Source organism: Paenibacillus terrae, from assembly GCF_000943545.1.
GTDB classification, from domain to species: Bacteria; Bacillota; Bacilli; order Paenibacillales; family Paenibacillaceae; genus Paenibacillus; species Paenibacillus terrae_A.
Map to the genome: position 1 here is coordinate 1 of NZ_JTHP01000038.1, position 57,671 is coordinate 57,671.

Genomic DNA, 57,671 nt, shown 5'->3' on the forward strand with positions numbered 1-57,671 from the left:
GATTTTATATAGCTTGGGCTGCAAAAGCTCCGCGCTTTATGCTTTGGGCTGAATCATATTCGCTGGTACGACATATTGGTCGAACTGCTCTTCAGTCAGCAGTCCACTACGGAGAGCCGCTTCTTTAAGAGACAGCCCTTCCGCATGCGCAAGTTTAGCGATTTTAGCCGCATTTTCATATCCGATATACGGATTTAATGCTGTCACCAGCATCAGCGAATTGTTCAAATTGTGCTCAATTTTAGTGAGATCCGGCTCAATACCGACCGCACAGTTGTCATTAAAGGCTACAATTGAATCCGCTAGCAGATTCACAGATTGCAGGAAATTATAAATAATGACTGGCTTAAACACGTTCAGTTCAAAATTGCCCTGACTCGCAGCAAAGCCGATAGCTGCATCATTACCCATGACCTGCGTTACGACCATCGTAAGTGCCTCGCTCTGGGTCGGATTGACCTTACCCGGCATAATCGAGCTTCCCGGCTCGTTAGCAGGAATCGTGATTTCACCCAAGCCGCTACGCGGACCACTTGCCAGCCAGCGAACATCATTGGCGATTTTCATCAAATCAGCAGCAAGCGCTTTAACGGCTCCGTGTACGGCAACCACTTCATCATGGCTGGTCAGCGCATGGAATTTGTTTGGTGCGGACGTAAACGTTTTGCCAGTGAAGCTGGAAATTTCCGCAGAGGTTCGGTCACCGAACTCCGGATGAGCGTTAATACCCGTGCCCACGGCTGTACCGCCTATCGCCAGCTCCTTCATATATTGCACCGTGTCGATGATAATTCGCTTGCTTTTGTCCAGCATGGCATACCAGCCGCTGATTTCCTGACCCAGAGTAAGCGGCGTGGCATCCTGCAAATGAGTACGTCCGATTTTAATAATATCCTTAAATTGCTCTGACTTCTGCTGGAAGGTTTCTTTCAGCTTATCTATAGCAGGCAGCAAGTGATCCTCCACTGCAATGACACCCGCTACATGAAGCGCCGTCGGAAATGTATCATTCGAGCTTTGCGACATGTTCACATCGTCATTAGGATGCAGTTTCATATCCTGTCCCTGCTCTTGCAGCCACTGGCTTCCGAGATGAGCAATCACTTCGTTCACATTCATATTGGATTGCGTACCGCTTCCTGTCTGCCATACGACCAATGGGAAATGGTCATCGACCCGTCCAGCAAGAATCTCGTCCGCCGCATAAATAATGGCGTCCTGCTTCTCCTGTGACAGCTTGCCCAACTTATAATTGCTGATCGCTGCACTCTTCTTGAGCACTGCGAAAGCCTGAATAACCTCTAATGGCATTTTCTCCGAGCCAATAGGGAAATTTTCCTTGCTGCGCTGTGTTTGCGCTCCCCACAGACGATCTGCCGGTACTTTGATTTCACCCAATGTATCTTTTTCGATGCGGTAGTTCAACTCATTTCCTCCTCTTGGCCTATGTAATTCAGACAAAATATGGTGACTTCCTTGCCTATTATACATTAAATTTCAAAGGTTATCATATATTTTGCAAGCGCTTTTTTACGATTAGGCTGGAGGAGGAATGTATCGTTAACTACAGACCAAGTCTCCTGGGTTCAGCTAATGGTGATATTGCCTTTAGTGCGAACTTCTTTTCTGCCCAGCAGCCTATTCAGCGCGTCGATATAAGCTTTGGCGCTGGCTTCCAAAATATCTGTACTTGCGCCTCTTCCGCGGGCGGTGTACTCTCCTTGTCTCAGAACAGCATGCACTTCACCCAGTGCATCCTTACCATATGTTACAGATTGGATCGAATAATCCTCCAGTTCCACTTCTTCACTACTGGCCTTGTCTATAGCATGAAAAATTGCATCGACGGAGCCGTTTCCCATCGCCACTTCATCAATAGCTGTTCCATCCTGTTTAATCAGTCGAATAGACGCTACGGGAACCGACTGATTGCCATAGGATACCTGGATGGAATCCAGCGTGTAAATTTGAGGCAAGGCACTGTGACTCTCATCCATCAGGACGAGCAGATCTTCATCCAGCACCTGCTTTTTCTTGTCCGTCAAGGCTTTGAATTTTCGGAACGCCTCCTGAAGCTGCTCCTCTGTCAAAGCACCAAACCCCATGTCCGCCAGCTTTTCCTTGAACGCATGCCGACCCGAGTGCTTGCCAAGTACAAGCTTACTTGTCTTCAAGCCGATGCGCTCGGGGAGCACGATCTCATACGTTGTACGCTCCTTAAGCATCCCGTCCTGGTGTATACCGGACTCGTGGGCAAAAGCATTGGCTCCAACTATAGCCTTGTTCCCCGGTACCGGCATCCCTGTGCGTTTGCTCACCAAGCGACTGGTGGCATACAATTCCTCCAGAACCAGACTGGTTTGCGCATTATAAAGCTCGGTTCTGGTATCAAGAGCCAACGCAACCTCCTCCACTGGTGTATTTCCGGCACGTTCCCCGATGCCATTGATTGTGCCTTCAAATTGGTCTACACCATTACGGATGGCCGCGAGTGTGTTAGCTGTTGCCATGCCAAGATCATCATGACAGTGGGTGCTGAGCTGTATTTTTTCGATGCCGGGCACTTGGGCTTTTACGATTCTGAACATTTCACCGAACTGATCCGGCGAAGCATAACCCACTGTGTCCGGCAGATTGACGACTGTTGCTCCAGCACGGATCGCCATATCCACGACCTCGCAAATAAAGTCCAGCTCGGTACGGCTGGCATCCTCCGCCGAAAATTCCACCTTGTCAAAATACTTGCGCCCATAACGAATGGCTGCGGCTGCGGTCTCCAGTACCTTCGTCTTGTCCATTCGCAGCTTGTGCTGGCGGTGAATGGGTGAGGTAGCCAGAAAAAGATGAAGACAAGCGTCCTCCGCTCCCCTCAGCGCCTCTCTAACCGCATCTATATCCTGCTCTTTCGACCGAGCAAAACCAACCAAGGTTGAATTAGTAACCTGTTTGGCAATCTCCTGCATGCTGAATATTTCACCTGGCGAGGTAGCCGGAAAACCAGTTTCAATCCGATCTACGCCCAATTTTTGCAGTTGAAGGGCAATTTCCACCTTTTCTGTGCTGGTCAGGCTTACTCCTGGTGCTTGTTCTCCATCTCTTAACGTTGTGTCCAACACCCATATTTTGCGCATACAGAACCCACCTTTGGTTTTATTTTAGGAGATGCTCGATATAAAAGATTTACGAATCATTTTATTCATATGATCATCTGATGTTTAAGATTAAAAAAATTATGAATTTCCCATGTGCTTTTGCAGCTCCAGCTTGGTGCCATCCAAATGCTGAATACTGTACAGCTCGGCAGCTTTGGCATCCTGATCCCGGATCGCCTCATATATTTTCTCATGCTGAAGTGTAAAAGGATTTTGCATCGCCGGATCGGTTACGAGATTTTTCAGTGCCTTCCGAATCGCCTCTACAAAGCTGCGATATACGTCCGTAAGCACCTTATTACGTGTAGCTCCGGCAACAGCCAAGTGAAAAGTGATATCGGCATCCAGATACCCGTTCAAATCTCCAGCGGCCAATGTCACGGCACGACGGTCCAGCGCCTCGCGCATCAAGCGTAAATCCTCATCCTTACGGCGTAACGCAGCCAGCCTGGCAATTTCCAGCTCCAACACACTCCGTACTTCATAGACCTCAATAATTTCAGCGCGACTCAGTCGGTAATCCAGAGGCTCCTGGGAAGTCGTCGGTTGGCAGACAAAGGTTCCGTGTCCTTGTTTTTTCTCTAATAGACCGGCATGTACGAGAACGCTGACCGCTTCACGCACTGTGGAACGCCCCACTCCAAAAAGCTTCATCAGCTCAGGCTCTGTCGGAATTTTTGTACCCACATCCCATTCACCAGCAGCTATTTTTCGTTGCAGCTGTTCAGCCACTTCATCAGCGATTTGCTTGCGTTTGACGGCTTGAAAAGGCACCATTTCCTGATTCATCTGATCATCTCCTGTTTCGTATCATACTATGGCGGCTTGTCATCCTGCAACCTGTTTTTCATGTTCCTTTCCTCACTAAACAGACTTCTGCCTGTAATATTTGTCTTCTCCACCTCTCCTATCAACAAAATAAAGCCCGCACCGTTGGACACGATACAGGCTTATTTCGATAAAATATAGACTAAGACTAGGATTTCGATTGTGCAGGTATGACACAATATAAACGGCTGGTTGCTTCAAAAATATGGCCTGGAGCAAGCGCAATCAACCCGATCTCCTCCGCAGGCAAGTCCGGACGATTCGGTGCATTGATCATGTTCATTTGCGGCTCAGGACAGATGAATTCCTTGTTCGCTTTGTTATTCCAGATCATCCAATGCTTATAGGCCGTGCCTACATCGTATACGAGAGTGGCGCCTGTCTTACTGTGTGTCAGCTCCATATAGTTGCGTCCATTTTGCGGAGCTGCCGTGTAATGATTATCCATGGAGGCAAAATAAGGACTCACTCCCGTTGTCTTCAGCAGTTCCTCTTCCGGTGACAATGGCTGGAGCTGTCCTGTGGCTAACAACCGCTCCGTCAGCTCGCGACGCTCACCGATAGTAACCTTAATTTTGTAGTCTTCCGGCGAACTATCCGGTACGAATGGAACCCGAATTGCCGTGTGAAAGGCATACAGGTTTGGAATCGGCTGATCACCCTCGTTGTGGATCACATAACGCTGATGCAGTCCAAATTCATCCAGGCTGTACGTCAGCTTGATGGTAAAGGTGAACGGTAAATAGTGGAACATGGGGTGTCCTTCCCTCACATGCTGATTCATTACCACATAGCTGCCCTGTTCTCCAGATCCATAGTCCTCAACCTCCCACCGGACGGTGTGTAAAAAACCGTGCAAATGGTTGTGGGTGGCCGTTTCATTGATGGGCAGTTCATATGTAACTCCATTCCACAGGAATTTGCCATCCTCATACCGATTCGGAGGATACAGGAAAGGAATCCCATAGACTGACGGACTTTGTTTAAAAGCCTCTATGCTGTCAGCTTCCGGCTCACGAAGAAATGAATATCCCGTCTCATTGTCACGAAAAGAAATCAGATTTGCGCCGTTTCCCGGCAGGGCTACCGCTTCATAACGCCCGAATTTAAGGCGAATCGCTGGTATTCCATAATAAAGGTCACCAATTGCAGCATGCTGATGTGTCATCAAAAATCCTCCTTGATGAATGACGATGATAAATGAAAGCGTTTAGCTTTTGGCTTGACTATACCATGCTGAGCAAAAAAATTCCATGCCAACACAAAAAAACGATGCCCCGTAAGGCATCGTCCTTTCCAAGTCACTACACATAGCGCCCCTGCTTGGGTACAGCCGTATGCTCAAAATCCTCCGCCAGTCGTTCCAACTGGGTCGTCAGCTCATTTCCCTGCATATAGTGACCGTGTCCCGTAACGGCGATCTCCGGCTTTAAACCGGACAGCAGTTCTACTGACCGCTGCGCAGCCTGCCAATCTGTCGTAAAATATGCAGGCGGACCGTGTATTTCTTTTTCCTGTAAAATAACCGCCAGCGCCGATTCCTGTTTTACGGTAATAAAAGCATCTCCGGCTACCAGCAACCGTCTGCGTTCATGAAAAAGCGATATGTGACCCGGCGTATGTCCAGGTGTATGCAGCCACTTCCAACCAGGCGCACCGGGCACACTGCCATCCTCTGGCAGACGGGTGATGCGATCATCCAGATCAATGGCATCATTGGGATATAAAAAGGAAACGCTCGACAGCAGACCTCCACCCACACTGGGATCAGGTTGTTGGTAATCCTTCATCCCTGTCAAGTAAGGAAGCTCCAGCGGGTGCGCATACACAGGGGTACCCCAATGCTGAACCAACTCAATGACCGATCCCACATGATCAAAATGCCCATGAGTGAGCACAATAGCAACGGGAGGGCTAGCGAACCGTTCCTCAGCCAAGCGAATAATCGAGTCTGTAAACCCCGCCATCCCCGTATCCACCAGTACCCAAGATCGACTTCCCGGCTCCCCGATAAAACACACATTTACAAACAGCGTCCGTAAGCTCAGAAGATCGGGAGCAGCCTCTTCATTTGCTGTCATTCCTTCGGTGAACAGATGATTTGCCAAACCGTCATCCTCCCCATTCACATGGAATTTGCTGTCATTATCGACCTATAGGCTTCCCCCATGTCGGCAGATTATGCATTATGCGGACACTGCTAAATATAATCCGCTTGTCACGAAAATAGACCATGTTTACATTACTCGGGTAATTTACTCCAAGCCGCATCAAGCAAATAATCAAACAAATCATCATTCTCTTCAATCCAGGCATCCATACGCAGCATCTCTTCCTCTACGCGTGGCTCGCCTGCAAAATGAAGACTGTAATCCCACTCCTTGCCCCTTTTGCTATGGAACGTAATTTCGTATACAGAAGTCTGTCTATCTACTCCAAACACGACCTGACCCAAGTATGCACCATTCTCATCTCTAGTCATTTGTGCCTGTTGAATATGTACTTCTTTTACTTCCTGAGATGCATTTTGATCAGTCATTCATCTATCCGCCCTTTCATCTTCCCCAAAATGTACCAAAACTAATTTGTGAACCTTTTCGTTACATTGTACAATATATAAGCCGTGTGTGGAATTTGCAAAAAACTGCGCAGGCAACCCCAAGCCCTGTAAAGGGCCTTTTCGTGAAATGGAGGAAAGTTACATGTCAGATTTTCAACAAAAATTGCAAAAATATGCCGAGTTAGCCGTTAGGGTGGCTACTAATGTCCAGCCCGGGCAAACACTCATCGTTCATGCTCCCATCCTGTCCGCTGAACTTGTGCGGCTAATCGTCAAATCCGCGTATACCGTCGGAGCCAAGCTGGTCAAGGTAAAATGGAGCGACGAAACCATTACTCGCCTACAATATGAACTGGCTCCTGATGAGACTTTTAATATTCCTCCCAAATGGTATGCGGCCGAACTGACCGAAGAGGTCGAGAACGGTGCAGCAGTACTGCATATCTTAGCAGAAAATCCGGATTTGCTTCAAGGTATCCCATCGAGTCGAATTACTGCGGCCCAACGCGTACGTTCAAATGAATTGCGCCAATACCGTGAACTTCAAATGGCCGATAAATTCAGTTGGGCTCTGATTGCTTACCCTTCTGAAGAGTGGGCTGCTAAAGTATTCCCGAATCTGCCAGCTTCTGAACAAATGGATAAGCTGTGGGAAGCCATTTTCAGCACCGTGCGTGTAGATCTCGATAATCCGGTAGAAGCTTGGAAAGAGCATTTGAAAACACTCTCCAGCAAATCAGATATTTTGAATGCCAAACGCTATAAAAAGCTGCATTATTTGGCCCCAGGCACTGATCTGACCATCGAATTGGCTAAAGAGCACCTGTGGGTTGCAGCCGAAAGCGTCAATCAGCAGGGACACACCTTCGTAGCCAATATGCCTACCGAAGAAGTATTTACTGCTCCGCTCAAAACCGGAGTGAACGGCAAAGTAAGCAGTACCAAGCCGCTCAGCTACAGCGGAAATATTATCGACAACTTTACACTGACCTTTGAAAACGGGCGCATTGTAGATGTGCAGGCTGAAACAGGTTTGGAGACTCTTCAGCATCTCGTTGAAATGGATGAAGGCTCCCACTACTTGGGCGAAGTCGCTCTTGTGCCTCACCAGTCCCCCATTTCGAATAAGAACATTTTGTTCTATAATACGTTGTTTGATGAAAATGCCTCCAATCATCTGGCGATTGGCAATGCCTATGCATTTAACCTCAAAGGCGGAAAGGACATGACTCAGGAGCAGTTGGCTGCCAACGGCCTGAATTCCAGTCTGACGCACGTCGATTTTATGATCGGCTCAGGGGAAATGGACATTAACGGCGTCACCGAGGACGGTACTGAGGAGCCCATCTTCCGCAAAGGAAATTGGGCGATCTAAAAAGACAAAAAAGGCTCACGTCGCTTTCATGCGGAGGAGCCTTTTTTCTTCATTCAACGGGTTAAATCACAGATGTTTTACAAATTACGAAGCCACTGATTCACTGTAATTCCAAAGACAACTTGCACTATGCTGATGATTAAAAAGACAATAAGGCAGCTTATGATTCTTCGATTCGTGGATTGGTGCATGGATAAAGAAGATTTTACATAAAACATGCTGCCCAATATTCCTATACACACACCAAAGATCCCCGAAAATAGCAATCCTATAACCAAGCTGACCACAACAAAAGCCCAACTCCAGCCGGGAACTTTAGCCACAGGCACGTAAGGCTGATTGGAACCCAGATATACGCCATCCACGGCCAAATCCGCTTTGTTGCCGATGACGACAACATTTACAGCTTTATTCGTCAATCTGATGGGGAAATCGACCAAATTCAAAAAAGCATTCTGGCTTTTAACCTTCTGTACGCTTCCATTCACAATAATTTTCCCTCCGCCGAGGCTACGCTTGTACTCAATTTCATACTGAGTTCCATTATCTTCTACATTCCATTTTGCCATTGCTCTACTCCTCTCAAATTTTAGGGTAGCCGTAGATATACTTCCGACATTTCCTAATTCAGCATGTTGCATCATTCGATTCCCAACGCTTGAAAGTACAATATTGCTGATTTGTAATCGCTCTTGGGATTGTTGCAAAATGCTCATTTATGTACTGTAAAAATCATAACATAAGCTGCAAGTTAAATAATGGAAAAAGGCCGCTTATTAGCGACCTCTTCGTGTATTTCATATTGTATTGGTGTTAGTTCGTTTGTCCAATTTTAGCTTTGTAAGCAAGGGAATACTGGTCAGCGGCTAAAATCGCATCCAGCACATCGTCCGCCGTTACAGCAAATGGCAGGTTGTGAGCGGTTTCGCCTTCTTTCGTCGCCGCCTGAGCTACACGGTACAGATCCTCGCGGGAGGCTTCCTGGAGCTTGACGTCCTCCAGTGTGACGGGCAGATCCAGCTTCAGATAAAAATCGATATACCGTTCCACTTCGGCCAAAGGTCTTTTTTCCAGCGCAAGCTGTACCAACGTACCGAAAGCCACCTTCTGACCATGCGTCAGATGATGAATATCCCCTTCCAGCACGGTAAAACCGTTGTGTATCGCATGTGCGCCTGCCAAGCCACCACTTTCGAATCCTAGCCCACTCAGCAGCGTATTAGCTTCCACCACTGCTTCAAGCGCAGGTGTAACCACTTTGCGCTTCACGGATTCATAAGCTTGCAGTCCGTAATCGAATAGAACCTCTTCGCACTTGGCCGCAATCGCTTCGGCTGCCAAGGTTGGCAAGCCACCAGCCATCGTTGTAGCCCGAGCCTCGATAACCGCTCGAGCTTCAATCCATGTTGCCATCGCATCCGCAATGCCAGAAGAGAGGAACAATGGCGGTGCTTGGGAAATAACCTTCGTGTCAACCAGGATCAAGCTTGGATTTTTACTGAAAAAAGAATACGTATCAAATGCGCCCTCATCCGTGTACAAGACAGATAGCGCACTGGTCGGAGCATCCGTAGAGGCTGTCGTTGGAATAATCACAACCGAGGAACCTAGCACCTCATTAACCGCCTTGGCAGTATCCAGCGTCTTGCCGCCGCCTACACCAATGACAATATCGACATGCCCGCTTCGTCCCTGATCAGCAATACGGTTCACTTCATTTTTGGACGCTTCCCCTTGAAACTCCACCTTTACCGAAGCAAGCCCCGCTTGTTCCAGACTTTTCACTACCCGGTCGGCTGCGATACCCCATACCAGCTTGTCAGCAATAACCAGAGCAGTATGACCTAATGGCTTGACATATTCACCCGTTTTATCAATCACATTTTTCCCTTGCACATATTTACCCGGACTAATAAATACCTTTTCACTCATCGTTCAACTCTCCCTTCCAAGTTTGTACAATTCCTATTATACGGCTGAAAGGGCACACATCTCAATTTCAAACCCCAGATCTTCAATCATTTGATGATCGGCTGTGACTTCTTGTCCATCTGTCGTTAAATAATCGCCTACGAAAATCGAGTTGGCTGCATACAGGGATAAGGGTTGCAGTGTTCCCAAATTCAGCTCCCGTCCGCCTGCGACACGAATTTCCTTGGATGGACAAATGAACCGAAACAGCGCCAGTACCTTTAATGCTCTGATCGGAGATGTGCGCTTTGTTCCTTCCAGCGGGGTTCCGGGGATCGGATTCAGGAAGTTAACCGGAATGGAGTCGGCACCGAGTTCTCGTAACGCATAACCCATTTGGACAATTTCCTCATTCGTTTCCCCCATTCCGATAATCACGCCGGAGCAGGGTGACATCCCGTGAGATTGAGCCATTTTAACCGTTTCGACACGTTGGTCGTATGTATGTGTGGTTGTAATGGACGGATAGTTGGCCTTGCTCGTATTTAAATTGTGATTGTAACGATGGACTCCCGCCTCTGCCAACCGGCGGGCCTGATCTGCTTTAAGAATCCCCAGACACACACAAATTTTAAGTGGCATCGTACTGGTAATTTCCTGTACCGCCTCAATTACCTGATCCAGCTCTTGATTGGTTGGGCCCTTACCGGAAGCTACGATACAATATGTACCTGCTTTCCTCGCTAACGCTTCACGGGCTCCGGCCAGCAGAGACTCCTTGTCCAGCATACTGTATTTGCTGACAGGTGCCGTGGATACGATGGATTGTGAGCAATAGCCGCAATCCTCCGGGCACAGACCGCTTTTGGCATTCATAATCATGTTGAGTTTTACCTTTTTACCGTAAAAATGATGACGCACATGAAATGCAGCTTGCATAATCGGTAAGATTTCCTCATTGTCCGCTTCCAGCACCGCCAATCCTTCTTCCAGCGTCAAATTGCTGCCGTGGATCGCTTTTTCTGCCAGCGAGTACCAATCCGTAACCTCATTGGACCATTTCATACTTTGTACCTCCCTAATTTAAATGAGCATGTAAACAGATACGTTTCTCAGGAGAAATTCCCTTTTTAATTGTCAACCAAATTAATTTATAATAGGTTGACAATGATACAGACATCATATCAATTCATGTCTTATGTGTAAAGAAGCCAAAATCAAAAAAAGCGGCCCTCTATCGTTCAAGGGTCGCTTCAAGGATTATTCAATTATAGAATGTCTACTCTTTTTTCTGATTTACGAGACTCCGGCTTCCTCCATAAGGATTGGCTGCTTCAACAGCCGAATACGTGAAATCCGCTTGTTCTCGATTTCTTCTACAACGAACTGACAACCTTCAAATTCTACAGACTGACCCGGCTGTGGCGGGATGACCTCAACATGCGAGTACAGCCAGCCCCCTACTGTATCATAATCCTCATGATCCAGATTCAGTCCAAAGCGATCATTCACTTCATCAATTAACAGCATACCGTCAATGGAAAATTCCTCGTCATTAATCTGCTCACAACCCGGACGCTCCTGATCGAACTCATCCTGAATTTCACCAACGATCTCTTCCATAATATCCTCCAGCGTCACCATACCTGAGGTACCACCGTATTCATCAATCAGAATCGCAATTTGTGTCTTGCTACGCTGCATGCGTTTGAGCAAATCGCTAATTTGCGTAGATTCAGGAACGGCAAGAATCGGGCGGATCATCGTACGGGTATCCAGTTTGTTTGCCCGCAGAAGATCCTTAATATGGATAAAGCCGATAATATGGTCCTTGTCATCGGCACAGATTGGATAACGCGTTCTCATGCTTTCCGTCGCAATCGCGAGATTTTCCTCTGTGGACTCATTGCTGTACAGACAAATCATCTCGGTACGCGGAATCATGATTTCCCTGGCGGTCGTGTCGGTAAAATCAAATATATTATCAACAAGCGCCAATTCCGTATTATCAATTAGTCCGCTCTTATTGCTTTCTTTCATCAGAATGCGTATTTCATCCCCCGTATGAGCGGAATCGTCATATTCAGATACCGGCTCCAGACGGAATAAACGCAGCAGGCTGTTCGCCATGCCATTCAACGCCCATATGAATGGATACATCAGCTTGTAAAACCAAGTCATCAGCATGGCCGAATACAGCGTAATGGTTTCAGCTTTACGAATGGCTATTGTTTTGGGCGCCAATTCACCCAGCACAATATGCAGAATCGTAATCACAATAAATGCAATGACCACGGCAGTACCGTGTACATATACCGGTCCTAGCCCGGCGGCGGTAAATACAGGTTCGATCAAATGTGCAATGGCCGGCTCTCCGATCCACCCCAGTCCCAGCGAAGCCAGTGTAATGCCCAACTGGCAGGCAGACAGATAAGCGTCCAAATTGTGTAACATATTCGCGGCATATACAGCTTTTTTGTTACCCGCCTCTACCAATGCTTCAATACGGCTGCTTCTGACCTTCACCATTGCAAATTCTGCAGATACAAAAAAACCGTTTAATAATACTAATGCAAAAACAATAAATAAGTTAAACATACTCGGTAAAGGGTCACTCAATATGCTCCCCGTCAGCCGTCATTACGGCAGACAGGCGCACCTCCTTCGGATAGTTTCATCATAGACAGAACGATAACACATCATAAGCAGCGTCAACTTCCCAACACATTCACTCCTTCCGGCTTTTACAAGCCATATTTTCGCATGAATGACGAAGCCATTCATCAGCTTATATTCAATTATATAGTTATACACTACACAGTCAATCCGCAAGGTATGTCAGAAAAATCGGCTAACGCGGTCATTTTGACCGAAAATCGCCATTTTCCGCCTTTACCACAAGGGAAGCTACTATATTTGAGAAAGAATATAAATAAAATAAATCCCCCGCCGTAAGGCAGAGGATTGGGGAATAAACTATATATATGAAGACATCAGCGAACCGGGGACGAGCCCGGATTACCCATGACGCCAGGATATTGGTACAACAGCGGCTCATCAAAAGTCGCATAGTCCAGATTCACCATCAACAGAATGGTGCGTCTTCCAGTAGAAGGATCACTGATAATAATGTGGTCACGACCAGCCGCTTCCAAAATACCCTTGAAAATTTTTGCGTTCCATTCCCGGTTATTTTCATAGGTCATATAAAAAGTACCTGTTTTGCCCAGATTCAGACGCAAAATATTTTCAATATAAGATTGCTCATATTGTGGAGTCTGAGTCTGTACCACTGTGCCAGTCGGTGTCATTGCGCTACCACTATTGACTTGAAGGGGAAAGCCGCTCATGGGCTGCATGGGCTGCATGGTTCCCATTGGAGCCAACCTAGGCCATTCGGGAAACCCGCCGCCAGCAGGATAAGAGACAGGACGGTAAGCTTGCTGTGAAATCATTTTAATTCCTCCTAAAATGGTTTTAAATCATCCACACTCATGTTGTTTCGCGTTAATAGACGGCAGGGCAATCCTGTGCAGTTGGACTAAAGAAGCAATGGGCCTTGTAACGGCCGGTGTTAGTCTGGTTATACCAGGTATCCGGACAGTCCCCGGAAGGTCTGAAAAACCACAATGCATTCGAAGCCGGGCGAATCTTTTCCCCATTAATGACACGCCGGGCAAGACGAATGTCACGGTCACGGGCTCTTTGATAAAAGTACCCCTTTTGGGTAGCTTCAAATCCGCCGGGACTTTGAAACACCATGTCATTCATGAGGCGAATTCCCTGAAAATCCAGACAATTGGCCAAAATCCGATTAACACCGACATTGCCGACCATGAGCATTCCCTGCTCCCCTTCTCCTTCGGCCTCTGCTCGCATAAGCCGGGCCAGTGTCCTTACATCCTCTGAGTTGACATTAATAACAGCCAACGTCTCCCCTCCTTACTGCTCAATCATATATCGTATCGTATGGTACAAATGCCCAATGGGTGACAGCGACAGCAAAAAAAATAGACAAAAAAATAGCCCCGAAATTCGGGACTATCCTACAGTAACGTATCCTTATATAAAAATTAAGTTCGCCCATGTTCAGCCTAATTTTCAGGGCTTATAAATCATTTTTCGCGTCATGCCGCCATCTACAACCAGATTCGTGCCTGTAACAAAGTCGTTGCCGGACTGGGTCAAATACAGACACGCCCGCGCGATGTCGGCAGGAATTCCCACTCGACCGGATGGATGCTGCTGATGGTCTTCGAGGCGTAGTTGACCCGGATTCCATCCTTTCCTAGCGATATGGCCATCGCGTGTGTAAGGGCTGCAATGGCTCCTTTGGACGCCGCATAGGCTTCAGGGGCTGCCCATGAATGAATGGGAGAATAAGCTGCTGTCTACATTTTAACCTGTTCCAAGCTATAGCGATTGAGACGCTGGAACCCGATGTACCGTGTACCCTGAAAGGTAAGCCGCCCCTCATCTCCCTCGGCACATTGACCATATTCTTCCCCGCTCACCTTAAACTCCATCCGGTCGCCACTCTCCACCTCGAAGGTTACATAATAGAAAGTATAGGTACGAGTCCCTTGTTCCTCCTGCCGCCTCTGTTGGAGATGTGTCCTTCTGGCCGTAATTCGGGAACCGACCGTCAATACAGGCTGCCTTTTATTCCGGCTCCATTCCATGACTTCCTTGCCCGCAGACAGTACGACAATACCCAACACGACTACGAAAAATACGGGCAGTACCGTACCCAGCCAATCGAACATCCATAATGACTCAAATCCCATGCACCGCACTCCTCTCCGCCAGGCATTCCACAGGGAAACAGCCGGGCATCCTCACATGACCTAAGCTTTCTGTAATAGTATATGTACGTTCCTGCCCAAATTTGATAGCAACCCTCAAGAACGCCAAGAGCCTCCACGGAATGATCCGGGAGGCTCAACATATGGCGATATCAGAATGATGCATCTGTTTATACATGTACAAGCTGGAGATAACGTTGTGTTTCATCCAGTACTTCATTTTCTTCTGTTTCGGCGTAACGTTCTGCACACTGCTTACAATCCTCTTCAGTCGTGCAACCGTAGGCATCCTGGCAAGTGTAACAAAATTGAAGGTAGTATTGGGTTAACATATGATCCTGATTCGCTCTCATGATTATCACTCCTATCGTTGTTTACAGGTTCAGTATAACAGCGGCTCATCCGATAGATTGTGATTTTTTTCACATATTGTCGTATAAAATTTAAGTTTTTTAAAAATAAAACGCCCTGTGCCTCTTTCCTGTATCTGCATGGCCTTTTGAGGACGTGCAAAATTAGGAAAAAAAGCACAGGGCAATCGCTCTGGTGAAGGGCTATAGGATCCTCCAGTTGGCACCGCCATCCGTCGTTTTAAGTAACAGTGATTTCTTGTCGTCCAATCGTTCCAGAAGCAGCCACCCTACCGTAGAAGAAGCGAACCGGAGCTTGACCGATCGCGGGTAATCCTCTAGCTTCGATGGCAATACTTTGCTGCCAGTAAGGGTTGTCCACGTCTTGCCCCCGTCCATCGTTCGCTTCACTCCGGTTGGGGTTACGATCCACCCTTCCTTATCATTTAGAAAAGTGCGGCCGGGAATAACGGAGTTTCTTTTACTGGTCAGCCCCAAAGACACATTGTTCCATTGCATGCCTGCATCATCAGTAAACAGTCCGCTATACTTTGTACCGCTGTCTAAATAACAGAGAACAGGAATCCAATACGAGGAACTATTTCCTTTAAAAGACTGCGGAGCTTCGGCTTCTGCTTGAGGACAACCCTGCATCTTGCTGGCTACCGGGGTCCAAGTCTTCCCTTGATTCGAAGTCTTATAAAGCTTAACTTTGCTATCCAGATTAATCGCAACAAAACCCTGCTTGTTGCCATCAAAGCTCATTCCTGCCATGCTGCCCTGATCGGGCAGGCCCGAGCTTGACTCATTGGATGACATGCCAGAACTTTGCGCAACCTTCTTCCATGTGGCCCCTCCATCAGTGGTATGATACAACAACTTTTGTTGATCCTGCTCATTCAGGTTTGTAGACGCCATAATCCATCCGGTAGATGGATTTACATATTGTATCGCGCTCACATGCTCCCCGCTTGGGAGCGCTGAAATATCCCAGCTTTGTCCCCCATCAGCGGTTCTGAGGATGACGGTTGCGGTTTTGTCCAGATTTTGACGGACAACCCATCCATGCCGGGAATCGGTAAAGCTAATATCCTTCCCATATCCAAGCTTGTCTTGAAATTGAACGTTTTCGGAAGGAGAAATATTATTCCAGGTATTTCCACCATCATGCGTATAATAGAGCCGAAGCTCATTACGAGTAACTCCCCAAACGAAACCTTTGGTATTATCAATCAGATGGAAATCAGCTATTCGTGTCTGAACTACATATTTGGCATTGGGATCGCCCACCTTCGGCGTCAATGGTGGATTAATAGTTATCGTTTGTCCCTGGTCATCCGGTTCCTCAACCGGAGGTTTGGTTACGGTTTCTGCGGGTTCGGAAGAACAGCCAGCCAGCAGGATACCTGTCAGCAGCAATACTCCCCCCAGGAGCGCACGCCAGCGCAGTTTCATATAAAGATCCTCCCTCGATGGCATGCGGTAATCCCGTGCCACAACCTTATCTGAAACAGAATTATACCATAAACGACCTTATGTGACACTTTTCGCGCACTCATACAAAAAAACCGGTCACCCTCCACATAAGTGCAGGATGCCGGCTTTTTAACATTCAGACAAATTAGGATTTACGGTTTAACAAACTTTTGTGATATCCATAGAAGAAATAAATCAGTAGACCCAGCAGAAGCCAAACGATAAATCCAATCCATGTGCTGATATGAAGCTGAAGCATCAAACCGACGCAAACCAGGGCACTCAAAAGCGGGAGCAACGGAACCCAAGGTACGGTAAAGCCTCTTTTCAAATCCGGACGTCTCTTCCGCAGAACGATCACCCCAACCGATACAACGGCAAAAGCAAACAGGGTTCCGATACTCGTCAGGTTCGTCAATGCATGTAATGGAAAAAATCCACTAGCCAATGCGATGATGCTTCCGACCAGCCAAGTGCTTCGGATTGGTGTTTGAGTTTTGGGATTGATTTTAGATAAAAATACCGGTAACAAACCGTCACGCGACATCGAGAAAATTAACCGTGTTTGACCATACAACAGTACGAGTAAAACCGTGGTCATCCCGGCAATCGCACCGACAGAAATCAATCCTGCCGCAAAATCCTGATGGATAAAGCGCAAAGCAAACGCAACAGGATCATTTACCCCTAACTGCGTATAAGGCACCATTCCGGTAAGTACAACCGAAACCGCAATATACAGCACCGTACAAATCGCAAGCGAGGAAATAATACCAATTGGCATATTCCGCTGCGGATTACGTACCTCCTCTGCTGCCGTTGAAATGGCATCGAAACCCAAGTAAGCAAAAAATACGATTGCCGCGGCACTCAAAACACCGGAAAAACCATAGGGGAGAAACGGTGTCCAGTTAGCAGGCTTAACATAAAAAATTCCGATTCCGATAAACAGCAGCACGACTCCGACTTTGACACAAACCATAACGAAATTAAATCGGGCCGTTTCCTTGGCTCCGAGACTCAGCAGCAGTGTGATCAACATAATAATACACACAGCAGGCAGGTCAATAATGGTTCCCTTGGCTGAATCAAAGGCTGCGGTTAAAGCCAGTGGTAAATGTATATCAAACCCAGCCAGCAAGCCTTGAAAATAAGCAGACCAGCCACTACTCACAGAGGCAGCCGCCACCCCGTATTCCAGAATTAAGTCCCAACCCAGCACCCAGGCCAGAATTTCCCCAAACACAATATAGCTATACGCATAAGCACTGCCGGCAGCGGGAACCGTAGATGAAAGCTCCGCATAGCACAGGGCTGCCAGCACGCAGGCAATTCCTGCAATAACAAAGGAGATCATCAGGCCAGGACCCGCATTTTCCGCTGCTGCCTTGCCTGTGATCACAAAAATTCCGGTACCGATGATACATCCTACACCCAGCATAGTCAGATCGAAGGCGCCCATCGTTCTCTTCAAGTGATCCGTCGTTCCGTTTTCTCCATGCGGGAGCATCCCTGTCTTTTTTCGAAATAAGTCCATAATCATAATCCTCTTTCCATAATGTCCTACGCCAATATTGCTACTGCAACGCTTTAGTGTGTGTTTCTGTCGATTAATTATTAGCGAGTCCCTGTTTGAAGTCAAGGAGAAATGTCATATTTCTTTGCAGTGGAGGGCACATATACGGTAAACTAAGATGGAAAGATAAATTTTGTATTATTAAAAAATGAAAAGGTATTCAACCCGAAAAGGAGATGAGGATTTTATGAGCTTAAAACCTTACAAACGAAGCAGAGTGGCCATTGTCGGCATGGGAGCGGTCGGTACAACGACCGGTTACACCCTCCTGCTACGCCAACGCATGTCAGAACTTGTCTTTATTGATGTTAATGTCAAAAAGGCGCAGGGGGAAATGCTCGATATGAATCACGGGCTTCCCTTTCTCGGCGGTGTCAAAGTGTGGGCGGGTGATTATGAAGACTGTCGTGATGCGGATATCATCATTGTTACAGCGGGCGCATCACAAAAACCGGGAGAAACACGCATTGATCTGCTCAAGCGTAATGCCGAAATTTTTGAAAGCATTATTGATAATATCGTCAAGGTAAACACACACGGCATTTTGCTGATCGCAACCAATCCAGTGGACATTCTCTCCTACATTTCCTGGAAACGTAGTGGCTGGCCTTCGAGCAGAGTTATCGGTTCGGGAACGCTGCTGGACAGCGCACGCTTCCGTTATTTGATTGGTAAGCAAAAGGGCATTGACCCTCGCAGCATCCACGCCCATATTATTGGAGAACATGGCGACTCCGAACTGCCTGTATGGAGCACGGCCAACATCGCAGGAACTCCATTGGATCTGGGCGAAGAAACGAAAAATGAAATTTTTGAAAGTACCAAAAATGCAGCCTATGAAATTATAGATGCCAAAGGCGCGACCTCTTACGCCATCGGGCTGGCTCTCGACCGGATCGTAGCCGCCATTCTGGGGGACGAAGGGTCGGTACTTAATGTGTCCACTTTGCTGGAAGATTATAACGGAGTGTCTGACGTTTATCTGGGTGTCCCGAGTATCGTAGATCACAACGGGGTACGCGAAATTTTAGATCTTCCACTGAATGACAAGGAACGTCAAGGGCTACACCAATCTGCGGACAAGCTGAAAAATCAAATCAGTAAACTCAACTTGTAGATGGACAAACTGAAATTGTAGACAAAAAAGGGCCTCCACAGCGGCGAAAATACCGTTGAGAGGCCCTTTTTTTGATTATGTCATATAAGGAGTTCAGCTTATCGTAAACAGTTTATTCAGATTACCAAGGCGGTGTGTCGCCATCGGCAAATTCGTCTTCTTGCAGGCGTTTCTCTTTCAGTCGCTCAGCCACCGTTTCGAACGATTCAGGTTGAAGCAGCTCAATCGGTGAAAAGCCTTTTTCAAACGTAAATGCGTCGCCTTCAATGATAAGCGCGTACCTGTCGTGCAGCTTCGTAATATGCAGCTTGGCCCCAAAGTCGGACAGCAGTCCACGCACAGCCGTATCATCCAGCTTGAAGCGAACTTCAATTTCCGGTTTTAGCTCAACAATATGCTGTGCAGCCTCTACGACCTGAAGGGGTTCCCATTTTCCTTGCAAATCCCGTTTTTCACTGGCCGCCCACAGCTCCAGATCACGTTCCTCTTGCTGTCTTTCCTCATTGGAAGCATCTGGCCATTTCGTCTCTACATAGTTCTGGACGAAGCCCATGACATGCTCATTAACGATTTCTGGCATGGATTGCTCGTAGGTCACAAATTTCAGAAAATCCTCAAAATACCGGGCATGCGAGGACTGGTGAATTTTAAGCTCCCACTCATCGTTCATCCCCTCCTCCAGCATGTAAGGATACATGATGGATTTCATATTACGTGCTGAAATGGCCATTTCGACCTCACTGACCAGACTGCTTTCGGTAATCCGGGCAATTTTAGGTTCAAAATCACATTTGAGCACAAAAATAAACGGATCATCGGAGTGTGTATTCAAGGTAGCCTGTACAATGATCAACGCTCCGCCGCGTACCGCGCTCGTATCCAGATACATCCGTACCAGATCGTCGCAGGCATTTTTAAAATCTTCCTTATCCTCTGCTGCCCGCAGCCGGGCGAACATATTGAAATTCGGATTACTGCTCAGTTCATGCTCCGGTTCGACGATAAAGCGGCCAATTTTGGTCGGTGCCTGCTCTGTGCTCGGATTTTTCTCGACCTTCCGCTTGCTAATGCGGGCAAATTCCCCGTCCAGAAATTTTTTAACATCACTTTCGTCATAATCATAGTCATCCATCGTAGCGTAATGCTTGTAGGACTTACCGCCCTGTCCTTCTTTTCCGTCTACCTGAATTACAAAAAAAGATAAAAAGTCCACTTGAAAGTTCATTTGTGTTCCATACGCTCCTTTTCAGGCATGTACGCGTAATTATATCACTATGGATTTAAAACGTACATCGGATACAAATCCTCATCGTTCAGATATACATTTTAGTTAACATAATATTTATTATGTAATATTTTGTGCAAGCTGTTGTATCCGGGGAATCTAAATAATGCAAAAAACCGATCCTTATTGGAATGGAGGTGTATCCTGCCATCCGCTAAGGATCAGTTTTTTTATGATCTCATCATTATTTCATAATTTCATGCATCCTAAGACTCTCTTCCTTCATGCTGTCTTTTCCACAATCGTGCATACAGACCGTTGTCATCCAGCAGTTCATCATGTCGTCCCTGCTCTACAACCCTTCCTTTGTCCAGTACAACGATGCGGTCCGCATTTCGTACTGTTTTGAGCCGATGAGCAATAGCAATAACGGTTCGGCCTTGTACAAGGCGATCAATCGCCTGCTGAATATCCTTTTCATTCTCAGGATCAAGCGAAGACGTAGCCTCATCCAGCAATACGATCGGCGAATCCTTGAGAATGGCTCGTGCGATGGAAATCCGTTGCTTTTCCCCACCTGACAACGTACTGCCGCCCTCACCTACCCAGGTGTCATACCCGTTCGGCAGCTTGGAGATAAAATCGTGACAGCAAGCTTGACGAGCGGCAGCTTCGATCTCTGCCTGCGTCGCATCACTTTTACCGAATCGAATATTATTTCCAATCGTATCCTGAAACAGATACACGTCCTGAAACACCATAGATACCTTGCGCAGCAGCGCCTCGGGGTCCATCTGCCGCATATCATCGCCACCCAGCAGTACACTGCCCTGATTCGGGTCATAAAAACGTGCGATCATACGCAATACCGTACTTTTCCCGCTACCAGAAGGCCCTACGAGCGCCGTAAAGGAACGGAACGGCATAGACATACTTACATCCTCAAGTACGGGTTGCTCACCATAGCGGAAGCTTACATGTCTCAGCTCGATATCATGCCTTTGCGAAGGCATCTGATCACCGGGCATGACAGGCTCGTTCAGCAACTGGACAATACGTTCCCCTGCCTGCTCGTGATAACGAAACTCGGCGAAATTAACAAGCGCAGTGGTCAGAGGATCATAAATACGTGTTCCTACGATTAAAAAGGAGACAAAAGCGATCACATCCAACTGCCCAGCCAATAATAGATATACCCCGATCATAACCATCCACGTCAAGCCGGAGCGTATAAAAGCAATAGCAGCTAATACAATCGGCCCCAACAGCCCTTCAATTCGGATACTGTGACGCATCAGCTCCTTGAACGCAAGCTCCAGACGCACAAAGCGCTCTCCGGTTAGCTGATAAGCCTTAATTACCCGAATACCGTTCAAATACTCCTGTAGGCGATTAGCCGCGTTAATTTTAGCCCGCATGTGATTAGCTCCCAGCCGCCGCTGTATACGGGAAGTGAGCAATACCAGCAAAATCGCTACCGGAAAAGCAGCGAACAGTGCCAGCGTCATGCGCCAATCCAAAAAGGATAAGCCAATCAACGCCAGCAGCGGCATCGTCACCGCCCCGATCATTTGCGGGACCAAATGGGAAATCCCATGCTCCACCATTGTGATATCACCCATCATCATATTCGCCAAATTACCCGGATCACGCTTGTTCAGAAAACCGAGCGACAGCTTGCGCAAATGCTCAGCCAAACGCGATCTCCCGGTTACAGAAGCGTCATAGGCTCCCCGGTACTGGGAACGATAAGCCGGAACTTCACACAGATACAGCAGAATCAACGACATAAGCAGCCCTCCGCTAATCCACCATAAGCCAGCCGATTGTAGCGAAGCTCCCGGATGAATGAAAGGCTCGAAAATAAGACGGGCCGCCCCTACCAGCAACGCAAATGGAATCAGCCCCGCAACATTAGCCAGAGTCGTATACAATACCGGCTTTAACAGTACCCGCGGATTACCCGCCGTTATATTTTTCAGCATACTCATCGTTTAGCCGTCTCCTCTCCCGGTGCCCCAATCTGCCATTGTCCCGCATCCGTATACGCTTGCCACAAGCGGGCATACAGACCATCTGCACGAATTAGCTCTCTATGCTGTCCCCGCTCAGCAATATGGCCTTCCTGAAGCACCAGAATTTGATCTGCATGCTGAATCGTAGACAAACGGTGTGCGATAACGATCACCGTCTTGTTCTTCATCAGCTCCTTCAAGGCTAGCTGCATCTCGTATTCATTTTCAGGGTCAGCAAATGCCGTGGCTTCATCCAGCACCAGAATGGGCGCATTTTTGAGAATGGCGCGTGCTACCGCAAGCCGCTGCTCTTCACCACCCGACAGATATACTCCGCCTTCCCCGATGAGCGTATCATACCCGTTCTGCAGCTTGGAGATGAACTCATGGCACTGCGCCGCCTTTGCCGCCGCGATAACCTGCTCCATGGAAGCACCTGTATCGCCTACTACAATATTGTTGAACACAGAGTCAAAGAACAGAAAGGTTTCCTGAAATACAAAAGCGACCGTATCCATCAGGTTGGACGTACTCATCTGTCGGATATCCGCGCCACCAATACGGATCGCCCCCTCCTGCACGTCCCAAAAGCGTGGCACCAGATTGGCGATCGTGGATTTCCCGGAGCCGGAAGGTCCAACTAATGCCGTCATTTCCCCTTGTCTTGCGGTAAAGGAAATATCGAACAACACACGGGTCGGTTGAGTTTCCCCGCCGTCTTGAGGCTCCTTAACCTCTTCTGTGCTGCCATAGGAAAAGGAAACCTGCTCAAACTGCACATCATAGGTAGTCGGCTTCTGCGGATGTGCAGGCTCCTGCATTGCAGGCTCGTTAAAAATACGGTCGATTCGATCAACACCTTCATGAATATCTCGCATGGAAGACATGAGGTGCATAATTTTAAACATCGGAGCCGAAACGCCGGGAGCCATCACCAGGAAAAACAGCAGCACCGAGGCAAAAGCGACATTCCCAGGATTACCACTCAGCAGGTAAACGCCCACAGGCAGTACAAAAGCGGCGAATGAGCTAATAATCACCTTAAACACAAGAAAGCCGGTTTGGAATTGGTCAGTAAATTTCACGCAATACTCGCGGTAATGCACCATATCGGAGTAAAACTTACGGAACGAATGCACCGTTTGACCGAATATCTTGATCGCAGGCATCCCACGTACATATTGCACAGCCGATCCGTTCAGACGCTCCAGTGAATTGTAATACTCTCTGACGTTATCCCACGTCTTGGAGCCGCCTATCAGCGTCATCTGGACGGTAAAAGCGAGTAAAATGGGCACAACACAAGCAAGTGCCAGCCACACGTTCAAGCTAAACATAGCGACAATCATCACCACCGCCGTCACGATGACCTGCACCAGATCCGGCAGTTGGTGAGCGACAAATGTCTCTACTTTTTCCACGTTCTGCTCCAGTGTTTTTTTAACTGCACCCGTGGAAGTACCATTAAGCCAGCCCAATGGAAGCTTACCAATATGCGCTGACAGCTTGACACGCAGACCGTATAAAATACGGAAGGCTGCAATATGAGAGATGAGTCCACCGATGTACATCGTAATGAGGCTGGCCAATAAACCTGCGAGCGCGATCAGCCCCCATCGAATCATAAACGGCCCATCCGCTGTTGTCGGTTGTGCAGCGTGTTCGAGCAGTTCCTTGAGCACAAAATACACAGATGCATAAGGCACCAGCATCAGAATGGCGCTTAAACCGGAAAATAGCGCAGAAAAGGTTAATAACCCGCGCTTTTCCCCGGCGATTTGCAATAATCGGGCAATACCCGGCTTTTGTTGCATGAATCATTTCTCCTTTCAAATCACGGCAGTTGCAGAATGCTTTGAGCCTGGTTCTATTGTACGGCTCTTATCCTGCTTCCCGCCGCCGATTCCCGGAGAATCACCAACGCTGGAGGGAGAAGTTTTTTTAATGGAGGATTTTATAACGAAGACAAATGATTGTTTTTTCGGTAGGCACTCGGGTTATAGCCATATGTTTTACGGAATAACGCGGCAAAATGACTAAAGTTGCTATAGCCCACCATCGCTGACGCTTCACTTACGGTGATCTGCTCGTTTTCCAGCAGTTGTTTGGCTCTTTCCAATCTTTGTTCGCGCACAAAGCCAAATACCGTCGTGCCAAATAGCTCTTTAAAGCCGTTTTTGAGCTTTTGTTCATTAATATGTACCATCTGTGCCAGCCGAATCAGACTCGGAGGCTGAACCAGCGTACGAAGCAAAATATCTCTCGCCTCGTGAATACACTGTATATCATTGGGTTTGATCGTCATGGTCGATTTAGGCGGAGCATTGCGTGTTTCTTGCAGAAAAAGGGCCATCAGCTCCAGTGCCTTGCTCTCCAGAAAAAGCTGCCGGGTCATGCCTTGATAAGGATGAAACGACAGTTCCTGAGCAATCGCTCGCATACCAGGCGTAATCACTGTTTCCATACAAGCAAACGATTGTTCCTGACGGATACTCAGTTCCTGTAAAAGCTCACTCCACAACGAAGGATTAAAACGCAGCTCCATATGATTCATTGCTTTATTCCCTGGCATTTCCGCTTGGATCTTCACTTCGTTCATATAAATGAGCTGCACATGCCCTCCATGTTCACGATCTGAACGGAAACCATCGACGGACCAGCTAGCCGAATAATCCAGGTTCAAAGCCAGTTCCAGATAAGGAGTGTCAAACCTTCTTGCAATTTGGACCGGCTCATGGAACAGCATTTTACTATACGAAAGCTCCAAGCCTTGGCGCAAAAAATGCGTACGATGCACACCATTTCCCCATTGCTCAGGTATTTGATAAATATGCTCATGTTTCGTGGACGCGTGAATGGGGTCTTTTTCATAGCTCATAAAGTTTGCATCGGCTATTTCGTTATAGTAATCATTAAATGTAGACGGATCGGTATGTATTTTCATCTTGTTATAGCTTCCCCCTTTAGCTGGATTCGCAGTGCATGCGTGTTTTATTCTTAATCACAAGTATAATGATTATCATTCTCATTTGAAAGATGAAAATTTCTTTCATAGTGCTTGGTTTTTTAAGTTAACATAATATATTTTACGTAACCTATTTGCTGTTTTTAGAATAAACTTGACTTGACTTCGGTGGTGACTGATCGTATAGTATGGATATATCTGTAATCAAGGGAGAGATTTTGATGTCGGTGAACGTTCTTAACTAAGCAACTTCATATTCAGGGAAGACCATTCAGGCGCTTGTGCCCTCCAGGGACAGGTTTGTTTGCTACTGTGTTTTTATCCTGACATTAGTTAAGAACATGCGGATATCATAAATCGCCTCAGGGATTATTTTCTTCTAGGCCTTATTCCGTGCTGTGTTCAGCGCGGTTTTTTTGTTTTCAGATTTTGTAAACTTCCTTTATACACCTCCTATTCATGGGCTAATTAGCTTACAAATTGGTTTACTCATGGATGATTTGGGGACGCATAAATTGGAGCTGCAAAAGCTGGATTATAGGCTTATTTGACGATAAATTCCCTCTTTCCTTCAGGGCGGAGAATGAACGATTTGTTCATTCTCCGCTCTTTTTTGTTTTACAGAAAAGGTTCAAAAAATCCTGGCACTATACAAATAAAGGAGAGATTTATTCATGAATGAAACCACAATGCAGCGTTTGGAATATGACCGGATCAAAACAAGAGTTTCCGAATGTGCTTTTTCTTACCTTGGTAAGCGCCATGCCGCTTCCATGCAACCAATTACAGATATCCGTACGATCAAGATCCGCCTTGACGAAGCGACCGAAGCCTTGCAGCTCATTCGCCACGGTGCAAGTGTTCCTATCCCCTCGCTGGAAGGGATGGAACACATTCTTCACTTGCTGGGAACCGGATATTTGTTCAGCGAGCGCGATTTTTCTCACATTGCCCAATTTATCAGAAGTTGCGTTCAACTGATAAAATATATGGGTTCCAAGCCGAATGCCGCTCCAAGCGTCAGTGCCTATGCTTCTTCCATGTATGGTATGGAGCCCCTTCTGTCTGAAATTGAAAGATGTATTTATTCAGGAAAAGTTACGGACACCGCCAGTAAAGAACTGGCTAAAATCCGCAAAAAAATAGCGGTCACGGAAGAGCGGATCAAAAGGAAACTTGATTCTCTCACCAGCCGTCACCGATCCATCATGCAGGAAAATATGATTAGTCAGCGTGGTGGCCGTTATGTGCTTCCAATCAAAAAAGAGTTCCGCAAACAGGTGAAAGGCAATGTGCTGGATGAATCGGGCAGCGGTCAAACGGTTTACATCGAGCCTGCCGAGATCGTAAGTCTGCAATTCGATCAGAGTGCGAACATGGCGGAAGAATCCAAAGAAGAAATGAAAGTGCTGGGAGACCTGACGGCACTCACTGAGTCATACAACCGGGAGTTGAGCATCAACACAGAGACGGTAGGTATACTCGACTTTTTATTAGCAAAAGCCAAATATGCCATGACTATAGATGCTGTGCCTGTGGAGCTTAACCTTAACGGGATTATAGACATCCGAGGTGCACGTCACCCGTTGATGGCAAATTCCATGGTTCCACTTGATTTCTCAATCGGTGAAGGCTACTCCTCGCTCATCATCACTGGACCCAATACAGGTGGAAAAACGATGGCCCTCAAAAGTGTCGGCCTGTTAACCCTGATGATGCAATCCGGACTACTGGTACCCGTTTTGAAAGGCAGCCGAATGGCTGTATTTGAGGGAATTGAGGTGGACATAGGGGATGGACAAAGCATTGAGCATGCCTTGAGCACCTTTTCTGCACATATCCGCAACATGATTGGCATTTTGGAAACAGCAGGAAACTCCACTCTGATCCTGATTGATGAAATGGCATCTGGAACCGATCCGGGCGAAGGCGTGGGCCTCTCTATCGCTCTGCTGGAAGAATTCCACCGCCGCCGGACAACCATTGTGGCTACCACACACTTTAGTGAGATTAAGCATTTTGCCGAAAATACACCAGGATTCCAGAATGCTCGAATGGAATTTGATACTGAAACACTGCAACCATTATACCGTCTCCGAATCGGTGAGGCCGGAGAAAGCTATGCATACGCCATTGCCTTGAAGCTGGGGATGTGGAATCGTATTATCGAGCGTTCTCAGGCCATTTCAGCAAGCAGAGCATCTCGGAATACACAGGATTCGTTCGTTATCCCCCCTGCTCTTGATGTTGAAAAGCCTGTTACTGCAAGTAAAACTTCCCCCAAAAGAGCAGTTTTAGACCCTTCAGCGACGTCGTTTGCCCTTGGCGATAGTGTTTATGTAGGCTACCTGAATCGGACTGGAATTGTATATAAAACCGAGGATGAACGCGGGAATGTGGGGATTTTGATCCAAGGCCAAAAGCTGACCATGAACAAAAAGAGGCTCGTCCTTCACATAGCTGCTACTGAATTGTATCCTGACGACTATGATCTGGATATTGTTTTAGAAACCAAGGAAAACCGCAAAAAACGGAAGCTTATGGGACGCAAGCATATCCAAGGTCTGATCATTGAATCTCCTCCGAAAAATGAAATGTAGACGCACATGCATATTCTCAATTCAGCATGTTGCATCATTCGATTCCCAACGCTCGAAAGTACAATATATAGATCAACTAAACCGTTTCGATCTATATATTGCTGATTTGAAATCGCTCTTGGGATTGTTGCAAAATGCTCAATTGAAAAAAAAGCTTTTTTTGAATGTCAGTGAACTTTAATCTGCAAGTGGACACTTTGATAAGAGTGATCCACTTGCAGATTCTACTTGTTGTCATTTGAATGCATTAATAGGACTCATAAATCTAGTTTGGTTAACGTAATATGTATTATGTAATCAAGTTGATTTCTCCATTTCAAATTTCCTATATATTCCAAAACCGTGTTTTTCAAATAAACCTCCTATATCAAACGTCTGTAATGCAAAAAAAGGCGTGTCCAAAGTTAATGGCACGCTCTATTGTTGGTATTTTATTGGTTTGTATTACTCAATCCCACACTCATCGAAATATAACTTTGGTCATCATTCAAGATGATAGGATTGTTTGTAATTATATATTGCACCTAGCAAATTCGCTTCATTGCCTAATTTACTTTGTTCAATATCTGCACGCACAAAATTATAGATAGAATCCATATAAAGCTTCTCTAATTCTTCCCTAATCGTAATCACAAATAAAGGATTTTCAGATATGCCTCCCCCAATAACAAACTTTTCAGGGTCAAGAATCGATTGCAAATTAATGATTTGTGTTGCGATGTTCCTACAGTATTCTTGAAAAATCGTTTGGACCGTGCGATCACCTTCTTCAATAAACTTGAATACTTTTTCACCTGTTATAGAATCTGCAGGAAGTCCTTTAGCTTTCGCAACGGTTTTTGTTAAAACAAAACTACTCCCTTGCATTCCAAGCAGATAATCAACATTGTCGGCATACTCGTTGTTAGTTCTGATGAAGGAGAATTCTCCAGCCGATAAATGGTGGCCTTTCAGCAATTTCCCTTGAGAGATGATACCACCACCCATCCCTGTTCCAACTACCAGAACGACACCATCGGTAATTCCTTGTAATGAACCGCGCCATGCTTCTCCAAGAGCAGCACACTTTCCATCATTTTCAATCGCTACGGGTTTGTGAAACGCTTCCTTAAAAATTTCTATCATATTTATATCATTTATATATCTTAATGAACCACCATGCACCATATGGCCGCTTGCTGAATTCACAATGCCTGGCATGCTGACGGCTATACCTTCACAATCATCCATAAACTGATTATGAATTTGCTTTAAAGCTACAAGCAGATTCTCAAGTGAGTCCAGTGGAGTTTTAACTTTCCCCTTGCTCATAAATTCACCTTGAAAATACAAACTGAATTTTATAAAAGAGCCGCCAATATCAAAAACCAGTATTTTATTTTTCATACTACTATAGTCCTTTCATTGAGCAGTTTTGAGTAGTTCTCTCAATAACGATAATTAATTTTATTGGTTTTGTAAATCCATCATTTTCTTTATCGTTAGTAAGACACCGTTCTCTTCGTTGGATTTGGTGATGAAACTAGCTGCATTTTTGGCATCGTATGCTTAGATTTGTAGAATTCTAAAAAATGAAAGAAAGACTCTTCTTCTATGTTCTCTCTATAGACTACAATCTGATCAGTCAAACCAATACCATACTGGCTTTTAATTCACCATTGCTTTCCAACTTATTCTGAATTATTCTAAGGTTTTATCATATGACAATCGCTAAAATAAGGAGGCTCATCTATTGAAGAATGCTGTTGAAGAACTCGCTAGGCTCATCGAGGATCATGAAAAAGAATTCTCTTCCATCTCAGAACATGAATTTAATGCCAAACCTTTCCCAGAAAAATGGTCTAAAAAAGAAATACTAGGGCATCTGTGCGACTCTGCTTCTAATAATCATCGAAAATTTATAATGATTAAGCATTCAACATCCCCTGTCAAAATTGAATCGTATGCGCAAAATGATTGGGTTGCAGCTAATCAGTATCAGGAAGCGTTCTCCCACAATGTTCACAATATTAATGACACAAAGTCGTTGATGCAATTTCCAAGTCAGGGTGCAATTCCTTTTGTTTAGTTTACATAATAATTTTTATGTAAACTAAACGTATTTATTTTCAAAATGAACCCATGGTATTACTTACAATCCCGTTATTGGTATCTGAATATCCAGCTTATCCATCGCTTTTTCCTTTTCCCGATCGGTGACATGCGTATATACAGTGGTCGTCTGGATGGATGAGTGTCCTAGCAGTTCTTGCACAGTACGCAGATCAGCCCCCTTACGTAAAAGCATCGTTGCAAACGTATGCCGCAGCTTATGGCTGGAGTAAGATACCCGACGTTCCGCAGTCTTATCCTGCTGGAATCGCTCGAATGTTTCCGTAGCAATCTGCTGAATAGAGCGCACCGCCAAACGGCGGCCTTTTTGCGACACGAACATCGCGTCCTCCTTCCCCCTCCATGGGGTTAATCTTTCCTCCAACGCACGTTCCACAATATCACACACATCCTCTGGCACCGGAAGCGTTCGCCACTTGCGTCCTTTACCGAACACATCTAAGGTACGTCGTTCACGGCTGTAATCCGAGATATTCAAAGAATGAACCTCTCCCACCCGCAATCCCATGTACACCATGAGCAGAAAAATAGCCATGTTGCGATTTGCATATTTTCCCTCTATTGCGAGCAAAAACGGCTGAATTTCCTTTTCATCCAAATAGACCGGCATACGATTCTTCTCGGTCTTTGCTTTTTTAATTCCAGATGCCGGATTCGTGCTGCACAATTCAAATTCCTGCAACGCTTTGTAAAAGCTACTTACCGCCGCATGCTTCCGGTTCCGCGTACTATCTCCGGCCCCACTTTCCCGCGCTTTAGACAGATACGACATCACATGAATTTTCTTCACCTGATCAAGTGGCTTTTCACGCAGCGTACGTAAGAACTGCTTCACATCCCCTGTATAGTTTTTTTGCGTATGTATCGTATAACCTGCATCTTTCATCCAGATCAAAAAAGCTTCCAGCTCCTCAGCATATACTTCATCAATATCATCTATCATATCCGGCTCCATTTGCCGTCCCCCTTTTTTCATCCCGATTACCTCCGCTCCGATTCATCTTCCCAATATACTGTAAAACGTCCATTTTCGCCTACTTTTTATCGACAATTCGATCGACATCTTGTGCGTGAGAGCTAATGAAAGTCGATTTAAACCTAAACTGCGTATAATTTATATTATACGCAGTTATTTTAGGCACTTTTTAAGTATAAATAAAGCCCTTAGCCTTGTCTAGCGCGCAATTTAAAACTCTATATCTTCAAATAAAAGAACCGCATTTTTGCGGTTCTTTTTTGCGACATATCCTGTCCGCCAGCAACAGGAAGGACGCCACTTTATAGCACTGTCAGAATTCGGGGACCATCCTCGGTAATCGCAACTGTATGTTCATACTGAACACAAACGGAATGGTCTATGGTCCGGGCTGTCCACCCGTCCTCTTCAACATAAGAACGCCAACTACCTAATGGCAAGAACCATACCTTTCTTCAAGCGTACTCCCTTGCCCTTATATCCATAATGGGGAACTGCCGGTTCCTCCCATAACTCCCTTCCTACGGCATGACCCGTAAACTCCCTAACATTGCCGTACTCATGCTGCTGAGCAAGATTGTCTATTGCATATCCGATATCACCTATCCGATTTCCGGCAACTGCTTGCTCAATGCCTAGGAATAAGCTTTCATGACACACCTCCATCAGCTTCTCGATTTCCTGGGAGACGTTTCCTACAGCATATGTCCAACCGGAATCCCTATGATAGCCATTATAAAAAGCACCAATATCAATGGTAATCACATCGCCATCAATTAAAGGAACAGAATCGGGAAAGCCGTGGCATATAACATTATTTTTAGCGGTACAGATGGATGCTGTAAAGCCATTATGCCCCTTAAAGCTGGAAGTTGCACCCCGTGAGCGTATTTTCTCCTCTACCAATCGGTCGATATCGATGGTTGTAATGCCCGGCTTGATTAAGGCGGCCAACATAGCATGGCATTCTGCAACAATTCGGCCAGCTTCCCTCATGATCTCAATTTCTTCATCCGATTTAAAAATAATCATTATTGTATCTCCTCACTTCTAAAGTGTCATAGCATCTTACTCTTTTCTTTTCATTAAATAGTTGTAACGATTCCGACATTTAGAACTGCAAAATTTGGTAACCTGAGCACGCTGATATTGAATAAACTAATTATTGCATTGAATACACCTTTGCAATTATTCTTTGAATACACGATTGATTTTTTGTATTAACCTGGTGTTAAGCACTATTACGGATCCATATTTTAAATGGATTAATTCATTTAATGCGTTTAATGAAACTATATCAAAAAAAAACAATAGGCAGTCAAATGCTATTCATTTAGCTAATTACGCCTAAGCACCTGTTATCACCAGCATCAGGAAGCATATCTAAGAACCCATGGGGTGAGTAGCCGTCGGCGGGACATGGGTGATGTGAAAAAGAATTTTGCTGTCTCTCTCCATTTTCCCTTCATCATTCAGCAAGCTATACTTAAAGAAGTCGAAAGGCAAACTTATTTTCAGCTTATGTTCATTTCAAAAATGTAAGTTATTCATGACAAAGGGAGTGTTCATTTATTTATGAGTACCGAAATGCTTGAACGTCGAAGTGAAATTCTAAAACGGAACATCCATCAGTTGCTGGTTCAGGAAAATCAACACGGCGTGACGCGTCAAGAAAATTACACTTTGCACAAAATGATCAGAGAGCTTCATCAAACTTCTCACGCCTTGAATACTTCCCGTTGATATGAAAAAATACGAATGTTTAAATTTTTAAATGCAAAATAACCTTCAGCCCCACTTCCTTAGTGGTGTTGAAGGTTATTTTGTCGTGTATAGCTTTTAATGAGTAAGTTATGATTTCTTCGCAAGATTATCCCTTGGAGCGACTCAGCAGATACAGGAAGTATGGAGCACCAATGATCGCCACGATCAAACCTGTCGGGATTTCCTTCTGTAAAGGTAAGGATCGTGTGATCGTATCGGCCACAAGCACTAACAGTGCCCCAACCAATGCACAGGCCACTAACAGCATCTTATGCTTTGGCCCCACCAGTTTTCTCGCCAAATGCGGAGCAACTAAACCGACGAAGCCGATTCCCCCGCTAACCGATACGCTGGAACTGGCCAATCCAACCGCAGCAGCGAGCAGAAGGATGTGTTCTTTTTCAATAGATGTACCTAACCCGGATGCCGTCTGATCTCCCAAATTAAGCACATTCATTACATTGGCCTTGTAGTATGCGAAAGGCAGCAACACCACAAGCCAGGGTAACAGTGCCATTACAAATTTCCAGTTAGACCCCCATATACTTCCTGCCAACCAACTGGCAACAAACGTATAACTTTCAGGCGTAAGCTTGAGAGTCAAGATGATCATCGCAGCACTGACCCCCGCCGCTACACCAATCCCGCTTAGCAGTAACCTTGTCGGAGAAATCCCTTCACCCTTTTTGTAAGAAAGCGCGTAGATCAGAATAGCAGCCGCTCCTGATCCAATCAGTGCAAGGCCAGGTAGTAAAAACAATGAATTCGTTGTTTGCATCGTTGGGAAGAGCAATACAAACAGCATAACCATCAGCCCGGCTCCGGCATTAATCCCCAAAATACCAGGGTCCGCCAAACCATTACGTGAAACTCCCTGCATGATACAGCCAGAAACCGCCAGACCTGCACCGATCAAAATGGAAATAACCATTCGCGGCAATCGGAATTCAAACAAGATTAATTCCTGCTGTGGAGTCCCTTGCCCAAATAAGGTTCTAAAAAGCTCCATTGGCGAAAGTCGAATGGTTCCTGTATTCGCACTAATGGTGAATGCAACAATGAGCAGAATGAGCAGAACGATAACAACGATCCAATCATGGATTTTTTTACGGTGACCTGCTTTGGCAATAGCTCCAGTCGTGATGTTATTCATCTTACAGTGCTCTCCTTTCTTTACGAGCCAGATAAAGGAAGAATGGTACCCCAATCAGGGCAATAAGCACGCCTACTGGTGTTTCCTCCGGTGCATTAATCATACGAGCCGCCAAATCGGCAAACACGATGAGTAAAGCCCCCATAATGGCCGAGCAAGGAATGATCCAGCGATAATCGACACCTACCAGCTTGCGGGTCATATGAGGAATAATCAGCCCTACAAAGCCGATAGATCCTACCAGCGACACTGCCGCCCCCGCCAGAATAAGTACCAAGATCATCCCAAGCACCTTTACAATGCCAGTGCGCTGACCAAGACTGAGCGCAATTTCATCCCCGAGGCTGAGCAGCGTAATAGACCGTGACAGCATAAGAGCGCCGATAAAGGCTGCCACAACCCAAGGCAAGACAATCCCCAGTTGCACCCACTTGGTTCCGCTAAGTCCCCCTGCATACCAGAAGGCCAGATCCTGTCCGACATTAAAATACAAGCTGATCGCGTCACCCAGGGCAGACAGCAATGCCGTTACAGCTGCACCCGCCAATACAAGGCGTACTGGCGTAAGTCCACCCTTGGATATGGAGCTTGTACCATATACCATCACAACAGCTAAGGCCGCGCCAACAAAGGAGTACAGCATCAGTTGTAAAAAGGATGACCCGGGAAAAAGAGCAAAACAAATCGCCATCGCCAAACTGGCTCCCGAATTCAATCCAAGTAAACCCGAGTCAGCAAGCGGATTGCGGGTCATCCCCTGCATAATCGCCCCCGCCACAGCGAAGCAGACTCCGATCAACACACCACCCAAAATCCGTGGTAGCCTGATTTCCCAAATAATTTGATGATTTTGTATTTCAGGATTAAAATGAAAGACTGCATTCCATACCTCAAACAGCCTAATAGGAGCTGCACCAAAAGATAGGGATAAAGCGATACCGAACGCCAAAAGGGCTAGTCCGGCTGTTAAGATGAGTGAAGCCGCCCATGGCCGTGAGTGGAATGGAGTCGGCGGCTGGCTATGGTTACTCTGGGCGGGACTCTCCGATGATTCTGATAATTTCATGACTATTTTTCACCCTTACTGTTGAATAGTATGTAGGCTATCACACAAATCTGTGCTCATGAAGGCGTTTGATAATGAGAATTATTATCATGCAATCTTTACTATTGTAAATTAATGCGGCAATGGCTTCAATAGTAAATTTCGACGAACCCGTGAAGCCCTGCAATTTTGTGAAAAATAAAGCCCTTTGGCATCAATACCAAAGGGCTGCCAGCAACACCTGAGTAACTACTTCTGTGAAGCCTTCTCTTTATTCCGTTGGACGAGCATGTCTGCGATTTCTTCTGCTTGTCCAACAATGGCAATCGGGTCAAAGTACCAATAGCGATCCTCCTGTAACTCAAAGACCCTGCCATTTCGGACGGCATCCAGTGACTTCCATATACTGTCCCCTGTATAACCGGTGGTTTCCTTGTTAACCGTCAGAAAAATATAAGAGCCGGCATACTGATTAATAACTTCTTTCGATACCGATTTCCATTGAGTCTCACCTAATAATTCTTTTTGGACAAGAGGTGGGGGCGTCAAATCCAGTCCTCTGTATACCGCCTGTCCTCCTCTGCCAAAGTTATCACCATATACATAATATTCCTTCGTTGAAGCCTCCATGACAGTGAAGGTGTCCTCAGGTTGAATGATTCCCATTAACTTGTCGCGTGCTGCCTGCATCCGCTGATCGTATTGGGCTAGCCACGCTTTAGCCTCCTGATCCTTACCAAGAAGCTCTCCAAAAGCAGTTAATTCCTCATGTACATCCTTATACGTACCATAAGGAATAGCGACGGTCGGTGCAATTTTACTGTACTTCTCATATTGAGAAGCATCTTTGGAACCAATCAGAATCAAATCCGGCTCCAGAGTAAGTACCTTTTCAAGGGACACGCTATCGCGGTCTCCAATGCTTGTAATACCCTGTACAAGATTCTTTGAAAACGGATTGTCCAAATAATACTTAACACTCCCCACGGGTTGAATACCGAGAGCTAACAAATCATTCTGATACATATCTACTACGATCCGTTGAGGATGAGTTGGGATTGTAACATCACCATGAATTGTTTTGACTGTTTTCGTTGCTGGCTTCTGCTCGGTAGAAGTTTGATTCTGCTTTCCGTCAGCCTGCCCCGTATTTCCTCCACAAGCGGTCAGAGCCAGGATGAATGACAGCAGCATCATTGCAATCCACATTTTCTTCTTCAAAACATTCATTCCTCTCTCTGCTTACATTTCATACTATTTCATTTAGGTACCGTACTGGGCTTGATGCAGACGGCTATATGGACCTTTTACCGCCAGCAATTCTTCATGCCTACCTTGCTCGGCGATTCCCTGATCGGCAACCACGATAATGCGGTCGGCGTTTTTAATCGTTGCCAGACGATGCGCAATAACGAGCGTTGTGCGTCCTTGCGACAACTCTGTCAAAGCCTGCTGAATCGCAGCTTCTGTCTCTGTATCCAGTGCTGATGTTGCTTCATCCAAAATGAGAATAGGTGGATTTTTGAGGAACATCCGGGCAATAGACAAGCGTTGCTTTTGCCCCCCCGACAGCTTCACGCCCCGTTCACCAATCATCGTATCCAAACCTTCCGGATATGAACGAACGAGGTCTTCAATCTGAGCCCGTCGGGCGGCATCCCAAATTTCTTCTTCCGAAGCACCTAGCTTGCCATATGCAATATTTTCACGAACCGTTCCATCGAACAGGAACACATCCTGCTGTACGATCCCAATCATGGAGCGCAACGATTCCAGCTTCATTTCACGGATATCCATACCATCAATGGTAATGTTGCCTTCCTCCACATCATAGAAGCGTGGTAACAAACTGCAAAGCGTCGTTTTACCTGCTCCTGAAGGGCCGACCAGTGCTACAGTCTCTCCCGCATGGATGGATAGGTCCACTTTACGCAATACTTTGTCTTTGTTTTCATAGCCAAATGTTACACCTGCAAATTGGATCTCTCCATTGAGATGGGTAACGGTCTTGGCCCCTGGCAGATCTTCTACATCCAATTCACTTTCCAACAAATCCAGGTATCGGCGGAAGCCGGCGATGCCTTTGGGATACGTTTCAATAACGGAGTTAATCTGCTTGATTGGTGCGAGAAATACGTTGGACAGCATCACAAACGCGATAAATTCCCCGTACGTCATTTGCCCTTCAATCACAAACCATGTACCGCACACGAGTACAAACAGCGAAACCAGTTTCATCAGAACAAAACTAATCGAAGAATTCCAAGCCATAATACGGTAAGCAATTAGCTTAGTTTTACGGAATCGTCCGTTATTTTCAGCAAAACGCTCCATTTCATGCTCTTCGTTCGAAAATGCTTGTACGACGCGGATACCACTGACGTTATTTTCGATGCGTGCGTTGTAATCTGCGATATCCGAAAACATGCGATGGAAAGCAGCATTCATTTTACGGCTAAAATACAATGACAAGTAAATCATAAGCGGCACAATAATGAACGTCAGCACTGCCAGCTTCCAGTTAATGCCGAGCATGATGCCGAAGGCCCCTCCCAGTGTCATCAACGCGATAAACAAATCTTCAGGTCCGTGGTGGGCGATTTCCCCGATATCCATCAGATCGTTGGTCATACGGGAGACGAGATGCCCTGTTTTGTTATTATCAAAAAAACGGAAGGATTGCTTTTGAATTCGATCAAACAGCTTTTTACGCATATCCGATTCAATGTTAATCCCCAGCTTATGGCCCCAATAGGTAACCACGTAATTTAATCCGGCACTGACTACATAAATACCAAGCAGTCCTAGACAAGCATATAAAATCCACTTCCAGTTCCCGCTAGGCAGCAAATCATCGACCACCCGGTTGACGGCAAGTGGGAAAGCCAGCTCCAGCAGTGCAGCCAGCAAGGCGCAAGAGAAATCAATGATAAACAAAGTCCGGTAAGGACGGTAATATTCAAAAAAACGTTTTAGCATGTATTTGACTTCTCCTTTCTTATTTCAAGTGATTATTTAGGATCGAAGGAAAGCATGTTAACCGCTTCATCCAGCGATTTGTCAATCGCAAGCGGTGAGTACGTAAACCATGGGTCAGCTTTGATGAAATATACTTTGTGGTTTTTAACCGCAGGAAGATTTCTCCACAGTGCGCTTTGCTCGATTTCCTTGAGGATTCCATCCTTGCTCTCTTCATCATAAACCAGCATAATAATTCGGTCCCCTGACAGTTCAGGCAGCTTTTCCATCGAGATGCTATCGTAAACGAAATTAAAGTTCGGGTCCTTCTCCAGCTTTTGGCGTATGTACTCAGGAGGATTCAATTCAAGTGAACGGTAAATGACATGTCCTACATTCCGCGCCCCGTACACTCTTAGCACATCCTTGCCGTAAGTCATGTAAATCGTGACCGTTTCACCTTTCTTAAATTTTCCAGCTAGCTTCTTCCGGCCTTCGGCAGCCTTTTGATCCAGATTAACAATCCACTGCTCAGCTTCCTTGTCTTTACTGAGTACAGCGGCAACATCCCGAAATTGCTTGAACACATCCCCTGCTCCAAAAGAAACGACTACGGTTGGAGCAATTTTCTCCAGCTGCTCCTTCACTTCGGGAGTGGTATCTTCTGTTGTTATGATCAGGTCTGGCTGTAGCTCCAGCACCTTTTCTACATTTGTCGGGTTCCCAATATCCGCAATTCCGTCAATCTTTCCTTTTAAATATTCGCCCTCCAACAAATGGGAAGCAGCACCTACCGGCTTAACTCCCAAGGCCAGTATGGCATCCAAATATTGCGTCGTAATAACTCGTTGCGGATTTACAGGGATATTGATCTTGTTGCCAGTAGCATCTGTATATTCACGCATGGCAACCGTTTGGGATTGCCCGGAAGAGTCGTTAATGCTGGTCTTTCCGTTGGTCTGATTGCGGGTATCTGCGTTTCCACAAGCACCCAGTACAACCGTCAGCAGAACCACGAGACACAGTGTGATCCCCGATTTTACCCTGTTACTTTGTTGCAAGATGATGTCCTCCTTAAGTGTATATATCAAAAAAATGATAGTGATTCTCATTATCACACAATTGTTATTCTATCTTTTACCGCTACTTCTTACAACACAAAAATTAAAAACTTCCATATTATACGAAGCGAATGTTTACTGTCTTTGCAGAATCGTACTCAAAATAGACATTCTTGACTCAGAGTTGCATGAGCGCGCGCTTCATCTTCATCGTCTGGGTTTGCCTGTATCTTTATCCGATTTGGGTATACAAAGTGAACCAGAGCAGGCAGCCATTCGGATTGCTCAAGGTCTGACCTTACGTGAGGGCGCGGCGGATCACTCTGAAACACAAGGAGGAAGTGCAGCTAATGCCTCGCCTTCCCTTGCTTCCTCCCTGCCTTCTTCATAACCCCAACGCTTCCAAACTGGCATTAATTCCATGATCGCATTTCCCTCCTCCGGGTATTGTTCACTTAATTCCTTTAATATAGATTCTTCTTGTACGGGATCGGGCTTGAAATACAGATCAGCCACCGACATGATAAGAGCCAGTCTTGCATTGTCCCAACTCTGTCTTAGTCGAAAAATCATATGCAAATACGCCACACTTCATTTAGATACATCAGGTAAAATAAAAAATGGACTGATCGCATTCTCGCATCAGCCCGAAATCTTAAATTTATGGGGGTATACACCCGTTTTATTTCTTCTGATCCACTAGCTCCAGCTTGGCAGGAATTGATTTTTTCACGGTTTTACCTTGGAGTACATCCTGTGCCGCTCGAACCGCCAATTGTCCAATCAGTTCAGGTTGCTGAGCCACGGTCGCCGTGAGCTTGCCCTCCTTAATCGATTTAAGCGCATCCTCGTTGCCGTCAAAGCCGATCACCGGAATATTTTTACCCGAGCTTTGAATGGCTTCAATTGCCCCAAGCGCCATTTCATCATTATGGGCAAATACTGCCTGAACGTCCGGGTTTCCTTGCAGCAGGTTTTCCATGACATTCAAACCTTTGGTCCGGTCAAAATCGGCCGATTGCTTGGCAATAACGTTCAGTTCCTTATCCGCTACTTCGTGGAAGCCTTTACCCCGCTCACGGGTAGCCGATGCACCTGGTACGCCTTCCAACTCAATGACCTTGGCACCTTTTCCGACTTGATCGATCACGTATCTGGCAGCCATGCGTCCACCCTCTACATTGTCCGAAGCGACAAGCGCTTTTACATCTCCTTTGTCAGCAGAACGATCCAGCGTAATGACCGGGATGTTCAAAGCGTTAGCGGATTGAACCACCGTAGAGATAGCCGACGAATCTGTCGGGTTAATTAACAACGCATTTACGCCTTGCTGGATCAGATCGTCCACATCATTGCTTTGCTTCGCCGAATCATTTTGCGCATCGACGACAATGACTTGAAATCCTTGTTTTTTGGCTTCTGCAACGACTCCGTCTTTAAGAGAAACAAAGAATGGATTGTTCAGCGTTGAGATGGACAAGCCGATTTTGATCTCCTTCAAGTTCGCACCTGCTTTGGGTTTCGCCCATTCCGGCGGTTCCAGGGAACAACCCGTCATCAGCAGGAGCAGCAAGGCTGTCATGATTAATGTAAGTTTTTTCATTTATGTGGTCTCCTTCTATGCAGATTAGGCGTATTAAGCTGATTTCTTGCGGTCAATCAATACAGCAATGGCGATTACAATCCCTTTGACCACCATTTGATAAAAAGAGTTCACACCCAGCAAATTCAAGCCATTGTTCAGCGTCCCGATAATGAGTACACCGATCAACGTACCTACGATTCGTCCGCGTCCCCCCGACAGGCTTGTTCCACCCAGTACGACAGCCGCAATGGCATCCAGTTCATAAGAAGTACCTGCTGTCGGCTGCGCCGAGTTCAAACGTGAGGTCAAAATAGCACCCGCCAAAGCAGAGAGCATTCCAGCCAGAGAGTAAATCCAAATTTTCACGCGCGGTACTTTAATACCGGATACAATCGAAGCCTTCTCGTTACCACCGATGGCATACGTTTTGCGTCCAAACGGCGTTTTATGCAAAATGATCCACAGTACGGCAAAGGTAATGAGCATTGTAATCGCCGGAACCGGAATGCCAAACTGGTAGCCGCGGCCGAACAACTGAAATACCAGACTGTCTCCGAGTCCTGTAATGGGATTACCGTTGGTATAGACCAGCGTCAATCCTCTAAAAATAGTCATGGTTGCTAGTGTAGCGATAAACGGAGCCATTTTACCTTTGGTAATCATCAAGCCATTAATCATCCCCATGACGCCACCCAGCGCACAGCCAATGATAATCGCCAAAATCGGATCGAAACCGGCCAGCATCATATTTGCGACAAACGCACTGGATAGAGCTAGGATCGAGCCGACAGACAAATCAATCCCACCTGTGAGAATCACGAAAGTCATACCAAACGCAATCAGCGCATTAATAGATACTTGACGCAACAGATTTAGAATATTAAGCGGTTCCAAAAAGCTGGGATTCAAGACCGATACGATGATGACCAAAATAATGAGTCCCAGTAACGGGCCGAGCTTTTGCGTGATTTGCGACATTTGAAACCCTTTGCCACCTTTTGTTTCATTCATGGTTGTCATATTACTGTCCTCCTGTAGCTAACGTCATAATGTGTTCTTGCGTGGCTTCTTCCCTGCTCAGTTCCCCGCTAATTTTACCTTCATGCACAACGATAATACGATCGCTCATGCCGAGCACCTCGGGAAGTTCTGAGGATACCATAATGATCGCTACTCCACGCTCGGTCAGCTCGTTCATCAACTGGTAGATTTCCCGTTTGGCACCTACATCCACGCCTCTCGTTGGTTCGTCAAGAATAAGTACGCTTGGGCCAATGCCCACCCATTTGGCAATAACCACCTTTTGCTGATTGCCACCTGACAAACTGCGTACCGTCGTTTCGCCTGATTGTGTCTTAATTTGTAAGCGCTTAATTAATGTATTAACAAAATCCAGCTCTTTTTTGCCTGAAATAAATCCCTTTGACGTAAAGCTGAACAGATTGGGCAGCACCATGTTTTCCCGGATCGAAAAATCCAAAACCAATCCCTCATCCTTGCGGTCCTCTGTAATAAAGCCAATTCCCAGCTTAACCGCGTCATCCGGCTTGCGGATAGTCACCTTTTTTCCACGCACATGGATTTCACCGCTATCTAAAGCATCCAATCCAAAAAGCGCTCGCATGATTTCTGTTCGCCCCGAACCCATCAAACCTGAAAAGCCCACAATTTCCCCGGATCGCACGGTAAAATTCACATTTTCAAATAAACCTTTGTGCGAGGCATTTTTGACCTCCAGCACCACTTCTCCCAAAGCAGGTATTCTCGCCGGATAGCGCTCAGTTAGCTCCCTGCCGACCATTTTCCGGACAACCTCATCGAAATCAGTATCGGGAATCGCTTGGGTATCCACTGTTTTTCCATCACGCATGACGGTAATCCGGTCGCAGATTGCGAATATTTCCTCCATCCGGTGTGAAATATACACTATGGAAACGCCTTCTTTTTTCAAGGAAGTAATAACCTCAAACAGCTTTTGAATTTCCCGTTCAGTTAGCGCGGCTGTCGGCTCATCCATTACGATTACTTTGGCATCCGTCATCAATGCTTTGGCTATTTCAATCATCTGCTGTTGACCTACGGAACACTCGCCTGCTTCACCATTCAAAGGCAGATTCACGGCAAGCTTAGCGAATTGTTCATTTGCTAGCGCTTTCATTTTGGTGCTATCCAGCAATCCCCACTTGGATGTCATTTCCTTCCCAATAAACAGATTTTCCAGCACCGTCATTTCCGGCCACACATTCAGCTCCTGGTGGATAAAAGCAATTCCCTTTTGCTCCGCCTCTTTAGGATTCGCAAAATAGGTTTCCTGACCGTCAATGATAATCGTCCCTTCATCACGGCGATGCAGTCCGATTAAAATATTCATAAGTGTTGATTTACCTGCCCCATTTTCACCCATGAGTGCATGAACTTCTCCTTCACGGAGATCAAAATCAACACCACTCAGCACCTGATTGGTTCCAAAGGCTTTGTGAATTCCCTTCATTTGAATCCGCATGCTGCCCCTCCTTTTTATCCAAAATGAACTTATCCAAAATAGACTTTATCCAAAATAAACCCCGGCCTGCAGAATACAATTGGCAAACGGTTTATTTTCTCCTGTGCGAATGACCACCTTGGCATGACGGGTCAACTCCTTGAATTGCTCATGCGAACAAAACTCAATGGCGGCTGTTTGCGCCGTGGTCTGCGAATTAACTGACTGTTCCCCTGCAAATGTGCGGCTAATATACCGTAAAGCTTCCTCATTCCCCTGTTTAATTTCTTCAGCTAACGTTACCTTTTCGATCACCATGTCAGCTGCGATCACATCAACGACATCTTGAAAGGACGGTACACCCCATTTGAGAGCCAAATCAATTTTGGTAACGCCTTCAGGAATGGGTAAGCCGGCATCGGCCACGACAATATAGTCCGTGTGGCCGAGATCCGACAGTACCTTGGATATATGACTGTTCAGGATTCCATGTTTTTTCATATTATAATTGTTCCTCCACTTCACGCCGCGTTGGCATACCACCCTGTGCCCCAAACTTGGTAACGGACAGCGATGCAGCACGATTGGCGAATTTCACACTATCTGCCAGCGATTTCCCCTCAGCCAGCGCCACCGCAAATGCAGCGTTAAATGTATCCCCTGCACCTGTCGTATCCACGGCTTCTACTTTATAAGTAGGAACTACGACCTCCTGTTCTCCGTCGAAGAATCGTACACCGTTGCTGCCTTCAGTAACAAACAGCTTGTTCGGATATTGACGCAGTGCCTCTTGAAGGCTTTGGCCCTTGAACATAATAGCAGCTTCATGCTCATTTGGCGTAATATATGTCGCGTTCTCGATCACACTTGCTTCCACCTCACGAGCCGGAGCGGGATTCAGCAGCAGCGGCACCTCATACTTGGCGCAAATTTTGCTCACGTATACGACTGTTTCCTCCGGTATTTCCTGTTGGATGAGCACCATATCCGAATTTCGGATCACATCGAGTGCTTCCTCCACATAGGCTGGAGTTATTTCATTATTCGCTGCTTTTACAACGACAATACTGTTATCACCTTCAGCCAGTACGATATGTGCTGTGCCACTTTCCATATGTGTAACCGGTTTCACATAGCCAACATGAACATGATTTTCTTCATAGTTCCGTAAAATCTGTTGACCAAAATGATCATCCCCTACGCGTCCAATCATCGTAACATCCGCTCCGAGACGGGCTGCAGCTACTGCCTGATTGGCTCCTTTCCCCCCGGGTACGGTTGTAAAACTTTCACCCAGTACCGTTTCTCCTGCGCCGGGGCGCTTGGATGAAGTCACTACAAGATCCATAGAGCTGCTTCCGATAATCGTGATTTTAGCCATGATAATCCACCTTTCTGGTCGTTTCCCGTTCAATAAATTTGACAGGCAATTGTATGCTTGGATGGGTAAATATGCTCGAATGAAGATTAGGTACGCTTGACTTCGTTACTTGCGACTGCTCAATCAGTTGAATCAGCAAGCCTGCTGCTTCCCATCCCATTTCATACGCAGGCTGCCGGATCGTTGACAATGGCGGGAATAACAAGCTGCTTAACGGTATATCATCAAACCCGATAATCTGAACATCATCCGGGATTTTCTTTCCTAATCTATGTGCCTCGTGCATCACCGCTGTAGCCACAATATCGTTACTCGCAATGACTCCGTCTGTATCAGGATGCTTGTTGAACAGCTCTTTGGCCCACAGCTCGGCTTCCTTGAACGAAAAGGACGTCGTCTTGACGACATGATAAGCAATACTCGATTGCTGAAGTTCTTCAACCGCCCCGCGAAAACGATCCTGTGCCGGACGAATATGCGCCGGCCCCTGCATGACCGTAATTTGTTTGCTACCACGGGCCACGATTTCCTGCGCTGCAAGTCGACCGCCATGAGCACCATCCGCATATACGGAAGGACTGTCATTGGAAGTTCGATCGAGAAAAACGACAGGGATTTTCAGCTTGGCGTAGCAATCAGCATTGGGATCATTTGTAGATGAAATGACGCCAACGACATTATTTTGAATAAAGGTATCCATGTAATCCAGTTCTTTTTGCCGATCCTCATCACTATTGCCAAAAATAATTCGAAAATCATTTTCCTGCATTCGATCCTCCACCCCACGTGCTAGCAAGGGAAAGTAAGGATTCGTAATATCCGGCAGAAGCAGGCCGATCAATCTGGATTTCTTTTTATACAGAGAACGTGCAACTTCGTTGGGTTTGTAATTTAGTTGCTTAACAGCGGCCTCAACCTTGCGGCGTGTATCCTCATGCACATATCCGGTTTCATTAATAACCCTGGATACGGTCGCTACGGAAACGCCTGCAAAGCTGGCGACCTGTTTGATTGTTGTCATTGTGTAGTTTCAACTCCAATGTGTAACCGGTTACACATATAAAATATCACAGCATTTATTTTTTGACAAGTATTAAATATTTGCACGCATCAGGCTTTGGCCTTATAATTCTAATGTAACTTATTAAGTTTCACCTTTGATAAAAAATCTAAACGTGAGCTTACTCACTCCCGGTTACTCGATAAAATACGTATACATGGAGGCTTTTCCTTATGAATATCGAAGTTTGGTCTGATTATATGTGTCCGTTCTGTTATATCGGCAAACGCCGTTTGGAACAAGTATTGCAGCAATTCCCGCACCACGATGAGGTGAAATTGACGTTTAAGAGCTTTGAGCTGAACCCGGACGCTGTAAAAGATAGTGGTAAAACGATCAATGAAGAGCTGTCGGCCAAGTATGGCGTCAGTCTGCAAGAGGCTCAGGCTATGAATGATCGTATGAACGAAAACGCACGCTCGGCGGGTCTGGAGTACAATATTCATGCGATGGTGCCAACCAACTCGCTGGATGCCCACCGCTTAACGCTTTGGGCTCAAACACAAGGCAAAATGCTGGAGCTGAGCGAGCGCTTATTCCAGGCTGTGTTCATAGAAGGCAAGCATACAGGTGACCCTGAAGTGCTGACGGCGCTGGCTGCCGAGGTTGGTCTAGATCGAGACGAAGCCGCTGCTGTGCTGGCCAGTGATCGCTATACGGATGAAGTTAGAGCCGATGAAGCCGAGGGTGCTGAGTTGGGTGTTAGTGGTGTGCCATTCTTTGTTTTTGATCGTAAATTTGCTGTTTCGGGTGCTCAGCCGGACGAGGTATTCCATGATGCCCTGCAAAAAGCATGGGACGAACGCTCTCCGTTCACGATGGTAAGCGCAAGCTCCTCCGCAGACGATGCAGGTGGTGTATGCACAGACGACGGTTGTGAGCTTCCACGCCGCGAGAACTGATTGGCCGGTGAACAGCGATTCACAACCTCTTAATGAATTTTCATTAAAAAAGCGTGCCGCATCAGATTAGACCGTATGCTGGCGCGCTTTTTTAATATTTGTTACAACGATTTGATCATCCCACCATCGACAAGAATGGTGCTGCCTGTCAAATAGGACGAGGCTTCAGATGCCAGAAAGGCAATCACCCTCCCGAACTCTTCCGGCTCCCCATATCTTCCCAACGGAATACCCTCTTCTGCTTGCTTGCGAACCTGATCCAAAGTTTGCTGAGTCTTCTCGGCCCGATGCTCGTCCAAGCTTCGCACACGATCGGTTGCGATTCTTCCCGGCGCTACGGTATGTACCAGGATATTGTAAGGAGCTAATTCCAGAGACAGTGTTTTCGCCAATCCAGCGACACCCGTACGTAGTGTATTCGAGATAATAAGACCCGGAATCGGCTGCTTAACCGACGAGGATGCAATATTTAAAATTCGGCCGCTTTGTTGTTTTTTCATATAAGGTAGAGCTTCACGAATTAACCGGATATGACTAAGCAAATTTTGCTCAAAGGCTTGCAGCCAAACTTCATCCGTAAAATCATCAAAGGTTCCCGCAGGAGGCCCGCCCGCATTGTTAACTAAAATATCGACGGTGCTGAACAAATCTGCTGTACGACGGATAGCTTCGGAAATATGTTCAGGTTTCGTTACATCGCAAACCACATATTCGACGCGCCCGCTGGCCGTTTCTTGGAGTTCAGCCTGTGTATGTTGAAGCTCTGCTTCGTCCCGTCCCGAAATCACGACATTCGCACCTTCACGTGCCAGCTCCTGTGCGCTTGCCTTGCCAAGTCCTTTGCTGGAGCCTGCAACAAAGGCAGCTTTTCCCGTTAATCCTAAATCCATCTATGCCACTCCCTTTTCTCTGTGTTCTCTATTTAATTGTACACATGAACAGCACGTAATGCGAGTAGCCCCTCTTGGGTTATATAAAATTTCATTATACGCCCAACCTATTTCCACAGTATAATGGACAATGCACATGCATTTTTAAGAAATCGCACAATAGAAAGAAGATGAACCAGATATGTTCGGCACCATTCTTTTAGACGTGGTTTTACCTATTTTTGTACTCATCGGTTTTGGTTGTATCATGCAATATTATTTTCGACTGGATTTGTATACCTTAGCTAAGATCAATTTTTACTATATTACCCCTGCGGTTGTGTTTACTGGTCTTTATAACTCGGAAATTTCGTTAATGCTCATGGGCGAGGTTTCTCTTTTTTACGCCTTGTACATAACCATTTTGTACGTCATCAGTACGACTGTTGCCAGATCTCTGAAGTATAGCCCCGGAATGCGGGGAGCTTTTACAAACAGTGTCATGCTTGATAATTCTGGAAATTACGGCCTACCGATCAATCAGTTAGTATTCAAAGGTGATCCGCTGGCTACGTCCGTTCAAGCACTGATTATGACCTTTCAAAGCTTTGTCACGTTTACATACGGTACTTTTGTTGTACAAAACGGCAAGGCCGACAGTCGAAAAATTCTGATTAATTTTTTGAAAATGCCGGTTCCTTATGCCCTCGTGCTGGGCTTGCTGTTGAATCTGTTGCACAGTCCATTGCCCAATTTACTGGCAGAGCCGTTGAATTATATCAGCCAGTCGATGGTTGCCGTTGCACTGCTTACCTTAGGAGCGCAAATTGTGCAATATCCCTTTCGTCTGCGGCGTACAGCCGTGTATATCAGTATGGTGCTGCGTCTGATTGCCGGTCCTGCGGTCGGTTTTTTGCTCGTACTCCTGCTTGGGCTTAAAGGGATTCCTGCTCAAGCCCTGCTGATTGCATCTGGTATGCCTACCGGTGTTAATACAAGTATTCTGGCAGAAGAATATAAAAATGAACCCGATTTCGCAGCTCAAACGGTACTTCTTTCTACCATTGTGAATGTCATTACAATGACACTGTTGATTTCAGCATCCCGGTATCTTGTTTGATTTGATTGGATTATACAAGCCGAATAGTGCTTCCCATCGCCACCACTTCGCTTGTACAGCACTATTCCGCCTACTCCGTTTTTAACGTTCATTTTTTCGTGTTCGACTTATATGGAACCGCTTTTGTCTGAGGACAAGAGCATTTTTTTCTCAAAAAAAGAACATACGTTCGGGATGATTTTCCTTTTTCCTGATTAAAGTGGATGTGTGTTTTGTGGAGATCGTGTGCGAGAAAGAATTGTTTATCTATTGAGAATTTTTCATATAGTGAAATAATTATATTATCGACTGAGAATCAATAATGCCAACAAAAATAAAGCCAGCTCGCTCATCAGGAGTGGCTGGCTCTAGAATTATTCTTATGCTAAATGCTGCAAAGCAGTTTAGCCATTTTAGCAATAGTGCCCTTTTCGTTCGGATTTCGCTTGCCTTATCAGGGTTTACGGCTCTATCCCCCATTGCTTGCTTCCAGACAAGTAAGCAGTTACCCTAGTGGAATCTTTTAAACTGGTTGCTGTGGCATCAAAGGAATAATCATCGGTTTGGGTGTAATTGCTCCAATCCGCTTTGGATATCCGTGTTTGCAGTTCCACACTTTGACCGGGATTTAAAGAACCCGCCCCTGGCTTAAAGCCAATTTCCACATAAGAATCTGCTCCCGGTTTCTGATTGGACAGTGTTTTGAAGCTGGCGATCACATTCTCAGGACCAACACTTGACCAATCTGCAAAGAAATTTTGGGACTTCTCCCCATTTATAGTGTAATAATAACGCAGCGTCACATTCGCAAGGGAAACGGACGAGGTTCCTGTATTCGTAATTTTAAACTTGGAGCTGATCGTATTACTTGTTTCGGATACATTCCCATTGAAGGTCTGTACCTTGAGAACACCCTGTTCTGTTCCCGGCTCGCTTGGTGTATTTTCCTTTACTGTCACCGTAAACTGCACATCACTACCTGCATTAAAATGAAACGTTAGCACTGTATCTCCTTTAGGGAGTTTGGACAAATACTTATTGGAGAAGGTAACCGTTTCGCCATTGAGCGTATAATCTTCACCTTTATTCAGCACTACGCTGCCCTGCTGGATGGCGTCTAACGTATTTCCGCTAAGTGTAAGCTTTACGGAAATATCAGCATTGGTATTATCCGGTCCATAGGTTGCAGTCGTCGGCGTAATGCTGGACTGACCTGCAGATGGTTGATCACCGTTCACTCGATCCGCCACCAGAATGCCGCGGCCATTTGTCCCCAGATAAGCATGTCCATAAACTCGGGGGTCACCAATAATGGTAGTCACTCGAGCATATTGATGCTTGTCGTCATTAATGCGTACCCAGTTTGCGCCAGCATCGTCCGAACGGTAAAATCCGCGTGTACCGTCGATTTTACCAACGATGAATACAGCTGCATTGGTACGATTCGGTGCTGCTTTACCAAAGCCTACAAAGTCTGCCTCCTGCACATTAGCGAGCTTCGTGAACGTAACACCGGAATCCTTGGAATGCCACAAGCCGTATGGCCCTCCATCCTCAGAGCCCCCAGCGAACCACACATCCCCTTCTACTCCACGTACTGCATCAATGTCGGCATTACCTACGGTTGGCAAGCCAGATACCGCCGAGGCGGTGAACGATACGCCTCCATTGGTGCTGACAAATATTTTTCCGGCCGCGAACGCATAGTATTTGTTGGAATTCACCCGATCCGAGGCAATCTTCGCGTTTGCTGGAATACCTGTACTTGCGGTCCATGAGTTGCCGCCTGTTTTGGAGTAAAATACGCCTTTGTCCGAGGTACTCCAGAGTAAGCCATTACCATCTGCCGCAACGGCTATGCTTCCCCCTCCTGCTGTGCTTGAAGGCTCACTGTTCGCTTTATACCAGTTTGCTCCGCCATCATTGGAGAAGCCGATGGATTTGGCATTCGGATCTTTTTTGTAATCGGCTTTGCCTACCCGCGCCATAAAAGCTGGATTCAGCTCGGCATAGTCGATACTTTCACTGCTTGTAAAAGTGGGATTATCCAGCATTTTAGCTGGAGCCTTGAACAGATCGTCATGTCTGAACCCGGAGACATCCCCTACTGCACTCACCAAAGGCGCACCGGTTGGAGGGCTTACAAGATCCAAGATCGCCGTTTCCTCTAATCCCTTAGCTGCTACCGAAATGTCCAGCTTGCTGCCTTTGTCCCAGTTGGTCACATTTTTGGAGCCGTAAATCGTAGCTCCTGTGCCGTACAACATATGGTCTGAATTAAATGGATCAATCTCCAGATCCCCGATCATCCAGCCCAGCTTGGGCGATAGTTCCGGCGGAGCAGGGTTGGCATTGAAAGTCAGCCAAGGTGCAGCTGTTATATCCAAATTGTATTTCAGCTTGCGAGTTGGATAACCATCAAATTCCCAAATGGGGCTCCAGGTTGCCCCGCTGTCGGTGCTGCGATAAATCGTTGCATCCGGCCACCAGGAATTTAGCGTAGCCACCATCAGAGTACCCGGCTTCTGCGCATCTACTGTCAGTCCACCATATCCAAAATAATTGTCCGTGCTGCTACTGGCAACAGGACTTATATTGGTCCATTGTCCGCTGGCTGTATTCAATTTCCACACATCACCCTTTGTCCCGTCATATGGACCTGCTCCATCGCTATAAGAGATATACAGGTTGCCGTCCGATGACAACACGCCATGATGCGGTAAATAGCCCGTTGGCTGTCCTGCTACAGCGGACCAGGTTGTCCCGCCATCTGTACTGCAATAGACACTTTGCTTTTTATCCGCAACACCTACATAGATCGTCTGTGTTGCTTTACTGGCAGAGCCCGTCTTTTTGTCAAACGTAATCCAGGCCAAACCGACAATATCACTGGTGTACTCATTGGAAGGGTCCTGTACATACGTGCCCGGATTCGGAAAGCTGCTCACCTTGCTCCAGGTTGCCCCATAATCCGAGCTTTTCCATAATCCATTACCGCTCCGTGCCCCGAAGAACAAAATATTGTTCTTATTAGGATCAATCGTCAGACGTTCGCCCATCGAGCGTCCTGGCATATTGCCTCCCACCTTAAAAGGAAGCTTTGTTGTCTGCCACGTATTGCCCCGGTCTGTCGATCGCATAATCTGCCCGTTTTGCTTGTCCCAGGAATTGGTATACGTACCTGTAGCTATATATACACGATTCGGATCAACAGGATCGGTCGCCAACGCATCTACGCCATTTTTGTTCCAATCTTCCCAACCCACAGAATCCGTCAACGGAATCCAGCTCTCGTCAGCGGGATTCCAGCGATAAGCACCTCCAATATCCGTACGGGCATAGATCAGATTTTTTTCCTTCTCATTAAAAATGATACCAGGCACAAAACCGCCACCTCCACCCGTGACCACACTCTTCCAGGTGTACTCATCACTTGGAGCGGCAGCATGTGACGACGTTATCAACCCTGCCCAGGAAGCACCCGCTACCACAAGCGCCAAACACGCGATCCTAAACCTGCTTTTTGCCTTAGTCAATGAATTCAACCTCCTTCTCTATTTTCATTTGAATATGCGAGTCATTTCCAGATGAAAGAAATCAGTCGATTCCAGATTCGTTCCTAATGATTGTCTTTCCAACAACCAACATAGTCTAATAAAAACTTCTCTCGGCCTCACCCCCAGTCGTTATCAATGAAATGCAACAGGAATTACTTTTTATAAAACGCTTACATTTTATCTTGCTCAATAGATTCGTCATCTTTTTCTCGGTTCCTTGTGTAAAAAATCAAGATTATGTTAATATCATCACTTGCTCTGCGGCTTACAATGTGGGTTTGATACTTCTCCTGTGCGTTGATACCTTTTATATATTACTATTATGAATTTTTCATATATTGAAATAATTACTTCATTTCTCATTCTTTAATATCTGTCAAAATACTTTGATATACGCCAAAAAACCGCGCTATGCGCGGTTCCGATTTACGTGAATGCCATCGATAAACTTTAAATATACCCTTTATTATTGCAAATATTCAAGCGCAAGCGCCAAAAATATGTGGCCTGACACAAGCAATGCACGCTCATCAAAATCAAAATGAGGATGGTGGTGAGCATAATGTGTTCGTTCATCCTCATTACGCGCCCCCACATGAATGAAAGCTCCTGGCCGTTTCTCCAAATAATAAGCAAAATCCTCTGCTCCCATGACCGGCTTCAGATCCAGAAAAGCGTCTGCTCCATACAGCCTGCCGACAAGCTCGCGAACACGTTCGGTTTCGGCTTCGGCATTCACCAGAGAAGGATAGCCATTCAGATAGTCAATTTCATATCCTGCATGATAAGCCTCAGTCAAGCCCTTGACGATACTGCGAATTTCATTCTCGACTTCCTTGCGCACTTCTTTATTAAACGTACGCACGGTCCCTTCAATTTTAGCCTTATCCGCAATGACATTGAAGGCGGTTCCCGCCTGAAAAACACCAATGGTCAACACTGCTGATTCAATAGGGTCCACCCTGCGGCTGACCACCTGCTGTAATCCATTCACAATTTGGCTACCGATGACAATAGAGTCTACCGTCTGATGCGGTCGCGCGCCATGCCCGCCTTTGCCATTGATCTGAATCGTAAATGCATCGACAGCCGCCATGGCGGGCCCACTCTTTAATCCAATTTTACCAAGTGGAATTTCAGATGCGAGGTGAATACCGTATACCGCCTCCACCCCATCCAGACAGCCATCCTCAATCATGAACTTGGCTCCACCAGGCGGTTTTTCTTCCGCATGTTGAAAAATAAACACAAGCTTTCCCTTCAGCGTCTCACGGTTATGGCTCAACACGCGTGCCACTCCTAACAGCGCAGCCGTATGACCATCATGTCCACAAGCATGCATAACGCCAGGAACGGTGGATTTATAAGGCACATCCTTTTCATCCTGTATGGGAAGCGCATCAAAATCAGCACGAAACGCAATCGTTCTACCCGGCTGGCCGCCCTCTAAAAACCCGAGCACACCGTTTCCACCCACATTCGTTCTTACCTCAATACCAAAAGAGCGCAATTGATCGGCGATAAATGCAGACGTATTCGTTTCTTCAAAAGAAAGCTCGGGATGCTGATGCAGATGTCTTCTCCACGCAATCAGATCTTGCTCACCGTCTTTCAATTCCTGAACCCATTTCTCTAGCATAATACCCTCTTTTCCTATTGACTTTATATAATTATATGTTTATCTTACCATGAATTTACTGTAGAATCTTCTATCTGCCGATAACAAGCCAAAGAAGATATGTCTTTGATTTAGGTCGGGTAGTGACAAGCGGCATAATGTCCTGTGCCAATCGCTGTCAGTTCCGGCGCTTCCTCACGACAACGCGAGGTCGCCAGCGGACAACGAGTATGAAAACGACAGCCTGACGGTGGCTTCGCAGGCGAAGGAATCTCACCTTGTACCGTAATTAGCTCCCGTCGGTTTTTCGGATTCGGATTGGGTATGGAAGCAACAAGCCCTCGGGTATAGGGATGTGCCGGATGCCGGAAAATCTCCTCGCTTGGCGCAATTTCTACGAGCTTACCCAAGTACATGACCCCAATCCGGTCCGATATATGTCGGACAATGTGCAATCCGTGCGCGATAAACAAATAGGTCGTATCCAGCTTGCGCTGTAAATCCTGAAGCAGATTGACAATTTGCGCCTGAACAGAAACATCCAAAGCCGAAACTGCCTCATCCGCCAAAATAAACTGCGGTTGCAGCGCAATTGCACGAGCAATCCCGATCCGCTGGCGCTGGCCTCCCGAAAATTCATGCGGATACCGCGTGATCAGCGAAGGCGACAATCCGACTGCACTCAGCAGTTCCTCGACTCGTTCCCGTTTGGCCTTGCCATTCAGCCCTTCATGAACCGCCAGCGGTTCACCGATAATATCCCCCACATTCCAACGCGGATCAAGCGACCCGTAAGGGTCTTGAAAAATCATCTGCATATCACGGCGGGCAGATCGTAATTCGGAATTCCCTAACTTTGTCAGCTCCCGATCCTGAAACCATACCTGCCCTGAGGTTGGGCGTTCCAACTGCATCAGAAGGCGGCCTAAAGTAGACTTACCACTGCCGGATTCGCCGACTAGTCCAAAGGTTTCACCCTGACGGATCGAAAACGATACATCATCCACCGCCCGGATGGAAGCACCTGCCCGACCGGAAAAGCTTCTTTTCACTGGATAATACTTGCGAAGTCCATCCACCCGGAACAAATTCTGCTTGTCATGCCCTGTGTCCGCAACAGTTACACTGGATTTTGCAGATTCCTTTACCTGTACGCCATCACCACTCACTTTGACCCCATCAACAGCAGATACATACGTCACTTCTTCCTTTACTTCTGACGCTTCTTCGACAGCATCTGCCGAGACTCGCCCTTCCACCGATAGCTCTGAAATGCGCCAATCACCGGACGCAGCCAACTGCTCCGAATGCCAGCAAGCTACCTCGCGTCCATCCTTGGCAGCCAACGGAGGCGTTTCGTTTTTGCATTGTTCCGTCGCATGCGGGCAACGCGGGTGAAACAAGCAGCCGGACGGCAACGCACTCAGACTGGGGATGGCCCCCGGGATCGAAAACAGCTTGCTGCTGCGATCTGTATCCAGCGTTGCCACCGAACGAAGCAAGCCTCTTGTGTACGGGTGCAGCGGCAGCTCGAACAGTTTTTCCGTTGTGGCCTGCTCCACGACTCGCCCGGCATACATCACGACAATTCGATTCGCAACCTCCGCCGCAATACCCAAATCATGCGTAATCAACAGAATCGACATGTTGAATTCCGCCTTTAATTCCTGAAGCAACTGCAAAATTTGGGATTGAATCGTTACATCCAGCGCCGTCGTCGGTTCATCCGCAATCAGCAACTCAGGGCCACATGACAGCGCCATCGCAATCATCGCCCGTTGCAGCATCCCGCCAGACAGCTCTCCGGGATACTGCTTCATACGGATTTCCGGCTCAGGAATCCCTACTCTGTTTAGCAAACGAACAGCATGAGCCCACGCTTGCTTCCGTGTCTTCCGATCATGCTCCATAATGATTTCCATCAGCTGATATCCAATAGTGTACACCGGATCAAACGCCGCCATCGGCTCCTGAAATACCATCGCCATCTTTTTGCCGCGAAGTGAGCGTAATTCCTGCTGTGATAAAACGGTCAAATCTATGCCCTTCAACCGTATTTGCCCTTGGGCAATTCGCCCGTTCTCATAATCGATCAGCCGCATAATCGCCTTGGAGGTAATCGTTTTTCCGCTACCGGATTCACCAACGAGGCAGACCGTTTCCCCCGCCCCTATCGTCAGCGATACGTTGTCGAGTGCTTGCAGCAAACCTTTTTTAGTGTGAAAATCGACCGACAAATGTTCAATCTCCAGCAATGATGACAAACGACTCCCTCCTTCTACAGCACTAACGAATAGGCTGCCTGATGCTAGTTTGCGTTCTTTTTCGGGTCCAGCTCATCTCTCAGCTTGTCGCCCAAAATATTGACCGACAGCACGAACAACGTAATGGCTAGACCAGGAAAGGTGCATATCCACCAAGCCACTGTCAAATACCCGCGTCCCTGAGACAATACCGTTCCCCAGTCCGGAATTTCCTTTACCGTGCCAAGCCCCAGAAAGCTTAATCCCGATCCGGCCAAAATAGCGCTTCCGATTCCAAGCGTCGCCATCACGAGCAAAGGTGACAGGGAATTAGGAAGCACATGTCGCCAAAAGATGCCGAAAGGTGTAACTCCGATGGAGCGTGAAGCCGTAACGTAAGAACGTCCTTTTATACTCATTATCTGTCCCCGCATGACCCTTGCGTAACCCGGAACAGCAGATATGGCTACCGCCAGTACGATATTAAACAAGCTCGGCCCGAGAGCTGCCGCAATCGCCAAAGCCAGTAGAATGCCGGGAATAGTCATCAAAATATCAATAAATCGCATCAGCACTGTATCTACGATGCCACCAATGTAGCCTGACAGCGCCCCGATGATTCCCCCGGCCAACCCACCGACGAGCACCGACATAAAGCCGATAAACAGGGAATCCCTACTTCCGTAAACGACCAGACTGAATACATCCCGTCCAAAATAGTCCGTTCCTAACCAGTGAGCAGCGCTTGGGCCCTGTAAAATCTGGTCGCTTAACATTTCTGTTGGCGCATAGGAAGCAATCCATTGCGGAAACGCTGCACAGGCGATTACGAACACAATAACTAGCCCTGCCGCATATACGAATCCATCCGACACTCCTCCGAACCGTAATCTTCCGGTTTTCCGAACAACCCGCTGCTTTCTTTCCTTCCAGACTGTTTTGGCCGCCATCGTTTCTCTCAACTGTCTTCCTCCTCCCTTATTCCTGCCGACTTACGCCGAGCGTCTAACCCTCGGATCAATGAATGTATAAGATATATCCACCAATAGATTTACGATCACGTACATGATGGCAGAGAACAACACAACTCCCTGCACAACTGGTAAATCCTTAGCCATTATCGCATCCGCAATTAAACGTCCAATACCTTGTCGCGAAAATACCGTCTCACTCACAACTGCTCCGGCCAGCATTTCTCCCATCAGCATCCCAATCATCGTTATCGCCGGAATCAACGCATTGCGTAGTGCATGACGGTACATAATGACCTTCTCCGATAAGCCTTTGGAACGGAGCGTAACGATAAACTGCTCATTAATGACCTCCAGCATACTGTTACGTACCATTCTGACAATAAACCCTGCACCGACAATGCCCAAAGTGAGAGACGGAAGCACAAGTGTTTTCCAGCCGTCCGAGCCCATTGCAGGTAGCCACCCCAAATGAATGGAGAAAATGAGCAACAACAGAATTCCTGACCAGAATGTGGGCATGGAAATGCCGAACAATCCGACGATTCGCGCGATGATATCAATTGGCTTATTCCGATGAATGGCCGACAGCACTCCAAGCAGGACACCAATGATGACCGAAATAGCAGAACCGGCAAGCGTCAAAGCCAATGTTGGCGGGAGATTGACCCATATTTTAGGTAGCACCGGATCAGCATTGAGGAGTGATTTTCCAAAATCACCTTGTAGCAGATTTCCGAAATAATTCAAAAACTGAACATGAAAAGGCTGATCCACTCCCAACTTATGACGCAAATTGGCGATCATTTCTGGCGTGGCCGTCGAAGGGTCCAGAATAGAATCCATCGGGTCCCCCGGAAGCAGATACAAAATACTGAAC

47 protein-coding genes and 3 pseudogenes (1 of these 50 running past the window's edge) are annotated in these 57,671 nt (G+C 46.5%); 7 read left to right on the forward strand and 43 right to left on the reverse strand.

Annotated features, from left to right (window positions below):
• Positions 1-36: 36 nt before the first annotated feature.
• The 6 genes from fumC to QD47_RS17715 all read right to left on the reverse strand — a co-directional run bounded on the left by fumC (position 37) and on the right by QD47_RS17715 (position 6,519).
• Positions 37-1,425: a class II fumarate hydratase gene (fumC, locus tag QD47_RS17690; RefSeq protein WP_044647372.1), complete on the reverse strand. Its 1,389-nt coding sequence runs from the start codon at positions 1,423-1,425 to the stop codon at positions 37-39.
• A 161-nt stretch (positions 1,426-1,586) separates the two neighbouring features.
• Complete coding sequence (locus tag QD47_RS17695; protein WP_044647373.1) at positions 1,587-3,131, reverse strand: 2-isopropylmalate synthase; 1,545 nt, start codon at positions 3,129-3,131, stop codon at positions 1,587-1,589.
• Positions 3,132-3,230: 99 nt separating this feature from the next.
• Positions 3,231-3,941 (reverse strand): FadR/GntR family transcriptional regulator, encoded by a 711-nt coding sequence (locus tag QD47_RS17700; RefSeq protein WP_044647374.1) that lies wholly within the window; start codon positions 3,939-3,941, stop codon positions 3,231-3,233.
• A gap of 187 nt (positions 3,942-4,128) precedes the next feature.
• On the reverse strand, positions 4,129-5,148 hold the full coding sequence (locus tag QD47_RS17705) for an aldose 1-epimerase (protein ID WP_044647375.1): 1,020 nt from the start codon (positions 5,146-5,148) through the stop codon (positions 4,129-4,131).
• Between the two features lie 136 nt (positions 5,149-5,284).
• Positions 5,285-6,088 carry an MBL fold metallo-hydrolase gene (locus tag QD47_RS17710; protein WP_044647376.1) on the reverse strand — a complete coding sequence of 268 codons (804 nt, stop codon included), beginning with the start codon at positions 6,086-6,088 and terminating at the stop codon, positions 5,285-5,287.
• Between the two features lie 134 nt (positions 6,089-6,222).
• Positions 6,223-6,519 carry a hypothetical protein gene (locus QD47_RS17715; RefSeq protein ID WP_044647377.1) on the reverse strand — a complete coding sequence of 99 codons (297 nt, stop codon included), beginning with the start codon at positions 6,517-6,519 and terminating at the stop codon, positions 6,223-6,225.
• A 163-nt stretch (positions 6,520-6,682) separates the two neighbouring features.
• Here QD47_RS17715 and QD47_RS17720 point away from each other — a divergent pair, with 163 nt between their 5' ends.
• Positions 6,683-7,915, forward strand: coding sequence for an aminopeptidase (locus QD47_RS17720; protein ID WP_044647378.1), 1,233 nt, complete (start codon positions 6,683-6,685; stop codon positions 7,913-7,915).
• 77 nt (positions 7,916-7,992) lie between these two features.
• Here QD47_RS17720 and QD47_RS17725 read toward each other — a convergent pair whose 3' ends face one another.
• The 11 genes and pseudogenes from QD47_RS17725 to QD47_RS17770 all read right to left on the reverse strand — a co-directional run bounded on the left by QD47_RS17725 (position 7,993) and on the right by QD47_RS17770 (position 17,994).
• The gene (locus QD47_RS17725; RefSeq protein WP_044647379.1) at positions 7,993-8,484 is read right to left on the reverse strand and encodes a hypothetical protein; all 492 of its coding nucleotides are present in this window, start codon (positions 8,482-8,484) and stop codon (positions 7,993-7,995) included.
• Between the two features lie 244 nt (positions 8,485-8,728).
• A complete protein-coding gene (locus tag QD47_RS17730; RefSeq protein ID WP_044647380.1) occupies positions 8,729-9,847 on the reverse strand; it encodes a glycerol dehydrogenase in 1,119 nt (372 codons plus the stop codon).
• A gap of 36 nt (positions 9,848-9,883) precedes the next feature.
• Positions 9,884-10,891 (reverse strand): biotin synthase BioB, encoded by a 1,008-nt coding sequence (gene bioB, locus QD47_RS17735; RefSeq protein ID WP_044647381.1) that lies wholly within the window; start codon positions 10,889-10,891, stop codon positions 9,884-9,886.
• 231 nt (positions 10,892-11,122) lie between these two features.
• The gene (locus QD47_RS17740) at positions 11,123-12,424 is read right to left on the reverse strand and encodes a hemolysin family protein (protein WP_044647382.1); all 1,302 of its coding nucleotides are present in this window, start codon (positions 12,422-12,424) and stop codon (positions 11,123-11,125) included.
• 395 nt (positions 12,425-12,819) lie between these two features.
• On the reverse strand, positions 12,820-13,281 hold the full coding sequence (gerQ, locus tag QD47_RS17745; protein ID WP_044647383.1) for a spore coat protein GerQ: 462 nt from the start codon (positions 13,279-13,281) through the stop codon (positions 12,820-12,822).
• 52 nt (positions 13,282-13,333) lie between these two features.
• A complete protein-coding gene (locus QD47_RS17750) occupies positions 13,334-13,756 on the reverse strand; it encodes a cell wall hydrolase (RefSeq protein WP_044647384.1) in 423 nt (140 codons plus the stop codon).
• A 171-nt stretch (positions 13,757-13,927) separates the two neighbouring features.
• Positions 13,928-14,178: pseudogene (locus QD47_RS30915) on the reverse strand (SDR family oxidoreductase); the annotation flags it as partial.
• Between the two features lie 39 nt (positions 14,179-14,217).
• The gene (locus QD47_RS17755) at positions 14,218-14,613 is read right to left on the reverse strand and encodes a DUF2500 domain-containing protein (RefSeq protein WP_014281575.1); all 396 of its coding nucleotides are present in this window, start codon (positions 14,611-14,613) and stop codon (positions 14,218-14,220) included.
• Positions 14,614-14,801: 188 nt separating this feature from the next.
• Positions 14,802-14,984 carry a hypothetical protein gene (locus tag QD47_RS17760; RefSeq protein WP_014281573.1) on the reverse strand — a complete coding sequence of 61 codons (183 nt, stop codon included), beginning with the start codon at positions 14,982-14,984 and terminating at the stop codon, positions 14,802-14,804.
• Between the two features lie 201 nt (positions 14,985-15,185).
• Positions 15,186-16,436 carry a WD40/YVTN/BNR-like repeat-containing protein gene (locus tag QD47_RS17765; protein ID WP_044647385.1) on the reverse strand — a complete coding sequence of 417 codons (1,251 nt, stop codon included), beginning with the start codon at positions 16,434-16,436 and terminating at the stop codon, positions 15,186-15,188.
• A 166-nt stretch (positions 16,437-16,602) separates the two neighbouring features.
• Positions 16,603-17,994, reverse strand: coding sequence for an amino acid permease (locus tag QD47_RS17770; protein ID WP_044647386.1), 1,392 nt, complete (start codon positions 17,992-17,994; stop codon positions 16,603-16,605).
• Positions 17,995-18,220: 226 nt separating this feature from the next.
• On the opposite strand from QD47_RS17770, the gene QD47_RS17775 reads away from it, so the two are divergent.
• A complete protein-coding gene (locus QD47_RS17775) occupies positions 18,221-19,150 on the forward strand; it encodes an L-lactate dehydrogenase (protein ID WP_044647387.1) in 930 nt (309 codons plus the stop codon).
• 121 nt (positions 19,151-19,271) lie between these two features.
• Here QD47_RS17775 and QD47_RS17780 read toward each other — a convergent pair whose 3' ends face one another.
• The 4 genes from QD47_RS17780 to QD47_RS17795 form a co-directional block, all read right to left on the reverse strand.
• A complete protein-coding gene (locus QD47_RS17780) occupies positions 19,272-20,375 on the reverse strand; it encodes a DUF3900 domain-containing protein (protein WP_025684297.1) in 1,104 nt (367 codons plus the stop codon).
• Between the two features lie 266 nt (positions 20,376-20,641).
• Positions 20,642-22,366, reverse strand: coding sequence for an ABC transporter ATP-binding protein (locus QD47_RS17785; RefSeq protein ID WP_044647388.1), 1,725 nt, complete (start codon positions 22,364-22,366; stop codon positions 20,642-20,644).
• A complete protein-coding gene (locus QD47_RS17790; protein ID WP_044647389.1) occupies positions 22,363-24,204 on the reverse strand; it encodes an ABC transporter ATP-binding protein in 1,842 nt (613 codons plus the stop codon). The genes QD47_RS17785 and QD47_RS17790 overlap by 4 nt, the downstream gene beginning before the upstream one ends.
• A 140-nt stretch (positions 24,205-24,344) precedes the next feature.
• Positions 24,345-25,334 (reverse strand): AraC family transcriptional regulator, encoded by a 990-nt coding sequence (locus tag QD47_RS17795; RefSeq protein ID WP_044647390.1) that lies wholly within the window; start codon positions 25,332-25,334, stop codon positions 24,345-24,347.
• A gap of 695 nt (positions 25,335-26,029) precedes the next feature.
• Here QD47_RS17795 and QD47_RS17800 point away from each other — a divergent pair.
• Positions 26,030-27,955 (forward strand): endonuclease MutS2, encoded by a 1,926-nt coding sequence (locus QD47_RS17800; protein ID WP_044647391.1) that lies wholly within the window; start codon positions 26,030-26,032, stop codon positions 27,953-27,955.
• A gap of 483 nt (positions 27,956-28,438) precedes the next feature.
• Here QD47_RS17800 and QD47_RS17805 read toward each other — a convergent pair whose 3' ends face one another.
• Positions 28,439-29,341: an ROK family protein gene (locus QD47_RS17805; protein WP_044647392.1), complete on the reverse strand. Its 903-nt coding sequence runs from the start codon at positions 29,339-29,341 to the stop codon at positions 28,439-28,441.
• Between the two features lie 60 nt (positions 29,342-29,401).
• A pseudogene (locus tag QD47_RS33935) lies at positions 29,402-29,497 on the reverse strand (hydrolase); the annotation flags it as partial.
• Positions 29,498-29,687: 190 nt separating this feature from the next.
• On the opposite strand from QD47_RS33935, the gene QD47_RS17810 reads away from it, so the two are divergent.
• The gene (locus tag QD47_RS17810) at positions 29,688-30,023 is read left to right on the forward strand and encodes a hypothetical protein (protein ID WP_052646789.1); all 336 of its coding nucleotides are present in this window, start codon (positions 29,688-29,690) and stop codon (positions 30,021-30,023) included.
• Positions 30,024-30,086: 63 nt separating this feature from the next.
• Here the strand turns inward: QD47_RS17810 and QD47_RS17815 are convergent, their stop codons facing one another.
• Both QD47_RS17815 and map read right to left on the reverse strand, forming a co-directional pair.
• Positions 30,087-31,043, reverse strand: coding sequence for a tyrosine-type recombinase/integrase (locus tag QD47_RS17815; protein ID WP_044647393.1), 957 nt, complete (start codon positions 31,041-31,043; stop codon positions 30,087-30,089).
• A gap of 302 nt (positions 31,044-31,345) precedes the next feature.
• Positions 31,346-32,075, reverse strand: a pseudogene (map, locus tag QD47_RS17820) (type I methionyl aminopeptidase).
• Between the two features lie 543 nt (positions 32,076-32,618).
• On the opposite strand from map, the gene QD47_RS32575 reads away from it, so the two are divergent.
• A complete protein-coding gene (locus QD47_RS32575; protein WP_007432475.1) occupies positions 32,619-32,786 on the forward strand; it encodes a hypothetical protein in 168 nt (55 codons plus the stop codon).
• Between the two features lie 127 nt (positions 32,787-32,913).
• Here the strand turns inward: QD47_RS32575 and QD47_RS17825 are convergent, their stop codons facing one another.
• From QD47_RS17825 to QD47_RS17880, 12 genes are all read right to left on the reverse strand, one after another.
• Entirely contained in the window at positions 32,914-33,960 is a 1,047-nt protein-coding gene (locus QD47_RS17825; RefSeq protein WP_044647394.1) for a FecCD family ABC transporter permease, read from the reverse strand.
• 1 nt (position 33,961) lies between these two features.
• Positions 33,962-35,026, reverse strand: coding sequence for a FecCD family ABC transporter permease (locus QD47_RS17830; RefSeq protein ID WP_044647395.1), 1,065 nt, complete (start codon positions 35,024-35,026; stop codon positions 33,962-33,964).
• 228 nt (positions 35,027-35,254) lie between these two features.
• The gene (locus QD47_RS17835; protein WP_044647396.1) at positions 35,255-36,235 is read right to left on the reverse strand and encodes an ABC transporter substrate-binding protein; all 981 of its coding nucleotides are present in this window, start codon (positions 36,233-36,235) and stop codon (positions 35,255-35,257) included.
• A 33-nt stretch (positions 36,236-36,268) separates the two neighbouring features.
• Complete coding sequence (locus tag QD47_RS17840) at positions 36,269-37,984, reverse strand: ABC transporter ATP-binding protein (protein WP_044647397.1); 1,716 nt, start codon at positions 37,982-37,984, stop codon at positions 36,269-36,271.
• A gap of 32 nt (positions 37,985-38,016) precedes the next feature.
• Positions 38,017-39,024: an ABC transporter substrate-binding protein gene (locus QD47_RS17845; RefSeq protein WP_044647398.1), complete on the reverse strand. Its 1,008-nt coding sequence runs from the start codon at positions 39,022-39,024 to the stop codon at positions 38,017-38,019.
• A gap of 318 nt (positions 39,025-39,342) precedes the next feature.
• Positions 39,343-39,597: a hypothetical protein gene (locus tag QD47_RS17850; RefSeq protein ID WP_044647399.1), complete on the reverse strand. Its 255-nt coding sequence runs from the start codon at positions 39,595-39,597 to the stop codon at positions 39,343-39,345.
• 109 nt (positions 39,598-39,706) lie between these two features.
• A complete protein-coding gene (gene rbsB / locus QD47_RS17855) occupies positions 39,707-40,627 on the reverse strand; it encodes a ribose ABC transporter substrate-binding protein RbsB (RefSeq protein WP_044647400.1) in 921 nt (306 codons plus the stop codon).
• Between the two features lie 33 nt (positions 40,628-40,660).
• Positions 40,661-41,629, reverse strand: coding sequence for a ribose ABC transporter permease RbsC (gene rbsC / locus QD47_RS17860; RefSeq protein WP_014281544.1), 969 nt, complete (start codon positions 41,627-41,629; stop codon positions 40,661-40,663).
• Between the two features lies 1 nt (position 41,630).
• The gene (locus QD47_RS17865; RefSeq protein WP_044647401.1) at positions 41,631-43,112 is read right to left on the reverse strand and encodes a sugar ABC transporter ATP-binding protein; all 1,482 of its coding nucleotides are present in this window, start codon (positions 43,110-43,112) and stop codon (positions 41,631-41,633) included.
• A gap of 45 nt (positions 43,113-43,157) precedes the next feature.
• The gene (rbsD, locus tag QD47_RS17870; RefSeq protein WP_044647402.1) at positions 43,158-43,592 is read right to left on the reverse strand and encodes a D-ribose pyranase; all 435 of its coding nucleotides are present in this window, start codon (positions 43,590-43,592) and stop codon (positions 43,158-43,160) included.
• A gap of 1 nt (position 43,593) precedes the next feature.
• Entirely contained in the window at positions 43,594-44,472 is an 879-nt protein-coding gene (gene rbsK / locus QD47_RS17875) for a ribokinase (protein ID WP_044647403.1), read from the reverse strand.
• Positions 44,465-45,493: a LacI family DNA-binding transcriptional regulator gene (locus QD47_RS17880; RefSeq protein WP_044647404.1), complete on the reverse strand. Its 1,029-nt coding sequence runs from the start codon at positions 45,491-45,493 to the stop codon at positions 44,465-44,467. Before QD47_RS17880 ends, rbsK begins: the two co-directional genes overlap by 8 nt.
• Before the next feature lie 212 nt (positions 45,494-45,705).
• On the opposite strand from QD47_RS17880, the gene QD47_RS17885 reads away from it, so the two are divergent.
• On the forward strand, positions 45,706-46,434 hold the full coding sequence (locus QD47_RS17885) for a DsbA family oxidoreductase (protein ID WP_044647405.1): 729 nt from the start codon (positions 45,706-45,708) through the stop codon (positions 46,432-46,434).
• A gap of 101 nt (positions 46,435-46,535) precedes the next feature.
• On the opposite strand, the gene QD47_RS17890 is transcribed toward QD47_RS17885, so the two are convergent.
• Positions 46,536-47,324, reverse strand: coding sequence for an SDR family oxidoreductase (locus tag QD47_RS17890; RefSeq protein WP_044647406.1), 789 nt, complete (start codon positions 47,322-47,324; stop codon positions 46,536-46,538).
• 181 nt (positions 47,325-47,505) lie between these two features.
• On the opposite strand from QD47_RS17890, the gene QD47_RS17895 reads away from it, so the two are divergent.
• A complete protein-coding gene (locus QD47_RS17895) occupies positions 47,506-48,423 on the forward strand; it encodes an AEC family transporter (protein ID WP_044647407.1) in 918 nt (305 codons plus the stop codon).
• A 440-nt stretch (positions 48,424-48,863) separates the two neighbouring features.
• Here the strand turns inward: QD47_RS17895 and QD47_RS17905 are convergent, their stop codons facing one another.
• The 5 genes from QD47_RS17905 to QD47_RS17925 all read right to left on the reverse strand — a co-directional run.
• Entirely contained in the window at positions 48,864-51,938 is a 3,075-nt protein-coding gene (locus QD47_RS17905) for a X2-like carbohydrate binding domain-containing protein (RefSeq protein WP_044647409.1), read from the reverse strand.
• 487 nt (positions 51,939-52,425) lie between these two features.
• Positions 52,426-53,598 carry a M20 metallopeptidase family protein gene (locus QD47_RS17910; protein WP_044647410.1) on the reverse strand — a complete coding sequence of 391 codons (1,173 nt, stop codon included), beginning with the start codon at positions 53,596-53,598 and terminating at the stop codon, positions 52,426-52,428.
• 110 nt (positions 53,599-53,708) lie between these two features.
• Positions 53,709-55,841 (reverse strand): ABC transporter ATP-binding protein, encoded by a 2,133-nt coding sequence (locus QD47_RS17915; protein ID WP_044647411.1) that lies wholly within the window; start codon positions 55,839-55,841, stop codon positions 53,709-53,711.
• 44 nt (positions 55,842-55,885) lie between these two features.
• A complete protein-coding gene (locus QD47_RS17920) occupies positions 55,886-56,782 on the reverse strand; it encodes an ABC transporter permease (RefSeq protein ID WP_044647412.1) in 897 nt (298 codons plus the stop codon).
• A gap of 30 nt (positions 56,783-56,812) precedes the next feature.
• Positions 56,813-57,671: the 3' portion of an ABC transporter permease gene (locus QD47_RS17925; RefSeq protein WP_044647413.1), read on the reverse strand. Its footprint extends 68 nt past the window's final position; only the last 859 of its 927 coding nucleotides appear in the window; its start codon lies beyond the right edge, outside the window; the stop codon is at positions 56,813-56,815.

Bases quoted from the DNA above. Each gene is read 5' to 3' on its own strand.
- QD47_RS17695 (WP_044647373.1), bottom strand. From the start codon at position 3,131: ATGCGCAAAATATGGGTGTTGGACACAACGTTAAGAGATGGAGAACAA.
- QD47_RS17700 (WP_044647374.1), bottom strand. From the start codon at position 3,941: ATGAATCAGGAAATGGTGCCTTTTCAAGCCGTCAAACGCAAGCAAATC.
- QD47_RS17705 (WP_044647375.1), bottom strand. From the start codon at position 5,148: ATGACACATCAGCATGCTGCAATTGGTGACCTTTATTATGGAATACCA.
- QD47_RS17715 (WP_044647377.1), bottom strand. From the start codon at position 6,519: ATGACTGATCAAAATGCATCTCAGGAAGTAAAAGAAGTACATATTCAA.
- QD47_RS17720 (WP_044647378.1), top strand. From the start codon at position 6,683: ATGTCAGATTTTCAACAAAAATTGCAAAAATATGCCGAGTTAGCCGTT.
- QD47_RS17725 (WP_044647379.1), bottom strand. From the start codon at position 8,484: ATGGCAAAATGGAATGTAGAAGATAATGGAACTCAGTATGAAATTGAG.
- QD47_RS17730 (WP_044647380.1), bottom strand. From the start codon at position 9,847: ATGAGTGAAAAGGTATTTATTAGTCCGGGTAAATATGTGCAAGGGAAA.
- bioB (WP_044647381.1), bottom strand. From the start codon at position 10,891: ATGAAATGGTCCAATGAGGTTACGGATTGGTACTCGCTGGCAGAAAAA.
- QD47_RS17740 (WP_044647382.1), bottom strand. From the start codon at position 12,424: ATGTTTAACTTATTTATTGTTTTTGCATTAGTATTATTAAACGGTTTT.
- gerQ (WP_044647383.1), bottom strand. From the start codon at position 13,281: ATGATTTCACAGCAAGCTTACCGTCCTGTCTCTTATCCTGCTGGCGGC.
- QD47_RS17755 (WP_014281575.1), bottom strand. From the start codon at position 14,613: ATGGGATTTGAGTCATTATGGATGTTCGATTGGCTGGGTACGGTACTG.
- QD47_RS17760 (WP_014281573.1), bottom strand. From the start codon at position 14,984: ATGAGAGCGAATCAGGATCATATGTTAACCCAATACTACCTTCAATTT.
- QD47_RS17765 (WP_044647385.1), bottom strand. From the start codon at position 16,436: ATGAAACTGCGCTGGCGTGCGCTCCTGGGGGGAGTATTGCTGCTGACA.
- QD47_RS17770 (WP_044647386.1), bottom strand. From the start codon at position 17,994: ATGGACTTATTTCGAAAAAAGACAGGGATGCTCCCGCATGGAGAAAAC.
- QD47_RS17775 (WP_044647387.1), top strand. From the start codon at position 18,221: ATGAGCTTAAAACCTTACAAACGAAGCAGAGTGGCCATTGTCGGCATG.
- QD47_RS17780 (WP_025684297.1), bottom strand. From the start codon at position 20,375: ATGAACTTTCAAGTGGACTTTTTATCTTTTTTTGTAATTCAGGTAGAC.
- QD47_RS17785 (WP_044647388.1), bottom strand. From the start codon at position 22,366: ATGAGTATGCTGAAAAATATAACGGCGGGTAATCCGCGGGTACTGTTA.
- QD47_RS17790 (WP_044647389.1), bottom strand. From the start codon at position 24,204: ATGCAACAAAAGCCGGGTATTGCCCGATTATTGCAAATCGCCGGGGAA.
- QD47_RS17795 (WP_044647390.1), bottom strand. From the start codon at position 25,334: ATGAAAATACATACCGATCCGTCTACATTTAATGATTACTATAACGAA.
- QD47_RS17800 (WP_044647391.1), top strand. From the start codon at position 26,030: ATGAATGAAACCACAATGCAGCGTTTGGAATATGACCGGATCAAAACA.
- QD47_RS17805 (WP_044647392.1), bottom strand. From the start codon at position 29,341: ATGAAAAATAAAATACTGGTTTTTGATATTGGCGGCTCTTTTATAAAA.
- QD47_RS17815 (WP_044647393.1), bottom strand. From the start codon at position 31,043: ATGAAAAAAGGGGGACGGCAAATGGAGCCGGATATGATAGATGATATT.
- QD47_RS32575 (WP_007432475.1), top strand. From the start codon at position 32,619: ATGAGTACCGAAATGCTTGAACGTCGAAGTGAAATTCTAAAACGGAAC.
- QD47_RS17825 (WP_044647394.1), bottom strand. From the start codon at position 33,960: ATGAATAACATCACGACTGGAGCTATTGCCAAAGCAGGTCACCGTAAA.
- QD47_RS17830 (WP_044647395.1), bottom strand. From the start codon at position 35,026: ATGAAATTATCAGAATCATCGGAGAGTCCCGCCCAGAGTAACCATAGC.
- QD47_RS17835 (WP_044647396.1), bottom strand. From the start codon at position 36,235: ATGAATGTTTTGAAGAAGAAAATGTGGATTGCAATGATGCTGCTGTCA.
- QD47_RS17840 (WP_044647397.1), bottom strand. From the start codon at position 37,984: ATGCTAAAACGTTTTTTTGAATATTACCGTCCTTACCGGACTTTGTTT.
- QD47_RS17850 (WP_044647399.1), bottom strand. From the start codon at position 39,597: ATGATTTTTCGACTAAGACAGAGTTGGGACAATGCAAGACTGGCTCTT.
- rbsB (WP_044647400.1), bottom strand. From the start codon at position 40,627: ATGAAAAAACTTACATTAATCATGACAGCCTTGCTGCTCCTGCTGATG.
- rbsC (WP_014281544.1), bottom strand. From the start codon at position 41,629: ATGACAACCATGAATGAAACAAAAGGTGGCAAAGGGTTTCAAATGTCG.
- QD47_RS17865 (WP_044647401.1), bottom strand. From the start codon at position 43,112: ATGCGGATTCAAATGAAGGGAATTCACAAAGCCTTTGGAACCAATCAG.
- rbsD (WP_044647402.1), bottom strand. From the start codon at position 43,592: ATGAAAAAACATGGAATCCTGAACAGTCATATATCCAAGGTACTGTCG.
- rbsK (WP_044647403.1), bottom strand. From the start codon at position 44,472: ATGGCTAAAATCACGATTATCGGAAGCAGCTCTATGGATCTTGTAGTG.
- QD47_RS17880 (WP_044647404.1), bottom strand. From the start codon at position 45,493: ATGACAACAATCAAACAGGTCGCCAGCTTTGCAGGCGTTTCCGTAGCG.
- QD47_RS17885 (WP_044647405.1), top strand. From the start codon at position 45,706: ATGAATATCGAAGTTTGGTCTGATTATATGTGTCCGTTCTGTTATATC.
- QD47_RS17890 (WP_044647406.1), bottom strand. From the start codon at position 47,324: ATGGATTTAGGATTAACGGGAAAAGCTGCCTTTGTTGCAGGCTCCAGC.
- QD47_RS17895 (WP_044647407.1), top strand. From the start codon at position 47,506: ATGTTCGGCACCATTCTTTTAGACGTGGTTTTACCTATTTTTGTACTC.
- QD47_RS17910 (WP_044647410.1), bottom strand. From the start codon at position 53,598: ATGCTAGAGAAATGGGTTCAGGAATTGAAAGACGGTGAGCAAGATCTG.